The organism is Parafannyhessea sp. LCP19S3_B1, from assembly GCF_052121955.1.
In the GTDB taxonomy this organism is placed as follows: Bacteria; Actinomycetota; Coriobacteriia; order Coriobacteriales; family Atopobiaceae; genus Parafannyhessea.
Window position 1 is genome coordinate 1 of the sequence record NZ_JBQKDH010000003.1, and the last position, 57,671, is coordinate 57,671.

The 57,671-nt window shown below is 66.9% G+C and carries 46 protein-coding genes and 7 tRNA genes (1 of these 53 running past the window's edge); 34 read left to right on the top strand and 19 right to left on the bottom strand.

The window, feature by feature from the left end:
- On the top strand, positions 1-1,578 hold a 1,578-nt coding region (rho, locus tag ACTQWE_RS01710; RefSeq protein WP_441921214.1), incomplete at its 5' end, for a transcription termination factor Rho.
- A 137-nt stretch (positions 1,579-1,715) separates the two neighbouring features.
- On the opposite strand, the gene ACTQWE_RS01715 is transcribed toward rho, so the two are convergent.
- Entirely contained in the window at positions 1,716-2,519 is an 804-nt protein-coding gene (locus ACTQWE_RS01715; protein ID WP_170104538.1) for an SDR family NAD(P)-dependent oxidoreductase, read from the bottom strand.
- A gap of 234 nt (positions 2,520-2,753) precedes the next feature.
- Between ACTQWE_RS01715 and ACTQWE_RS01720 the strand changes: the two genes are divergently transcribed.
- The 7 genes from ACTQWE_RS01720 to ACTQWE_RS01750 all read left to right on the top strand — a co-directional run bounded on the left by ACTQWE_RS01720 (position 2,754) and on the right by ACTQWE_RS01750 (position 9,795).
- Positions 2,754-4,148 carry a hypothetical protein gene (locus ACTQWE_RS01720; protein ID WP_441855551.1) on the top strand — a complete coding sequence of 465 codons (1,395 nt, stop codon included), beginning with the start codon at positions 2,754-2,756 and terminating at the stop codon, positions 4,146-4,148.
- A 3-nt stretch (positions 4,149-4,151) separates the two neighbouring features.
- Positions 4,152-4,652 carry a VanZ family protein gene (locus tag ACTQWE_RS01725; protein WP_170104540.1) on the top strand — a complete coding sequence of 167 codons (501 nt, stop codon included), beginning with the start codon at positions 4,152-4,154 and terminating at the stop codon, positions 4,650-4,652.
- Between the two features lie 216 nt (positions 4,653-4,868).
- Positions 4,869-6,068, top strand: a complete 1,200-nt coding sequence (locus ACTQWE_RS01730) for an ABC transporter substrate-binding protein (RefSeq protein ID WP_441855549.1) — start codon at positions 4,869-4,871, stop codon at positions 6,066-6,068.
- Positions 6,069-6,214: 146 nt separating this feature from the next.
- Positions 6,215-7,090 carry a branched-chain amino acid ABC transporter permease gene (locus ACTQWE_RS01735; protein ID WP_170104542.1) on the top strand — a complete coding sequence of 292 codons (876 nt, stop codon included), beginning with the start codon at positions 6,215-6,217 and terminating at the stop codon, positions 7,088-7,090.
- Between the two features lie 10 nt (positions 7,091-7,100).
- Positions 7,101-8,225, top strand: a complete 1,125-nt coding sequence (locus tag ACTQWE_RS01740) for a branched-chain amino acid ABC transporter permease (RefSeq protein ID WP_441855546.1) — start codon at positions 7,101-7,103, stop codon at positions 8,223-8,225.
- Between the two features lie 50 nt (positions 8,226-8,275).
- Positions 8,276-9,088, top strand: a complete 813-nt coding sequence (locus ACTQWE_RS01745) for an ABC transporter ATP-binding protein (protein ID WP_170104552.1) — start codon at positions 8,276-8,278, stop codon at positions 9,086-9,088.
- Complete coding sequence (locus ACTQWE_RS01750) at positions 9,088-9,795, top strand: ABC transporter ATP-binding protein (protein WP_170104543.1); 708 nt, start codon at positions 9,088-9,090, stop codon at positions 9,793-9,795. Before ACTQWE_RS01745 ends, ACTQWE_RS01750 begins: the two co-directional genes overlap by 1 nt.
- Before the next feature lie 165 nt (positions 9,796-9,960).
- Here ACTQWE_RS01750 and thrB read toward each other — a convergent pair whose 3' ends face one another.
- Both thrB and thrC read right to left on the bottom strand, forming a co-directional pair.
- Complete coding sequence (thrB, locus tag ACTQWE_RS01755) at positions 9,961-10,902, bottom strand: homoserine kinase (RefSeq protein WP_441855544.1); 942 nt, start codon at positions 10,900-10,902, stop codon at positions 9,961-9,963.
- 35 nt (positions 10,903-10,937) lie between these two features.
- Positions 10,938-12,422 (bottom strand): threonine synthase, encoded by a 1,485-nt coding sequence (gene thrC / locus ACTQWE_RS01760; RefSeq protein ID WP_441855542.1) that lies wholly within the window; start codon positions 12,420-12,422, stop codon positions 10,938-10,940.
- A 102-nt stretch (positions 12,423-12,524) separates the two neighbouring features.
- On the opposite strand from thrC, the gene ACTQWE_RS01765 reads away from it, so the two are divergent.
- From ACTQWE_RS01765 to ACTQWE_RS01775, 3 genes are all read left to right on the top strand, one after another.
- Positions 12,525-13,655 (top strand): homoserine dehydrogenase, encoded by a 1,131-nt coding sequence (locus ACTQWE_RS01765; protein ID WP_441855541.1) that lies wholly within the window; start codon positions 12,525-12,527, stop codon positions 13,653-13,655.
- A 3-nt stretch (positions 13,656-13,658) separates the two neighbouring features.
- Positions 13,659-14,999, top strand: a complete 1,341-nt coding sequence (locus ACTQWE_RS01770) for an aspartate kinase (protein ID WP_441855539.1) — start codon at positions 13,659-13,661, stop codon at positions 14,997-14,999.
- An 81-nt stretch (positions 15,000-15,080) separates the two neighbouring features.
- On the top strand, positions 15,081-16,097 hold the full coding sequence (locus ACTQWE_RS01775) for an aspartate-semialdehyde dehydrogenase (protein WP_170104547.1): 1,017 nt from the start codon (positions 15,081-15,083) through the stop codon (positions 16,095-16,097).
- A gap of 189 nt (positions 16,098-16,286) precedes the next feature.
- On the opposite strand, the gene ACTQWE_RS01780 is transcribed toward ACTQWE_RS01775, so the two are convergent.
- The 3 genes from ACTQWE_RS01780 to ACTQWE_RS01790 form a co-directional block, all read right to left on the bottom strand.
- Positions 16,287-17,111 carry an amino acid ABC transporter ATP-binding protein gene (locus tag ACTQWE_RS01780; protein ID WP_441921216.1) on the bottom strand — a complete coding sequence of 275 codons (825 nt, stop codon included), beginning with the start codon at positions 17,109-17,111 and terminating at the stop codon, positions 16,287-16,289.
- Positions 17,104-17,742 (bottom strand): amino acid ABC transporter permease, encoded by a 639-nt coding sequence (locus ACTQWE_RS01785; protein ID WP_206109874.1) that lies wholly within the window; start codon positions 17,740-17,742, stop codon positions 17,104-17,106. Before ACTQWE_RS01785 ends, ACTQWE_RS01780 begins: the two co-directional genes overlap by 8 nt.
- 146 nt (positions 17,743-17,888) lie before the next feature.
- Positions 17,889-18,713 carry a transporter substrate-binding domain-containing protein gene (locus ACTQWE_RS01790; RefSeq protein WP_170104548.1) on the bottom strand — a complete coding sequence of 275 codons (825 nt, stop codon included), beginning with the start codon at positions 18,711-18,713 and terminating at the stop codon, positions 17,889-17,891.
- 385 nt (positions 18,714-19,098) lie between these two features.
- Between ACTQWE_RS01790 and ACTQWE_RS01795 the strand changes: the two genes are divergently transcribed.
- From ACTQWE_RS01795 to ACTQWE_RS01805, 3 genes are all read left to right on the top strand, one after another.
- Positions 19,099-19,174 (top strand) — tRNA-His (locus ACTQWE_RS01795).
- 27 nt (positions 19,175-19,201) lie between these two features.
- Positions 19,202-19,277: transfer RNA gene (locus ACTQWE_RS01800), tRNA-Lys, on the top strand.
- Positions 19,278-19,314: 37 nt separating this feature from the next.
- Positions 19,315-19,390 (top strand) — tRNA-Lys (locus tag ACTQWE_RS01805).
- A gap of 56 nt (positions 19,391-19,446) precedes the next feature.
- On the opposite strand, the gene ACTQWE_RS01810 is transcribed toward ACTQWE_RS01805, so the two are convergent.
- On the bottom strand, positions 19,447-20,241 hold the full coding sequence (locus ACTQWE_RS01810) for a 2,3-bisphosphoglycerate-dependent phosphoglycerate mutase (RefSeq protein WP_441855536.1): 795 nt from the start codon (positions 20,239-20,241) through the stop codon (positions 19,447-19,449).
- Between the two features lie 167 nt (positions 20,242-20,408).
- Here ACTQWE_RS01810 and ACTQWE_RS01815 point away from each other — a divergent pair, with 167 nt between their 5' ends.
- The 7 genes from ACTQWE_RS01815 to ACTQWE_RS01845 all read left to right on the top strand — a co-directional run bounded on the left by ACTQWE_RS01815 (position 20,409) and on the right by ACTQWE_RS01845 (position 27,084).
- On the top strand, positions 20,409-21,008 hold the full coding sequence (locus tag ACTQWE_RS01815; RefSeq protein WP_441855534.1) for a 5-formyltetrahydrofolate cyclo-ligase: 600 nt from the start codon (positions 20,409-20,411) through the stop codon (positions 21,006-21,008).
- A 183-nt stretch (positions 21,009-21,191) separates the two neighbouring features.
- The gene (locus ACTQWE_RS01820) at positions 21,192-22,859 is read left to right on the top strand and encodes a formate--tetrahydrofolate ligase (RefSeq protein WP_441855532.1); all 1,668 of its coding nucleotides are present in this window, start codon (positions 21,192-21,194) and stop codon (positions 22,857-22,859) included.
- Between the two features lie 79 nt (positions 22,860-22,938).
- Positions 22,939-23,583, top strand: coding sequence for a cyclodeaminase/cyclohydrolase family protein (locus ACTQWE_RS01825; protein ID WP_441855530.1), 645 nt, complete (start codon positions 22,939-22,941; stop codon positions 23,581-23,583).
- 2 nt (positions 23,584-23,585) lie between these two features.
- Positions 23,586-24,440: a bifunctional 5,10-methylenetetrahydrofolate dehydrogenase/5,10-methenyltetrahydrofolate cyclohydrolase gene (locus tag ACTQWE_RS01830; protein WP_441855528.1), complete on the top strand. Its 855-nt coding sequence runs from the start codon at positions 23,586-23,588 to the stop codon at positions 24,438-24,440.
- The gene (gene folE / locus ACTQWE_RS01835) at positions 24,441-25,094 is read left to right on the top strand and encodes a GTP cyclohydrolase I FolE (RefSeq protein WP_441855526.1); all 654 of its coding nucleotides are present in this window, start codon (positions 24,441-24,443) and stop codon (positions 25,092-25,094) included.
- 45 nt (positions 25,095-25,139) lie between these two features.
- Positions 25,140-26,657, top strand: a complete 1,518-nt coding sequence (locus tag ACTQWE_RS01840) for a bifunctional folylpolyglutamate synthase/dihydrofolate synthase (RefSeq protein ID WP_441855525.1) — start codon at positions 25,140-25,142, stop codon at positions 26,655-26,657.
- 1 nt (position 26,658) lies between these two features.
- Complete coding sequence (locus tag ACTQWE_RS01845; protein ID WP_441855523.1) at positions 26,659-27,084, top strand: 6-pyruvoyl trahydropterin synthase family protein; 426 nt, start codon at positions 26,659-26,661, stop codon at positions 27,082-27,084.
- Positions 27,085-27,518: 434 nt separating this feature from the next.
- On the opposite strand, the gene ACTQWE_RS01850 is transcribed toward ACTQWE_RS01845, so the two are convergent.
- Complete coding sequence (locus tag ACTQWE_RS01850) at positions 27,519-29,114, bottom strand: DEAD/DEAH box helicase (RefSeq protein WP_441855521.1); 1,596 nt, start codon at positions 29,112-29,114, stop codon at positions 27,519-27,521.
- A gap of 167 nt (positions 29,115-29,281) precedes the next feature.
- On the opposite strand from ACTQWE_RS01850, the gene ACTQWE_RS01855 reads away from it, so the two are divergent.
- Entirely contained in the window at positions 29,282-29,974 is a 693-nt protein-coding gene (locus ACTQWE_RS01855; protein ID WP_441855520.1) for an NUDIX domain-containing protein, read from the top strand.
- 96 nt (positions 29,975-30,070) lie between these two features.
- On the opposite strand, the gene ACTQWE_RS01860 is transcribed toward ACTQWE_RS01855, so the two are convergent.
- A tRNA-Arg gene (locus ACTQWE_RS01860) sits at positions 30,071-30,147 on the bottom strand.
- A 293-nt stretch (positions 30,148-30,440) separates the two neighbouring features.
- On the opposite strand from ACTQWE_RS01860, the gene pfkB reads away from it, so the two are divergent.
- Positions 30,441-31,370: a 1-phosphofructokinase gene (pfkB, locus tag ACTQWE_RS01865; protein ID WP_441855518.1), complete on the top strand. Its 930-nt coding sequence runs from the start codon at positions 30,441-30,443 to the stop codon at positions 31,368-31,370.
- Positions 31,371-31,467: 97 nt separating this feature from the next.
- A complete protein-coding gene (gene ptsP, locus ACTQWE_RS01870) occupies positions 31,468-33,171 on the top strand; it encodes a phosphoenolpyruvate--protein phosphotransferase (RefSeq protein ID WP_170103970.1) in 1,704 nt (567 codons plus the stop codon).
- Between the two features lie 141 nt (positions 33,172-33,312).
- On the opposite strand, the gene ACTQWE_RS01875 is transcribed toward ptsP, so the two are convergent.
- From ACTQWE_RS01875 to ACTQWE_RS01890, 4 genes are all read right to left on the bottom strand, one after another.
- Positions 33,313-34,266: a diacylglycerol/lipid kinase family protein gene (locus ACTQWE_RS01875; RefSeq protein ID WP_441921218.1), complete on the bottom strand. Its 954-nt coding sequence runs from the start codon at positions 34,264-34,266 to the stop codon at positions 33,313-33,315.
- Between the two features lie 155 nt (positions 34,267-34,421).
- A tRNA-Gly gene (locus tag ACTQWE_RS01880) sits at positions 34,422-34,497 on the bottom strand.
- Positions 34,498-34,500: 3 nt separating this feature from the next.
- A tRNA-Pro gene (locus ACTQWE_RS01885) sits at positions 34,501-34,577 on the bottom strand.
- A gap of 104 nt (positions 34,578-34,681) precedes the next feature.
- The gene (locus ACTQWE_RS01890) at positions 34,682-34,885 is read right to left on the bottom strand and encodes a hypothetical protein (RefSeq protein WP_441855515.1); all 204 of its coding nucleotides are present in this window, start codon (positions 34,883-34,885) and stop codon (positions 34,682-34,684) included.
- 68 nt (positions 34,886-34,953) lie between these two features.
- Here ACTQWE_RS01890 and ACTQWE_RS01895 point away from each other — a divergent pair, with 68 nt between their 5' ends.
- The 8 genes from ACTQWE_RS01895 (at position 34,954) to clpX (ending at position 45,241) form a co-directional block, all read left to right on the top strand.
- The gene (locus ACTQWE_RS01895) at positions 34,954-35,079 is read left to right on the top strand and encodes a hypothetical protein (RefSeq protein WP_441855513.1); all 126 of its coding nucleotides are present in this window, start codon (positions 34,954-34,956) and stop codon (positions 35,077-35,079) included.
- Positions 35,080-35,401: 322 nt separating this feature from the next.
- Positions 35,402-36,733 (top strand): NADP-specific glutamate dehydrogenase, encoded by a 1,332-nt coding sequence (gene gdhA / locus ACTQWE_RS01900; RefSeq protein ID WP_441855511.1) that lies wholly within the window; start codon positions 35,402-35,404, stop codon positions 36,731-36,733.
- A gap of 304 nt (positions 36,734-37,037) precedes the next feature.
- On the top strand, positions 37,038-38,306 hold the full coding sequence (gene carA, locus ACTQWE_RS01905; RefSeq protein WP_441855509.1) for a glutamine-hydrolyzing carbamoyl-phosphate synthase small subunit: 1,269 nt from the start codon (positions 37,038-37,040) through the stop codon (positions 38,304-38,306).
- Entirely contained in the window at positions 38,306-41,545 is a 3,240-nt protein-coding gene (gene carB / locus ACTQWE_RS01910) for a carbamoyl-phosphate synthase large subunit (protein WP_441855507.1), read from the top strand. The genes carA and carB overlap by 1 nt, the downstream gene beginning before the upstream one ends.
- A 112-nt stretch (positions 41,546-41,657) precedes the next feature.
- Positions 41,658-41,744 (top strand) — tRNA-Leu (locus tag ACTQWE_RS01915).
- Between the two features lie 74 nt (positions 41,745-41,818).
- Entirely contained in the window at positions 41,819-43,159 is a 1,341-nt protein-coding gene (tig, locus tag ACTQWE_RS01920; protein ID WP_441855505.1) for a trigger factor, read from the top strand.
- Positions 43,160-43,301: 142 nt separating this feature from the next.
- Complete coding sequence (locus ACTQWE_RS01925; protein WP_170103983.1) at positions 43,302-43,913, top strand: ATP-dependent Clp protease proteolytic subunit; 612 nt, start codon at positions 43,302-43,304, stop codon at positions 43,911-43,913.
- Positions 43,914-43,945: 32 nt separating this feature from the next.
- Positions 43,946-45,241 (top strand): ATP-dependent Clp protease ATP-binding subunit ClpX, encoded by a 1,296-nt coding sequence (clpX, locus tag ACTQWE_RS01930; RefSeq protein WP_441855503.1) that lies wholly within the window; start codon positions 43,946-43,948, stop codon positions 45,239-45,241.
- A 191-nt stretch (positions 45,242-45,432) separates the two neighbouring features.
- On the opposite strand, the gene ACTQWE_RS01935 is transcribed toward clpX, so the two are convergent.
- The 5 genes from ACTQWE_RS01935 to ACTQWE_RS01955 form a co-directional block, all read right to left on the bottom strand.
- Complete coding sequence (locus ACTQWE_RS01935; protein WP_441855502.1) at positions 45,433-47,535, bottom strand: DUF6273 domain-containing protein; 2,103 nt, start codon at positions 47,533-47,535, stop codon at positions 45,433-45,435.
- 9 nt (positions 47,536-47,544) lie between these two features.
- Positions 47,545-48,510, bottom strand: coding sequence for an FHA domain-containing protein (locus ACTQWE_RS01940; RefSeq protein WP_441855500.1), 966 nt, complete (start codon positions 48,508-48,510; stop codon positions 47,545-47,547).
- Positions 48,511-48,695: 185 nt separating this feature from the next.
- On the bottom strand, positions 48,696-50,237 hold the full coding sequence (locus ACTQWE_RS01945) for a DUF2252 domain-containing protein (RefSeq protein ID WP_441855499.1): 1,542 nt from the start codon (positions 50,235-50,237) through the stop codon (positions 48,696-48,698).
- 58 nt (positions 50,238-50,295) lie between these two features.
- Positions 50,296-51,066, bottom strand: coding sequence for a TatD family hydrolase (locus ACTQWE_RS01950; RefSeq protein ID WP_441855497.1), 771 nt, complete (start codon positions 51,064-51,066; stop codon positions 50,296-50,298).
- Positions 51,067-51,068: 2 nt separating this feature from the next.
- Positions 51,069-51,917, bottom strand: coding sequence for a tRNA threonylcarbamoyladenosine dehydratase (locus ACTQWE_RS01955; protein ID WP_441855495.1), 849 nt, complete (start codon positions 51,915-51,917; stop codon positions 51,069-51,071).
- A 230-nt stretch (positions 51,918-52,147) separates the two neighbouring features.
- On the opposite strand from ACTQWE_RS01955, the gene ACTQWE_RS01960 reads away from it, so the two are divergent.
- Positions 52,148-54,835, top strand: coding sequence for a valine--tRNA ligase (locus ACTQWE_RS01960; protein ID WP_441855493.1), 2,688 nt, complete (start codon positions 52,148-52,150; stop codon positions 54,833-54,835).
- Positions 54,836-55,010: 175 nt separating this feature from the next.
- On the opposite strand, the gene ACTQWE_RS01965 is transcribed toward ACTQWE_RS01960, so the two are convergent.
- Positions 55,011-56,879 (bottom strand): ATP-binding cassette domain-containing protein, encoded by a 1,869-nt coding sequence (locus tag ACTQWE_RS01965; protein ID WP_441855491.1) that lies wholly within the window; start codon positions 56,877-56,879, stop codon positions 55,011-55,013.
- A 441-nt stretch (positions 56,880-57,320) separates the two neighbouring features.
- Here ACTQWE_RS01965 and iorA point away from each other — a divergent pair, with 441 nt between their 5' ends.
- Positions 57,321-57,671, top strand: partial view of an indolepyruvate ferredoxin oxidoreductase subunit alpha gene (gene iorA, locus ACTQWE_RS01970; protein WP_441855489.1) — the start only. 1,527 nt of this gene lie beyond the right edge of the window; the window shows 351 of its 1,878 coding nt (coding positions 1-351); its start codon is at positions 57,321-57,323; its stop codon lies beyond the right edge, outside the window.

Sequence of the window (57,671 nt, forward strand, 5' to 3'; positions counted from 1 at the left end):
ACGCTTGCCGAGGCAGACGCCGCCGCCCACGCCGACGAGGCCCACGCCAGGGGCGAGGGTGCCGACCAGGCGTCCGCAAAGGCGACGCCGGCCGCGCGCGACGCGGGCGAGAAGGACGCCCAGGGCGGCCGCGAGGACGACCGCGAGGAGCATGGCGGACGTCGCCGCAGGCGCCACAACGGCCGCTCCGAGGCGGGGTCCGGCGGAAACGGCAACGTCGGCCGCGACAACAACCAGAGGCAGGGGCGCAACCAGCGCCGCCGCAACCGCAAGGGCAACCAGCGCGAGCAGAACGTGGAGCCCACGCTCTCGCGCGACGACGTGGCCCAGATGAAGGTGGCCGAGCTCCGCAAGAAGGCCGCAGAGCTCGGGATCGACTACGTTGGCCTGCGCAAGAAGGACCTTGCGGAGTCCGTGTACGAGGCCGCTGCGATCGCGGAGGGCTTCAGGCCGGTCGAGGGCGTGCTCGAGTTCCAGAACGAGGGCTACGCGTACGTCCGCACGGGCAACTACATGGCCGGCGACTCCGACGCCTTCGTGCATCAGCAGATGATCAGGCAGTTTGGCCTGCGCCCGGGCGACCGCGTCAAGGGCAGCGTCGCGCCCGCGAAGGCCGGCAACAAGTACCCGCCGCTGCACGCGATCGAGACCATCAACGGCCGCGCGCCGGAAGAGATGAAGTCTCGTCCGCGCTTCCGCGACCTCACGCCCATCTATCCCAACGAGCGCCTCGTGATGGAGCACGGCAAGGACTCCATCACCGGTCGCGCCATCGACCTGGTGGCGCCCATCGGCAAGGGCCAGCGCGGACTCATCGTGTCGCCCCCCAAGGCCGGCAAGACCACGGTCCTGAAGAAGATCTGCCAGTCCATCGCCGCCAACAACCCGGAGGTCCACCTGTTCTGCCTGCTCGTGGACGAGCGCCCGGAGGAGGTGACGGACATGGAGCGTTCCATCAGGGGCGAGGTCGTCGCGTCCACGTTCGACATGCCGGCCGCCAACCACACCTCCGTGTCCGAGCTGGTGATCGAGCACGCGAAGCGCCTGGTCGAGATGGGCGAGGACGTCGTGGTCGTGCTCGACTCCATCACGAGGCTCGCCCGCGCCTACAACCTCGCGGCGCCCGCCTCCGGCAGGATCCTCTCGGGCGGCGTCGACTCCGCGGCGCTGTACCCGCCCAAGAAGTTCCTCGGCGCGGCGCGCAACATCGAGAACGGCGGCTCGCTCACCATCCTCGCGTCCGCGCTCGTCGACACCGGCTCCAAGATGGACGAGGTCATCTTCGAGGAGTTCAAGGGCACCGGCAACATGGAGCTCAAGCTCGACCGCGACCTCGCCGACCGCCGCATCTTCCCGGCGATCGACCCCATCGCCTCCGGCACCAGGAACGAGGACCTCTTGATCGACCCCAACCTCCAGCCGTTCATCTGGGGCATCCGTCGCCTGCTCGCCAACATGAACAGCACGGAGCGCGCCGCGACGGCCCTCGTGCGCGGCCTGAAGGCGACGAAGGACAACGAGGAGTTCCTCATCCGCTCCGCGAAGAAGGCGCAGCAGACGGAGTTCGTCGGCGTGTAGCCTAACCCGTTAGGCCCCCTCGCCACGGGCGAGAAGGGCCCCGCAACGTACGAGCCACAACGCCAGGGCGTCCCTGCCAACCACGGCCGGGGCGCCCTTCTCCTTTGGGCCGTCGCGGGCCAGCTGGCCGTCGCGCGCTAGACCCCCGGCGCGTTTCGCATGGGCTCCCACAGGCCAAGGACCATCTCCTCAAGCTCCATCGTCACCGAGGCGGGGAGGATCTTCGTGATCACGTGGGCCGCCTTCATGTCGAGGGAGGGTATGCACAGCGCGCGCCCGAGCACCGCTGCGCGCAGTGCCCGGCGGACCACCTTGTCGACGGGACTGAAGCCTATGCGGCACATCTTGCGCGCGACCTCACTGTCGTTCGGCTTGTCCAGGAAGCCGGTCCGCATGAACTTGGGGCACAGCGCCGTTATGTGGATGCCGGAACCCGAAAGCTCGTGGTCGACGGTGCGCGAGAAGTCGAGTACGAACGACTTCGTCGCGGAGTACACGGAGAGCCTGGGTTGGGGGATGACGCCGGCGATGGACGCGAGGTTGATGATGCGCGAGCCCGCGGCCATGTGGGGGAGCGCGAGGTAGCACATCTCCACCACGGCCAGGCAGTTGAGCCGGACCATGTCCGCCGTGTCCTTCTCGCCAATGGCGGAAAAGTCCCCGAACTTGCCGAAGCCCGCGCTGTTGACGAGCCACTGCACGCGCGGCTCCTCGCGGGAAAGCTCCCGCGACACCTCCTCGAACGCGGCGGGGTCCGTGAGGTCGAGCGCAAGCACGCGCGTGGGCGTGTGGCACGCGGAGGCGACGTCCTCAAGGACGGCCTTGCGGCGCGCGATGAGCCAGAGCTCGTCAAGGGGGCCGCCCGCGCCCGCATCCAGCTGGCGCACGAACTCGCGGCCCACTCCCGATGACGCGCCCGTCACGATGGCGATGCTTTTCATCTATCTGCTCCTAAGATTTGGCCCTGAGCCTTGAAAAACCCGGGGGTTCGGCTAATATCGAAAACAGTCTGAGGTACTCTGCCTCGACTGCATACTACGACGGTATACGAAGATAAGACGAAGCAGGCCGTTGTCTCCGCCAATGGACGCATGGGGTGGCGAAAGCCGCCGGCGCCGCTGGCAGCTCTTCGATTCCGCGTGTGATGCATCGGGCACGGCGCGGGAGGTGCAGGGATGAACAAGGCAAGAAGGAACCCGGCGGTAGTTGCGGGGCTTCTTGGCGCATGGGGCGCCGTCGTCCCGCAGACGGCCCACGCGGCGACCCTGGCCGACCTCGGCCGCGACGTCGCGGGCAACCCCGTCGCAACCTTCGCCCTGGGCGTCGTCTGCGGTGCGGCCGCGACGAGCGTCGTGGCGCTTCTCGCCCGGGCGCATGCGCGCGGGGAAGACGCGGAGAAGGACGAGCAGGCGGAGGAGCCGACCGCCGTCCTGGGCGCGAGGGGCGCCGTCGCCGCGGACGCCGCGGTCGCGACCAAGGCCCCGGCTGCCCCTGCGGCGCAGGCGGATTACCGCAAGACGGCCCAGCCGGCCGAGCCGGCGCCCCGCAGCTACGCCGCCCCGAAGGCTTCGGCCGACGCCGGCCACTACGTGGGCGTCATGCCCGTCACGGGTGCGTACTCCGTGGACGAGACGATCGCGCGCCCCGTGAACGCGGCCATCGCCGCGCGCGTGCCCGCCGTGGACGAGGAGTCCGCGAACGAGAACGACTACGTGAACGTCGCGGAGCGCTACGTGAAGCACGAGACGCTTAGCGCCCGCATGGCCGCCCGGGCCCGCGGCGTGGCGAGCGTCCTGCACGACCGCCTTGGGGGCGACAAGTTCGAGGGGCTGCCCATCATCGAGCGCGCGGACGGATCCGTGGGCGACGTGGGCACGAGCTGGTGGAACGAGCGCCTGGGCGAGTCCGTGCGCCTGGTGGGAGGGCACGACCAGCTTGACCTTGCGCCGAGCGTGAACCAGACGGCGGAGTCGCTCGAGATCCCGGCGTGGATGGATCCGGCGCCGCGCCGCGCCGTCGCGGCCCAGGCGGAAGCCGCGCAGGACGAGGGCGCTGATGGCCGGAAGCTCACGCCCGCCATGGAGTTCGCACGCTCCCGCGCCGCGCGCATTGCGCGGAGCGTCCCGGAGGTGTACCAGGGCAAGTATCCCGAGCGCCGCGACGCGGACGAACTGGACCAGGGCGACCTGTGGGAGACCGCGCTCGAGGCGATGGACGAGAACATCGACCGCGGACCGCGCGTCCCGGCTTTCAACGACGTGGTGGGCAGCGCCGACACGATCGACGACCCGACCGGCCTCGAGGACCCGACGAAGTTCATCCCGTTCCGCACTCCTGCGGGGCATCCCGAGGTGGTGGACACCGAGTCCTACATCGACTACCTGATAGACGACGAGTTCTCACGCAACAAGAGCCAGGCGGCCCGCCGCTCCTCGCGCGAGTACCTCCACGTCATTCAGGGCGGCAGCCAGAGCATGAAGTCCACGGCGAAACTGCACCGCACGCGCCAGCGCGGCTCGCAGGCGGCGTACAAGCCCCGTCACATGGCGAGCATGGCAAGGGAGGCCTAGCGGGTGGCCGGCGGCAGGTCCGCGCACGCGCCGCGCGCCGCGGCCGCGTGGCTCGTGGTCGTTGTGCTGTGGCTCGCGTTCGTGTGGGGGCACTCGCTCGTGCCCGGTCCCGCGTCGACGGGGGAGAGCAACGTGGTGATGCACGTGCTGCGCCCCGCGTTCGAGGCGGCGGGCGTCACCGATACGCACCAGATGACGCACGTCATACGCAAGTGCGCGCACTTCCTGGAGTATGCGATGCTCGGGCTGCTGTGCTCCGGCCTGCGCACGGCGGCGCAAGGCGGCTTCATGCGAGCGTCCTACGGCGTGGACGCGGCCGCGATGCGCCTCGTGAAGCTCGGTACGATCGCGTGCTGCCTCGCGCCCGTGGCGGACGAGACGATCCAGATGTTCACGCCGGGCAGGTCGAGCCTGCTCACGGACGTGCTGCTCGACCTTGCGGGCGTGCTGTTCGGCACGCTCGTCATGCTGGTGGCGCGGCGCCTGGGGCGGCGCCGGGGCTAGCGACAAGATGGCTGTTGTCGGGGGGACGCGGGGACGACCGTGTCCCCCCCCCGCTTTTCTCGCCGCGTTATCGTGCACATGTTTCCAAACTGCTTCAAATGTTGCAGACACGATAACCATCGGCATCTTTCGGTGACTCAGAGCACCTAAAGGCTTAAGTTTGGTTCAAGCTAAATGATGCCGAGAGGCACCCTTAGTAAAGATGGAGGTAATAAAATGGCAAACAACATCTCGAGGCGCGACCTCTTCAAGGCGAGCGGTGCCACCGCCCTGGGCCTTGGGGTAGCCTCGCTCATTTCCGCCTGTGGCTCCGGTTCCGGCTCTGACGCCGCCATATCTGGCAAGACCCTGAAGGTCGGCCTCATGGGCCCGTATTCCGGCGACGTCGCCCAGTACGGCCTCGCCGTCCGCAACGGTGCGAAGCTCTACGTGAAGCAGTTCAACAAGAAGGGCGGCACCAAGTCCGGCAAGAAGATCTCCCTCGTCGTCCAGGACGAGAAGGGCGATGCCACCGAGGCCGTGAACGTGTACCAGAAGATGGTCGAGGACAACGTGGTCGGCATCATCGGAGATGTCACCTCCACGCCGTCCATCGCCGTCGCGCAGGAGTCCGTGAACGACAACATGCCGCTGGTGACCGCCTCCGCGACCGCGGCCGACTTCATCAAGTACGGCAAGAACGCGTTCCGCGCCTGCTACACCGACCCCTACCAGGGCAAGCTGATGGCCGACTTCGCCAAGAAGCAGGGCTACAAGACCGTCTGCACCATCTACAACTCCGGCGGAGACTACGAGAAGGGCGTCAACGACGCGTTCGTCAAGGAGGCCAAGAAGAAGGGCCTCACCGTCGCCACGCAGGAGAGCTACTCCCAGGGTGACGTCGACTTCAAGGCGCAGCTCGCGAACATCATCGCGAAGAAGCCGGACGCCGTCCTCTCCCCGAACTACTACCAGGACGACGGCAAGATCGTCACCCAGGCGCGCGAGCTCGGCTACAAGGGCGTCTTCCTGGGCGCCGACGGCTGGGCGAACATCGTCGGCGGCGACGAGGACTACGCCTCCGGCAAGGACCTCGAGGGCTGCTTCTATGACACCTCGTTCGTCTCCGCCAACGACGACGAGCGCGTCCAGCAGTTCATCAAGGACTACAAGGCCGAGTACAAGAGCGACCCGACGAACTTCTGCGCACTGGGCTACGATGCCGCGAAGATCCTGCTCACTGCCGTCGACAAGGTCGACAAGGCGGGTGCCAAGGACTACGAGGACTTCAAGCAGAAGGTCATCGACACCATCGCCAAGGACAAGATCGAGGGCGTTACCGGCACAATCAAGTTCGCCGGCACCGGCGACCCCGTGAAGTCGACGCTGATCATCGGCTTCAAGGATGGCAAGGAGTACATCGAGACCACCATGTAAGGACATGGTCTCTTAGGTAGTCGCTTTGGAGGCGCCGAGGGAACTCTCTCGGCGCCTTTGGGGTACAGGGGGCAGCGCGAGAGCCCCTCCGGGCCCCGATTAAGTATCAGAACCAACTAGCAAGTAAACGAGAGGAAGTGTTTGCCGTGACGTTTTTGACGCAGTTGCTGAACGGATTGCAGCTCGGCAGCATCTATGCGCTCGTCGCCCTGGGCTACACGATGGTGTATGGCATCATCCTGCTCCTTAACTTTGCCCACGGCGACATCATCATGGTCGGCGCGTACATTTCTTGGATCGTCATGGCGAAGCTGGGGATGAACCCCGCCATCGCCGTGATCCTTTCGGTCGCGGGCTGCACGCTGCTCGGCGTCCTTATCGACAAGGTCGCGTATGCACCGCTGCGCAACGCCCCGCGCCTTTCCATCCTGATCACGGCCATCGGCGTCTCGTACTTCCTGGAGAACGGCGCGCAGCTCGTCTTCGGCGCGGATGCAAAGGTCGTGCCGCCGTACATCGGCGTCTCGAACATCAAGGTCGCGGGCATGAGCCTCTCGCTCAACGCCATCCTCACGATCGTCGTGACGGCCATCTCGACGGCGGTCCTCACGTTCCTCGTTCAGAAGACGAAGCTCGGCAAGGCCATGCGCGCGGTGTCCGAGGACATGGGCGCCGCAAGGCTCATGGGTATCAACGTCAACACCACGATCTCCTTCACGTTCGCACTCGGCTCCGCGCTCGCCGGCATCGGTGCCGTCCTGTACAGCATGGCCTACTCCCAGGCGACGCCGACCATGGGCATCATGCTCGGCACGAAGGCGTTCGTCGCGGCCGTCCTCGGTGGCATCGGGTCGATTCCGGGCGCCGTCATCGGCGGCCTGCTCGTCGGCTTCGCAGAGGTGTTCGTCTCCGCGCTGGGTCTCTCCGTGTGGAAGGACGCCGTCGTGTTCCTGCTCCTTATCATCGTGCTGATCGTGAAGCCCACCGGCATCCTCGGCCGCACGATGAGCGAGAAAGTGTAAGGAGGTCGTCGTGGAAGAACTCAAGAACGAGGAGAAGCCCATCATCACCGCTGGCGCTCCGAAGGGCTCTCGTCCTCGCAAGACCATAACCGTCGGAAAGCGCTACATCATCAACACCGTGCTCGTCGTCCTGTTCCTCGCGGTCGGCGACATGATGGTGGGCCAGGGCATCATCACCCGCTACCAGACGTCTGTGCTCGAGCAGGTGGGCATCTACATCATCATGGCGGTGTCGCTCAACATCGCGACGGGCTACCTCGGCCAGCTGCCGCTCGGCCACGCCGGCTTCATGTCGGTCGGCGGCTACTCGTGCGCCATCTTCATCATGCGCATGATGCCCGCCTTCGGCGTCACGATGCGCGACTTCGTGCTCGGCACCCCCGCCGCGTCGCTCCTGTTCGTCATCGGTCTCGTGTTCGGCGGCATCTGCGCCGCCATCTGCGGCGTCATCATCGGCATCCCGGCACTGCGCCTGAAGGGCGACTACCTCGCCATCATCACGCTTGGCTTCGCCGAGATCATCCGCGTCGTCATGCTCAACATCGACGGCGTCGTCGGCTTCGAGCTCACGGGCGGCGCGAAGGGACTCACGGGCATACCCTCGTACACGAACTTCTTCAACACGTTCGTCGTCGTGGTCATCTCGCTCTTCCTCATCCACACCATGATGAAGTCCCGCCACGGCCGCGCCATCCTCTCCATCCGCGACAACGAGATCGCGGCCGAGGCCTCCGGCGTGAACACCACGTACTACAAGACGCTCGCGTTCGTCGTCTCGGCGTTCTTCGCCGGTATCGGTGGAGGCCTGTACGCTGGCTGCATCGGCGTCATGGCTCCCGCGAAGTTCGGCTTCATGAAGTCGATTGAGATCCTGGTCATGGTCGTCCTCGGCGGCATGGGCTCCATGCTCGGCTCCGTCCTGTCCGCGACCTTCCTCACGATCCTGCCCGAGGCGCTGCGCGCGTTCGCCGACTACCGCATGGTCGTCTACGCCGTCGTGCTGATCCTCGTCATGATCTTCCGTCCGCAGGGCCTGCTCGGAACGTACGACTTCTCGCTCGGCAACGTCCTCGAGAAGATCGCCAACCGCGAGTTCCCCTGGAAGAAGAGCGCGTCCGCAGAGGAGGTCGAGTAGCCTTGACCAGCGAAGAGAAAGAGAAGAAGCGCCGCTCCGTCCTGGTGCAGATGGAGAGCCCAAACCTCATCCCCGAGCGCGACCTCGGCAAGATCCCCGTCCTCGAGGCGAAGCACCTCGGCATCGACTTCGGCGGACTCACGGCCGTCGACGACTTCAACATCGCCATGGGCCGCACGGAGATCTCCGGGCTCATCGGCCCCAACGGTGCCGGCAAGACCACGATCTTCAACCTGCTCACGAACGTGTACAAGCCCACGCGCGGCACCATCCTCGTCGACGGCTATGACACCGCCGGCATGAGCATGGTCCAGGTCAACAAGCTCGGCGTCGCCCGCACGTTCCAGAACATCCGCCTGTTCAACCAGATGACCGTCGCGGAGAACATCCTCGTCGGCTTCGGCAACTCCATGAGCACGCACCTCCTGACCGACGTGCTCCGCCTCCCGAAGCACTGGTCGCAGGAGAGGGAGTTCCGTGACAAGGCGATGGACCTCCTCGGCATCTTCGACATGCAGAAGTTCGCGGACACCCAGGCCGGCAATCTCCCGTACGGCGCACAGCGCCGACTCGAGATCCTACGCGCCCTCGCGACGCAGCCGAAGGTCCTGCTCTTGGACGAGCCGGCCGCGGGCATGAACCCGAACGAGACCGAGGAGCTGATGGAGAACATCCTGAAGATCCGCGACGAGTTCCAGATCGCGATCCTGCTCATCGAGCACGACATGTCCCTCGTCATGGGCGTGTGCGAGGTCGTCGGCGTCCTCAACTACGGCAAGATCATCGCAAAGGGCACGCCCGAGGAGATCCAGCAGGACCCGAAGGTCATCGAGGCCTATCTCGGCAAGCAGGGGGTGAAGTAATGGCGCTTCTTTCCGTCAAGGACCTGCACGTATCGTATGGCGCCATCAAGGCGGTGCAGGGAATCTCGTTCGAAATCAACCAGGGCGAGATCGTCACCCTCATCGGCGCGAACGGCGCCGGCAAGTCCACCACGCTCAACACGATCGCGGGCATCATCAAGCCGGACGACGGCTCCATCGAGTTCAAGGGCGAGAGCCTCGTGGGCGTGAAGGCCCACAAGATCGTCGAGAAGGGCCTCGCCCTCTGCCCGGAGGGACGCCGCGTGTTCGCGCAGATGACCGTGGCCGAGAACCTCGAGATGGGCGGCTACACCCGCTCTGACGCGGAGAACTCGGAGACGCTCGAGATCGTGTACGAGCGCTTCCCGCGCCTGAAGGAGCGCATGAACCAGACGGCAGGCACGCTGTCCGGCGGCGAGCAGCAGATGCTCGCCATGGGCCGCGCCCTCATGAGCAAGCCCGAGCTCCTCATGCTGGACGAGCCGTCCATGGGCCTCGCACCCATCCTCGTCGAGGAGATCTTCGACATCATCCGCGCCCTGAACGAGCAGGGCACGACCATCCTTCTGGTCGAGCAGAACGCCTCCATGGCGCTGTCCATCGCGGACAGGGGCTACGTGCTCGAGGTCGGCCACATCAGCAAGACCGGCACCGGCGCGGACCTGCTGCACGACGACGACGTCCGCAAGGCCTACCTCGGAGGCTAGGCTCGCGCGTCGCACGAAGGCACGCCGCCACGCAGGCTAGCGAGACAAGAGAACGGGCGCCCCTTGCGGGGCGCCCGTTCTTCTCGTATTACGGCACTTTTGATGCCCGCGCGGCCCGGCGCACGCGACGAGGCGACACGCACCTGCGCTACAGCAACTCCGGCGCTACAGCACCTCGACCGAGGTGCCACGCGAGTTCGCGGCAAGCACGCGCACCCAGAGGCCGTCCACGTGGTTCTCGACCATGTTCGAGACGGACGCAGCGACGCGCTCCGCGGCGTCGCGCCCGTCCGTGATGGCGAGCATGGTGGAGCCGGAGCCGGAGATGAGGAAGGCGGCGGCGCCGGCCGCGAGCGCGGTGCGGCGGATGGGCTCGTAGTCCGGGATGAGGGTCGCGCGGTATGGCTCGTGGAGGCGGTCCTTCGCCGCGGCGGAGAGGAGCTCCGCGTCGCCGCGCCTGAGAGCGTCCACGACCGCGACGCAGTGTCCCATCTGCCACACGGCGGTCTGGACGGAGACCTCCCTCGGCATGACCTTGCGCGCCTCCGCCGTGCGGACCTCGTACGGGGGCGCGATGGCCACGAACGTGAGGTTGGGCGCGATGTCGAAGCGCAAGGAGCGCGTGCGGCCCTCGTCCACGAACGAGCTCACGAGCCCGCCCATGAGCGCCGGGGCCACGTTGTCAGGGTGTCCCTCGATCCTGGTGGCGAAGTCGAGTGCGGCGTCCGCGTCGATGCCGCCCGCGTGGAGCACCTGCGCCGCAACGACGCCCGCGACGACGCAGGTGGAGCTGGACCCGAGGCCGCCCGAGAGCGGCACGGGCGAGTCGATGGTGATGTGAAGCGCGTGAGGGCGCTGGTACAGCTCGCGGCAGGTGTCGAGGTAGCTCGTCCACACGAGGTTGTCCTCGCCGCGGAAGCGCTCCTGGCAGCCGTCGATCAGGAGCCGGTCCGACACCTCGAACGTGAAGCTCGCCGTGAGGTCGAGCGCGAGCCCGAGGCAGTCGTAGCCCACGCCCACGTTCGCGGACGTCGCGGGCACGAGCACGCGGAACCTGCGCGGCGCCTCGTTGCCCTCGGCCGCGCGGTCCTTGGTCTGGTCAGTCATGAGTTGAGCCCCCAAAGCGTCGATGCGTGCGGACGTTAGGCGAAGATGCGGTGGCAGGAGCCCTCGACGAACGCCGTCATGGCGCCCATGTCGCACACGTCGGTGTGCAGGACGGGGGCGTTCCTGAGGCCGGAGAGCTGCGCCGGCGCCGCGACGCCCGTGAGGCGCTGCAGCTCGTCCATGCACGCGAAGCCGTCCAGGCCGCTCACGTCCGTGCCGAGCGCCGCGAGGACGTCAGCGGAGAACTTGTACGGGCTCGCGGTGGACAGGCACACGCGCTGGCGGCCATCGGGGGCGAACCTGCCCAGCACGTGACGCGCGACGGCGGTGTGGGTGTCGATGAGGACGTGGTCCTTCTCCCACGTGTCGCGGATGGTCTGGCGGGTCTCGTCGTCCGTCGCGAAGCCGCAGTCGAACGTCTGGCGCAGCTTTGCGAGAAGGTCCTTGGATATGGTGTAGTAGCCCTTCTGGGCGAGGTCGGCCATGTAGCCCGCGACCATCTGGCAGTCGCCGTCCGTGAGGTAGTACAGCATGCGCTCGAGGTTGGACGACACGAGGATGTCCATGGAGGGCGAGATGGTCTTGACGAAGTCGCGACGGCGGTCGTACGTTCCGGTGGTGAGGAAGTCCGTCAGGACCTTGTTGCTGTTGGACGCGACGATGAGCTTGCCGACGGGAAGCCCGAGGAGCTTTGCGTAGTAGCCGGCGAGCACGTCGCCGAAGTTGCCGGTGGGCACGCAGAAGTCGACCTCGTCGCCGATCACGATGGCGCCGGTCTGCACGAGCTGGGCGTACGCGGAGAAGTAGTACGTGACCTGCGGGACGAGGCGGCCGACGTTGATGGAGTTCGCGCTCGAGAGCATCACGTTCTGCGCGGCGAGGCGCCCCGCGAGCTCCCTGTCCGCGAAGATGCGCTTCACCTGGGTCTGGGCGTCGTCGAACGTGCCCCTGATGCCGCAGACCGCGACGTTGTCGCCGGTCTGGGTGACCATCTGCAGGTGCTGGACGTCGGAGACCTTGCCGTCGGGGTAGAAGACCGTGACGCCCGTGCCCGGCACGCCCGCGAAGCCGGCGAGGGCCGCCTTGCCGGTGTCGCCCGACGTGGCGGTGACGATCATGACGTTGCGCCCCTCTCCCTTGCGCGCGACGGACATGAGGCGCGGCAGCATCTGCAGCGCGACGTCCTTGAACGCGCAGGTGGGACCGTGGTAGAGCTCGAGCAGCCAATCGGTGCCGAGCGGGGAGAGCGGCGTGACGGCCGGCGTGTCGAAGTTGTCGGCGTAGGCGGCTTCCACGCACGAGGCGACCTCCTGCTCCGTGAAGTCCGGCAGCAGGGTGCCGAGCACGCGGCACGCGATCTGGTGGTAGCCCTCCTGGCACACGGCCCGAAGGTCCAGCTTGTTGCGGACGGCGTCGTCGCTCACGTAGAGCCCGCCGTCGGGCGCGATTCCCGCGAGGATTGCTTGCTTGCTTGTTACGGCTTCGCTATCGCTGCGCGTGCTGTGATAGAAAGTAGTCATCGTGGCGCTCCTTGCCTCGGATTGGCGGCACTACATAACGTATGATAGCTGCAGCCGGCATCGGGCCGTTCTAACGTCACACAACAGAAAGATTGGATAGCCATGAAGATCGCCGTATTGGGCTATGGCACCGTCGGAAAGGGCGTCGACCGCATCATCTCGGAGCGCGTGAGCGGCGTGGAGGTCTCTCGCATCCTCGAGCTGCCGGACCGCCTGACCGACCCGCGCATGACGTCTGACTATGCAGAGATCGTGGAAGACGACGACATAGAGGTCGTCGTGGAGTGCATGGGCGGCCTCGAGCCCGCCCACACGTTCATCCTGGACGCGCTCGCGAAGGGCAAGAGCGTCGTCACGTCCAACAAGGCCGTGGTCGCCGCCTACTTCGACGAGTTCGTTCGACAGGCGAACGCGACGGACGCGAGCCTGCTCATCGAGGCGTCCGTGGGCGGCGGCATTCCCTGGATCGCCTCGATCGAGAAGGTGCGCCGCATCGACGAGGTCACGTCCTTCTCGGGCATCATGAACGGCACGACGAACTTCATCGTGGACGCCATGGTGAAGGAGGGTGCGGACTTCGACCAGGTCTTGGCGGAGGCACAGGCCCTGGGCTACGCCGAGCGCGACCCGTCCGCGGACGTCGACGGCGTGGACGTCCGCAACAAGACCATCATCACCGTGGGCGTCGCGTTCGACACCGCGTGCGAGAAGGACATACCCACCACGGGCATCAGGACGCTCACCAAGGGCGACCTCGACGCGCTCCGCGCGCTGGGCAGGGGAGTGAAGCTGCTGGGCCGCGGCGTGCAGTGCGACGGCGGCTATGCGGCCGCCGTCGAGCCCGTCGCCGTGCCCGTCGAGTCGCTCGAGGCGAACGTGCCCTCCAACTTCAACCTCATCTCGCTGGACGCCACCACCGTCGGGCCGCTCAAGTTCTACGGCCAGGGCGCCGGCATGCTGCCCACGGGCAACGCCATGGTGCAGGACGTGCTGGACTTTGCGGCCGGACGCCGCCCGCGCTACGACTTCTCGCGCGGGCTCGCGTGGCGCCCGGAGCTCCTCACGTCCGACTACGTGTTCCGGACGAGGGCGGAGCTAGACGGCGCGGAGCCGTTTGGCGAGGGCATGGTGGTCGTACGCGGCCTTTCCGCGGTGAAGGCGCGCGAGGTCTTCGAGTACGCAACGAGCGTGGACGCGACCAGCTTCATGGCGGCGCTCCCGCAGGAGGGCTAGCACATGATCAAGGTATCCAAGTTCGGCGGCTCCAGCGTCGCCGAGGCGAGCCAGTTCAAGAAGGTCAAGTCCATCGTGAAGGCGGACCCGGACCGCAGGTTCATCGTCGTGTCCGCCGCGGGCAAGCGCTTCAGCGGCGACAACAAGCTCACGGACCTGCTCCTTCTGGTGAACGCCCACATCGAGTACCACGTGGACTGCACGTCGCTTCTGAAGACCATCGAGCAGCGCTTCGTGGACATCAGGGACGAGCTCGGGCTGAAGTACCCCATAGAGGAGAAGTTCGAGGAGTTCTCCTCCGTCGTCTCCAGCCTGTCGCCGGAGTACATCGTGTCGAGGGGCGAGTGGTTCACCGGCCAGCTCATGGCCGAGTACCTGGGCATCCCGTTCGTGGACGCCGCCGACGTGATCGTGTTCCACCACGACGGCACCGTCGACATGGAGCGCACGGCCACCCGCGTGAAGGACGCCGCGGCGCGCCTGGGCGGGTTCCTGCTGCCCGGCTTCTACGGGTCGACGGTCGACGGCACGCTGAAGCTCTTCCAACGTGGCGGCGGCGACATCACCGGCGCGATCCTGGCGCGCTGCCTCGACGCCGGCGTGTACGAGAACTGGACGGACGTCTCGGGCTTCCTCGCGGCCGACCCCCGCATCGTGGACAACCCCCGCTCCATCCACCGCATCACGTTCGACGAGATGCGCGAGCTCTCGTACATGGGCGCCTCCGTCCTGCAGGAGGAGGCCATCTTCCCCGTGCGCGAGGTCGGCATCCCCATCCAGATCAAGAACACGAACGACCCGTCCGCCCAGGGCACCGTCATCCGCGAGACGGCGACGGAGCACGAGCGCGAGCACCTCATCACGGGCATCGCGGGCAAGAAGGACTTCATGGCGATCCACGTCCAGAAGGCCCACATGTCCAACTCCGTGGGCTTCGTGCGCCGCGCGCTCTCCGTGTTCGAGCGCTACGGCGTCTCCGTCGAGCACATCCCCACGGGCGTCGACTCCTTCGGCATCGTCGTGAACGGCGCGGACGTGAAGGACACGATCTACTCGATCGTGAACGACCTCCGCCAGGAGCTGAAGCCGGACAGCATCAACGTGATCGACAGCCTGGCGCTCATCTCCGTCGTCGGCCGCAACATGAGCCGCCGCGCCGGCACGTCCGGCCGCATCTTCGGCGTGCTGGGCGAGGCGGGCATCAACATCCGCATGATCACCCAGAGCTCGCAGGAGATCTCGATCATCCTCGGCGTCAACAACTCCGACTTCGCCCGCGCCATCAAGGTGATCTACGACAACTTCGTGGAGTCGGAGTACGTGAACCTGGACGAGAAGAACTAGACACCACGGGCCGGGATTCGCACGTGGTCCCGAGCCCGGCGCCTGCGTTTCTCGCCGTGCGAGAACAGTGAGGAGATTTTCATGGCAGACAAGAAGGTCGTCGCGATCTTGGGAGCAACCGGCGTCGTTGGCACCCAGATGATCCAGTGCCTGGAGGAGAGGGACTTTCCCGTGGAGCGGCTCGTGCCGCTTGCGAGCGCCCGCTCCGCCGGCAAGACCGTGAGGTTCAACGGCGAGGACGTGACCGTGCTCGAGGCGACGCCGGACGCGTTCGACGGCGTCGACATCGTGCTGGGCGCCGCGGGCGACGCCCAGGCGAAGGAGCTCCTGCCCGAGGCCGCGGCGCGCGGCGCCGTGTGCGTGGACAACTCCCACGCGTTCAGGCTGGACGCGGACGTGCCCCTGGTCATCCCGGAGATCAACCCCGAGGACATCGCGAACCACCCCAGGAACATCATCGCGAACCCCAACTGCGCCACGATCATAGGCCTCGTCCCCACGTGGCCGCTTGCGCAGAGGGCTGGCCTCACGAGGCTCATCGTAAGCACGTACCAGGCCGCCTCCGGCGCCGGCATGCCCGGCCTTAGGGAGCTGGAGCGCGAGAGTCGCGTGCTGGCCGAGGGCGGCGAGGTGGGCGACACCGCGCCGTTCGCCTACCAGCTCGCGTTCAACCTCATCCCGCAGATCGGTGGCTTCAAGGAGGAAGCGTACACCTCCGAGGAGCTGAAGATGCAGAACGAGGGCCGCAAGATCATGCACATGCCCGAGCTCCGCGTCAACTGCACCTGCGTGCGCGTGCCGGTCATGCGCTCGCACTCCGAGTCCATCACCGTCGAGTTCGAGCGTCCCATCACGCCGGACGAGGCGCGCGAGGTGCTTGCCGCGGCGCCCGGCGTCAAGGTGGTGGACGACCCCGCGAACCTGCGCTACCCCATGCCGCTCGACACGTCCGACCAGGACCTGGTGTACGTGGGCCGCATCCGCCGCGACCTTTCCGCACCGGACGGCGTGAACGCGCTCACGTTCTTCTGCTGCGGCGACCAGATTCGCAAGGGCGCGGCCACCAACGCGGTGCAGATCGCGGAGCGCCTGCTGTAGCGTGGCGCACCGTGGCGCGGCGCCCGCGGCGTCCGCGCAAGGCTTGCAAGAGTAGGGGGCGCCATCTGGCGCCATGACAAAGGGGGGGCGGGTCGAGTGGCCCGTCCCCTCTGCATGTGCGTACGTGGAAAAGGCGATGGGGGCGAGAAGGGCACCCGCTCGCGGCGGAAGCCACCCCTCTCGCGCGCCCTAGTCCTCCGCGTTGGCGAGGAACCTCTTGGTGCGCTCGTCGGTGGGGTGCACTAGGACCTCGTCCGGCGTGCCCTCCTCCACGATCTGCCCGTCGAACAGAAAAGCGATGCGGTCGGACACCTCGCGCGCGAAGCCCATCTCGTGCGTGACGATGCCCACGGCCATGCCGTCCGTCGCGAGCCTGCGGATGAGGCGGTGCATGTCCTGCGTCAGCTTGGGGTCGAGGGCGGAGGTCGCCTCGTCGAAGAAGATGACCTGCGGGTTCATGCAGAGCGCGCGGGCGATGGCGACGCGCTGCTGCTGACCGCCGGAAAGCTGGTCGGGCACCTTGTCCGCGTGGTCCGCGATGTCGAGCTGCTCCAGGAGCGCGCGGGCCTGCTCCTCCACCTCCTTGGGGTCGCGCTTCTGCACGACGATGGGGGCGTCCATCACGTTCTTAAGCACCGTGTAGTGCGGGAAGAGGTTGTAGTTCTGGAACACGATGCCAAAGCGCATGCGCGCCTGGCGCATGGCCGCCTTGTCGTAGGTGGTCTTCTCGCTTCCGGGCTCGTTCGCGCAGACGCGGACGTTGCCGTAGGCGAGCTCGCCCGAGTCGAACGTGTCGAGAAGGGCGAGGCAGCGCAGCATCGTGGACTTGCCGGCGCCGGACGGTCCTATGAGCGAGACGACCTCGCCGTGGCCGATCTGGAGGCTGACGTCGCGGAGGACCACCTTGTCGCCAAAGGACTTGCGCGCGTCCTTCACGTAGACGGCGGGAAGGCCGAGCGCGGACGTGAGGCTGATATCGGGGCGCGGCATCTCGCGCAGCTTGGGCTTAGTCATGGTAGTAGTCCATCCTCTTCTCGATCCTGCGCATGATGAATTCGATTACCAGGCACGTGACCCAGTAGATGGCGGCCGCTATGGCGAACGGGACCATGCTGCGCTGCGACGCGACGAGCGCGCGGCTGGTGGTGAACATCTCCGCGACGCCAATGGAGAACGCGAGCGAGGTGTCCTTCACCAGGGTGACGACCTCGTTGCCCATCGCGGGAAGAATCCTCTTGAACACCTGCGGAAGGATGATCCTGAAGAACGTCTGGCCCTTGGAGTAGCCAAGGACCTGAGCCGCCTCGTACTGGCCGCGCGGCATGCTCTGGATGCCGGAGCGGTAGATCTCTGCGAAGTAGGCCGCGTAGTTCACGATGAACGCGATCATGACGGCCACGAACATGTAGTCCGGCCCCGTCTGCTGCCCGAAGAGGTAGTAGGGGATGAAGAACACGGCGAACATCTGCAGCATGAGCGGGGTGCCGCGCATGAGCGAGATGTAGAGGCCCACGAGCCACGAGAGTGGCCTGAACCGGGAGAGCCTGCCGAGCGCCACGACGACGCCCAGGGGGATGGCCCCCACGAGCGTGATGGCGAATATCTGGAGCGACACGACGTAGCCGTCCAGGAGCATGCTGGTCATGGTCGAGATATCCAAGTTGCTTACCGCCTTGTGATAGCTGGTTTGCATGGTGAACACTATGGTATGCCAGGAGGGGACGCACGTCCCAGATGACAAAAAGTCGGCGGCCACGGGGGCCGCCGACCGGCAGGGCATCTGTGCCGTGGCTAGAGCACCCAGAGGTCGTACGACACGCCCTGGTCCGCGTACTTCTCGCACAGCTCCTTGACCTTGCCCTGCTTGTCGAGCTTCTTGAGGTCCGCCTGGACGGTCTTCGCGAGCTTCTTGCCCTCGTCGGTCTTCGCGAAGCCGACGGCGAAGTGCTCGGAGTTGAGGGCCTCGTCGAGGATGGCGAACTTGTCCTTGCGGTCGCCGATGTTGTACACGGCGACGGGGTAGTCGATGGCGACGGCGTCCACGGAGCCGTTCTCGAGCATCATGAACGCGGTGTTGTAGTTGTCGATGGTCTGGAGCTTCTTGAACGTGCTGCCGAGCTTCTCCTGCGAGCCGCCCTTGGACAGCAGGTCGAGCGCGGCGGAGTCAGCCTGGGTGATGACGTTCTTGCCCGCGAGGTCCGCAAGGGTCTTGATGCTGGAGTCCTTGGGGACCACGATCACCTGGCGGTTCTCCATGTAGGGCTTCGTGAACGCGTAGTCCTTCTCGCGGCCCTCGATGGTGAAGCCGTTCCAGATGCACGTGATCTGGCCGCTGTTGAGCAGGCTGTCCTTGGCGTCCCACGAAATGGGCGTGGGCTTGTACTCCCAGCCCTCCATCTTGCAGACGGCCTTTGCCAGGTCGAGGTCAAAGCCGGTGTACTTGCCGTCGTCGCCGACGTAGCCGTACGGCGGGAACTCCTGGTCGAAGCCGACGACGAGCTTCATCTTCTTCTGCGTCTTGGTGGCGGTGCCGCCGGAGCCGCATCCGGCAAGGCCTGCGAGGGTGGGGGCGGCGAGGGCCGCGGCGGAGAGCTTGAGGAACTGACGACGATCCATGGGATACCTCCGGGCATCGTGGCGTGCGATAACGAGAGCCGCGCATTCACTTTAGCGCGCTACAGTAAGCATAGGCCACGCGGATGGGGGCTTCAAGTTGCGTGCAGTTAAGAGTCTGTTTCGCAATGGGGTGGCGCGTGCGGCCGGGGAGGCGAGGGGGCGGCGCCGTGCCAGAGGGGCGGCATTGTGCCGTACATGGGGCCGCCGCGGGCGAAGGCACGGGACCTTCTCCACCTTGTCTCCATTTTGTGAAGGACATCCTGAGCCATCTACGTGCGCGTTTGCGGCAAACCGGGTACGGGATAAAGAATTTTCCAAATTCACCCTTGCGCGGACCGCGCAGTTTAGGCATTATTACAAAGCGCGTTGCGAGCGGGACCTGATGGTGGGTGTAGCTCAGTTGGCAGAGCGACGGACCGTGGCTCCGTAGGTCGAGGGTTCGAGCCCCTCTACCCACCCCATTCCAAGCGCAGCTCAGGGACGTCAATGGGTCGTTAGCTCAGTTGGTAGAGCAGGGGACTCTTAATCCCAAGGTCGAGGGTTCGACCCCCTCACGACCCACCATTGACCTCTTCTCTGGCACACGCCAGCACACATAGATGGGTCGTTAGCTCAGTTGGTAGAGCAGGGGACTCTTAATCCCAAGGTCGAGGGTTCGACCCCCTCACGACCCACCATCGCAAACGCAAGCCCGGCGCATCCGCGTCGGGCTTTTTTGTGCTCGGGACGCGCGCTATGCCGGGCTCGAGCCCAACGCAAGCGCCTCCGCCGCGCCGCGGCTCGCGGCGTCCGGGTCCAGCCAGCGCCCGGGGCAGGCCAGGCGAAGCCCTCCCATGCCGCCGGTCTCGAACTCGTACACGCGGGGCTGGCCCGTCGGGACGTTCACCTTGCGGATCTCGTCCGCGGACACGCCCTCTATAACCTTTATGAGCGAGCGCACCACGGAGCCGTGCGTCACCACGAGCACCGTCTGCCCCAGCAGCAGGGGCGGCGTCACGTAGGCGCCCCAGAACGGCTCCAGCCGCGCGATCACGTCCCTCAGGCACTCGCTGCGAATCTGCCGCGGGTCCGTCGCGTCGAGCCCGTCCTGCGAAAGCGTGCCGTAGCGCGGGTCGTCTGCCTGGAAGTACGGGGAGGCGGGGTCGATCTTGGGCGGCCTCACGTCGAAGCTGCGCCGGTACGCGTTAAACAGCTCCTCGCCGTACGCCTTGCGCATGTCGGGACGCGTCTGCCCCTGGAACGCGCCGTAGTGGCGCTCGTTCAGGCGCCAGCTGCGGATGACGGGCACCCACAGGCGGCCCACCTCGTGCAGCGCGATGTCCGCGCTCACGATGGAGCGCTCCAGAAGCGACGTGAACACTGCGTCCGGCTGGATGCCGGCCTCGCGCATGAGCCTGCCCGCCTCCGCCGCCTGGACGCGCCCGCGCTCCGTCAGCGGAACGTCCACCCAACCCGCGAAGCGGTTCACCCGCTTGTCCGTCCACGCGCTCTCGCCGTGGCGCATGATCACCAGCGTCGCCGTCGCCATGGCAGCCTCCTCGCATCGATCGCCCTGCCTGCGCTACCCTAGGGCGAGGGTAAGGCGGGCGCGGCGCCGCACGGGCGCGGCGCCCCAGATTTCACCCAACGCGCACGACGGGCGCGACGGGCACGAAGGGCGCGGCGCAACGGGCCGCGCCGGGAAGGGGGCTCCGCATGGACGGCGATGGGACGCGCGGGCGCAAGCGCGAGCTGCGCCGCCACTACAAGGAGGTCAGGAGCGCCCTCGGCAAGGACGGCCGGGCGAGAAGGGACGCCGCCATAGCGGGGCGCGTCACGCTGCTTCCGGAGTATCTGGCCGCAGACATCGTCCTCACGTACCTGTCCGTGGGCGACGAGGTCGACACCCGCGCGCTCGTGCGCGACGCCTGGGCGCGGGGCAAGTCCGTCGCGCTTCCGTGGTGCGTCACCGGCACGCGTCGCATGCGCTGGTTTCGCGTGTCCTCGCTCGACGGTCTCGTGAGGAGCTCGTTTGGCGTGGAGGAGCCCGTGCCCGACCCGGCGCTCGAGGCGGACCCAAAGGCGTCGCGCCGCGCGCTTGCGATCGTGCCGGGGCTCTCGTTCGACGAGCGCGGCTATCGCATGGGCTACGGCGGCGGCTTCTACGACGTCTTCCTCGCGGACTTTACGGGCGTCTCCGTCGGGCTCTGCCGCGAGCCGCAGATGAGCGCGGTGGGCGCCCTCGCGCTCGACGGGCACGACGTCCCGGTCGATGTCGTGGTGACGGAGGGTCGCGTCATTCGACCGTCCCGCTAGGGAAACGGCGAAGGGCGCGGCTCTTCTCGGCCGCCCGAATTGCGACTATTCGATATCAGCCGCTCGATCCTCGGCAAAAATGTCCCCTGGAACGCGCACAATGGGGTAACGGTCAGTTCGTCCCGTGAGACCCGGTAACCGTTGGAGCTCGACCGCTCCAAGAAGCGAAAGGAAGCGCCGAGGATGGCAAAGTCAGACATTGAGATCGCGCAGGAGGCAACGATGCTCCCCATCACCGAGGTGGCCAAGAAGGCCGGCCTCGGTCCGGAGCAGCTCGAGCTCTACGGAAACTACAAGGCGAAGGTGGACATCCACGCCTTCAGGGACAAGCCCATGAAGGGCAAGCTCATCCTCGTGACGGCCATCAACCCCACGCCTGCGGGCGAGGGCAAGACCACCACGTCCGTCGGCCTGCAGGACGCCCTGTGCAGGCTCGGCAAGAACTCGATGCTGTGCCTGCGCGAGCCCTCCCTCGGCCCGGTCTTCGGCATCAAGGGCGGCGCTGCCGGCGGCGGCTACGCGCAGGTCGTCCCCATGGAGGACATCAACCTGCACTTTACGGGCGACTTCCACGCCATCGGCGCCGCGAACAACCTGTGCGCCGCCATGCTGGACAACCACATCAAGCAGGGCAACTCCCTCGGCATCGACCCGCGCCGCATCGTGTGGAAGCGCTGCGTCGACATGAACGACCGCCAGCTTCGAAACGTCGTGGACGGACTGGGCGGCGTCGCGAACGGCATGCCGCGCGAGGACGGCTTCGACATCACCGTCGCGTCCGAGGTCATGGCCGTGTTCTGCCTCGCGACGGACCTCATGGACCTCAAGGCGCGCCTCGGCCGCATGGTCATCGCGTACACGTACGACCGCAAGCCGGTCACGGTCCACGACATCCACGCGGAGGGCGCCATGACGGCGCTCCTGAAGGACGCCATCAAGCCCAACCTCGTCCAGACGCTCGAGAACAACCCCGCGTTCGTGCACGGCGGCCCGTTCGCGAACATCGCGCACGGCTGCAACTCCGTCGAGGCCACGACGACGGCGCTTAAGCTCGCGGACTACGTCGTCACGGAGGCCGGCTTCGGCGCGGACCTTGGTGCCGAGAAGTTCCTGGACATCAAGAGCCGCTACGCGAACCTCCACCCCGACGCCGTCGTGCTCGTGGCGACGGTGCGCGCCCTCAAGTACAACGGCGGCGTGCCGAAGGCGGAGTTCACGGAGGAGAACCTCGACGCCGTGCGCGCCGGCCTTCCCAACCTGCTGCGCCACGTCTCGAACATCAGGGACGTCTGGGGCCTGCCCGTCGTCGTCGCCGTCAACGCGTTCCCCACGGACACCAAGGCCGAGCTCGACCTCGTGGCCAGGGAGTGCGGCAAGCTCGGCGTGAACGTGGCGCTGTCCGAGGTCTGGGCAAAGGGCGGCGAGGGCGGCGAGGCCCTCGCGAACGAGGTCATCCGCCTGTGCGACCAGCCGAACGACTTCCGCTTCGCCTATGACGCCAACGACAGCATAAAGAACAAGGTCGAGGCCATCGCGACGAAGGTCTACCACGCGGACGGCGTGGACTTCACGCCGAAGGCGGCGCGCCAGATGGCCCAGCTCGAGGAGCAGGGCTTTGGCGACCTGCCCATCTGCGTCGCGAAGACCCAGTACTCCTTCACGGACGACCCCAAGCGGCTCGGCGCGCCCGAGGGCTTCCGCATCACGGTGCGCAACCTGAAGGTCTCCGCGGGCGCGGGCTTCATCGTCGCGCTCACGGGCGACATCATGACCATGCCGGGCCTCCCGAAGGTGCCGGCCGCCGAGAAGATCGACGTCACGCCCGACGGAAAGATCGTCGGCCTGTTCTAGCCGCGTCCTTCTCGTCCGTACAACCAATCTGACCTGCGGGGTGCCCGATGGGGCACCCCCTCATGGGAGTGTGCATATCGTGCAAGAGAGGTCCGAAGAGAGGCTCGCAGACAAGAGCTGCGCCCGCTTTGCGGAGGAGCTTGCCGGAAGGAGCCCCGTTCCCGGGGGCGGCGGCGCCGCGGCGTACGCGGGCGCGCTGGCCGCCGCGCTGTGCTCAATGGCCGGCGCGTTCACGCTGGGCAAGCGCCGCTACGCCGCCGTCGAGGCGGACGTGCGGCGCATGGTGGAGCAGGCGGGGGAGGTGCGCCGGCGCCTGGTAGAGCTCGTTGACGAGGACGCCCGCGGCTTCCTGCCGCTTTCGCGCGCGTACGCGCTGCCTAAGGGCGACCCCGCGCGCCCGCAGGCCATACAGGACGCGACGCGGCTCGCGTGCGAGGCGCCGCTCGCGGTGATGGGACAGGCGTGCCGCGCCATCGAGCTTCTGGAGGAGATGGGCGAGAAGGGCTCGGCCCTGCTCGTGGCAGACGTCGGGACGGGCGCGCACCTTGCCCGCGCCGCGCTGGAGGCCGCGAGCCTGAACGTGTTCGTGAACGCGGCGGCGCTGGAGGACCGCGCGGGCGCGAAGGAGCTGGAGGCTCGCTGCGACGGCATGCTCGCGGCGTACGTGCCCCGGGCTCAGGCGCTTGCGCGCTCCGTGACGGACCGCGTGAGGGGAAGGGGATAGTCTTGGCGGAGTTGCTGAAGGGGGCGCCCGTCGCCCGCGCCCTCACGGAGGAGCTTGGGGCGCGCGTGGCGGCCCTTCTCGCCTGCGGCGTCACGCCCGGGCTTGCGATGCTGCGCGTGGGGGAGCGCCCGGACGACCTCTCGTACGAGCGCGCCGCGCTGAGGCGCTGCGAGAAGGTGGGGATCGTCGCCCGGCGCGTCACGCTGCCGGCGGACTGCACGCAGGCGGAGCTGGAGCGCGCCATACGCGACGTCAACGCGGACCCGTCCGTGCACGGGTGCCTCATGTTCCGCCCGCTGCCGGCCGCGCTGGACGAGCGCGCGGCGTGCGCGGCGCTCGACGTGGCCAAGGACGTGGACGGCGTCACCGCGGGGTCGCTCGCGGGCGTGTTCGCGGGGGAGCCCGTCGGGTTTCCGCCGTGCACCGCGGAGGCCGTGCTGCAGCTGCTGCGCCACCACGGCGTGACGCTCGACGGCGCGGACGTCGTGGTGGTGGGGCGCTCGCTCGTGATCGGGCGGCCGGTGTCCATGCTGCTCCAGGCGGCAAACGCCACCGTGACCATGTGCCACACGCACACGCGCGACCTTGCGGCGAAGTGCGCCGCCGCGGACGTCGTGGTGGTGGCCGCCGGCCGCGCGGGCACGTTTGGCGCACGCTGCGCGCGCCCAGGCCAGGTCGTGGTGGACGTGGGCATCAACTGGGACGAGGGCGCGCAGCGCCTTGTGGGCGACGTGGACTTCGACGCGGTCGAGCCCATCGTGGGCGCGATCACGCCCGTGCCCGGCGGCGTGGGGTCGGTCACGACGGCCTGCCTCGCGAAGCACGTGGTGGAGGCCGCGGAAAGGACGGTTGGATAGATGGTGCCAGAGACGACATCGTTTCGCGCGGCGCGGCCCACGGGCGAGAAGGACCGCTACGGCCGCCCGCTGAACGACCAGGGGTTCGCGCCCATAGACAAGCCGCGGGCGGAGGCCGCCGTGCGCGAGTTCCTGCTCGCGATCGGCGAGGACCCGGACCGCGAGGGCCTCAGGGGCACGCCGGAGCGCGTGGCACGCGCCGCGGAGGAGCTCTTTGGCGGAATGCAGGAGGACCCCGCCGCCCACCTGCGCCGGCAGTTCCAGGAGGACCAGAACCAAGAGATGGTCGTCGTGCGCGACATCCCGTTCTCTTCCATGTGCGAGCACCACATCCTGCCGTTCGAGGGGACGGCCAGCGTGTGCTACATCCCGCGCAAGGGGCGGATCACGGGGCTTTCCAAGATCGCGCGCTGCGTCGTGGGCTACGGGCACCGCCTGCAGGTGCAGGAGCGCCTGACCTCGCAGGTGGCGGACGCGCTCATGCGCGAGCTCGACCCGCTGGGCGTCATGGTGGTCATGCGGGCGGAGCACACGTGCATGACCATGCGCGGCGTGCGCGCCGCAGGCTCGTCCACCGTCACGAGCGCCGTGCGCGGCGTGTTCAAGGCAGACAGCAAGACGCGCGAGGAGGCGCTCAGGCTGCTGAGGGGCTAGCCCCGCGGCCTGCGCGCGCCCGCGCAAGAAGGAGCGCATTCCATAATGTACCAGGTTCCCTTCCAGATACCTTCCCTTGGCTACGCGGACGCGATGGCGCGCCTCGCCGCCACGAAGCGCTTTGGCATCCAGCCCATGCTCGAGAGCGTGGAGGACATGCTCGCAGAGCTTGGCAACCCCGACGAGCGCTTCCAGAGCGTGCAGATAGCGGGCACGAACGGCAAGACCTCGACCGCGCGCTTCACGGCAGCGATCCTTGGGGGAGAGGGGCTTCGCGTGGCGCTGTACACCTCCCCGGAGCTCGTGAGCATGACGGAGCGCATGGAGGTGGCGGGACATCCCGTGAGCGAGGAGCGCTTCGCGCGCGGCGTCGCGGCCGCCGTGGCCGCCGGCGAGCGCGTGAACGCGCGCCGCGAGGCCGCGGGCGAGCGCCCGTACGACATCACGGAGTTCGACGTGCTGACCGTTGCGGCCATGGTGGTCTTCGCCGAGGCCGGCGTGGACGCGTGCGTGCTGGAGTGCGGCATGGGCGGCCGCTGGGACGCCACGAGCGCCGCGCACAACATCCGCTCCGTCGCCGTCACGGGCATCGGCCTGGACCACATGCGCATCCTGGGCGACACGCTCGAGAAGATCGCGGGCGAGAAGGCCGCCATCATCAAGCGGGGCCGCAGCTGCGTGCTGGGCGTGGGCACGGCGACGCCGGACAGCGTGGAGGACGTGTTTCTCGCCCGCTGCGCGGAGCAGGGCGTCACGCCGACGCTGCTGAGACCGATCGACCCTGCGGACGCCGCGGGCGAGATGCATCCCGGCGTGCCACGCGCGCACGAGGGGCTGCCTCACGCGACGTATTGCATAACGCGGCGCCCGGACCGCATAGGCGCGCCGCTTGTGGTGGACGTGAGGACGCCGGGCGTGGACGGCCGCGCGTACCGCGAGCTGTCCGTGCTGAAGCCCGCGTACCAGGCGGCGAATCTCGCGTGCGCCGTCACGCTGGCACAGCAGTTCCTCGGGCGGCCGCTGGACGCCGAGGCGCTGTTCCAGTCCCTCGTCACGTGCCCGACGCCCGGTCGCTTCGACCTGGTGGTGCCGGACCCGCCCGTGCTCATCGACGCATGCCACAACCCCCAGAGCGTCCAGACGTTCCTGACGGCCGTCCGCGGCGTGGACCCCAACGTGGCCACGCGCCCGGCGCTTCTGTGCGCCGTGCTCGCGGACAAGGACGTGAGGGGCATCGTGGGCCTGCTCGCGCTGGAGTTCCCGCGCGTATACGTGACGCAGACGTCGTCCGACCGGTCGCTTCCGGCCCGGGACCTTGCCCGCGTCTTCGAGGAGTGCGGCAGGCGACCGGACGCGGTCTTCTCGTCCGTGCGCGAGGCGACGGACGCGCTCTCGGGCACGCCGTACGTCGCGTGCGGGTCGATCACGACGGCCGGCGAGGTCGCGGCGCTGCTCAGGCCGGGCGTGCAGAACGCGGCGGGCCCCGTGCGGCCGCACGCCGCGCCGGACCACCATCCAAGGGTGCAGATTTTCGACGACGCCGCGGACGACGGGAGGGACTAGCGTGTACCAGCTGAAGACGGAGGCGAGCTTCGACGCCGCCCACTTTCTGACGGACTACCACGGCAAATGCGAGAACCTCCACGGCCATCGCTGGCGCGTGGTGGTCTACATCAGGCAGGCCTCGCTTGGCACGGACGGGACCGGACGCGACATGGTGCTGGACTTTGGCGAGTTCAAGCGCATCGTGCGCGAGGAGGTTGCGCGCTTCGACCACATGTTCCTGGTGGAGGAGGGCTCGCTGGCGCCGGAGACCGTCGCGTGCCTGCAGCGCGAGGGCTTCACCCTCAAGATGCTGCCGTTTCGCACCACGGCGGAGAACCTCGCGCGCAACTTCGCGGAGGTCCTCGTTGGCCGCGGGCTGCCCGTGAGCCAGGTGGACTGCTACGAGACGCCGCTGAACTGCGCCACGTACCTGGTGGACGAGTAGCCGCGGGTCCGGCCGGTCCGCTCGCGCGGGCGAGGCCGCGGCCACGCGCGTTTCCGATGGCACAAGCCCACCACTTTCTGACAGATCAAGCTCCTGTCAGAAAGTGGTGGGCTTTTCGGGCTCCAGGGGTCCTTTGGGGGCCCTTTGCGCATCGCTATCTGACAGGTCGCGTTTCTGTCAGATAGTGGTGAGCCTTCTGTCCCCACTAACTGACAGGTCGCGCTTCTGTCAGAAAGTGGTAAGCCTTCTGCCCCCACTAACTGACAGGTCGCGCTTCTGTCAGTTAGTGGATTTCGAGGCGACCGAGGCCGTATATCCCTCACTACCTGACAGATCGAACAACTGTCAGGTAGTGAGGTCCGCGGGATTCCAACTATCTGACAGGTCATGCTCCTGTCAGATAGTTGGCGGACCCTGGCGCTATCGGCCGCGCGCTAGCCGCGCCTGCCGCCGCGGTCGCCGGGATGGCGGCTCAGCTTCTTCGCGGCAGAGCGCTTCGGCTTGTCGCCGGAGCCATAGGGCATCGCCTCGTCGCGCGGGGCGTTCCGGCGCCTCGGCTTCCGGGGCGTGCGCGCGGCCTTCGCGGCCTTCGGCTGCGTGGCGGCGTCGCCCTTCGCGTGCCTGGCGCCCTTGGACCTGGTGCCCTTCGGCCTCGCGGCCTTGACCTGCGCGCCGAGCGACTCGGCCGCCTGCTCGCAGGCAGCGCGTCGTGCCTCGCGGCGGGCGGCGCGCTCCTCGGCCATCTTCTTGCGGGCCTTCTTGCCGGGGAGCTTCTCGCGCGGGTCGCGCGCGGGGTCAAGCCGCAGCGGCTCTGCCCCCAGGTCGATGCCCACAGCGCGGGGGTAGTCGGGCACGACCTTGCCCATGAGCGCCTCGGCGTCGCGAAGCTCCAGGTAGTCGTCCTCCGTCACGAAGGTCAGCGCCCAGCCGGACTCGCCGGCGCGGCCAGTGCGCCCAATGCGGTGGATGTAGTCCTCCGCGTCTCCGGGCACGTCGAAGTTCACCACGTAGCGTACGTCGGGGATGTCGATGCCGCGCGCAAGGACGTCCGTCGCCACCAGCACGTCCACCGCACCCTCGCGGAAGCTCCGCAGCGCGTTCTCGCGCTGGCGCTGCGTGCGGTTGCCGTGGATGGGCGCGCACAAGAAGCCCGCCTTGCGCAGCTTGCGGCAGATTGCGTCCGCGCGGTGCTTGCCGCGCGTGAACACGATCACGCGCTCGGCGCCCTCGCGGCGCAGCACCTCCGCGAGCACGGCGTGCTTCGCCTCCGGCGAGACTCCCAGCGCAAACTGCTCGATCGTCTGGGCCGGCGTGCCCTTGCGCGCGATCTTCACGTGGGCGGGGTCGCACACGAGCGAGCGCGTGCTCGCGATGGCGTCGTCGTCCAGCGTTGCCGAGAAGAGCAGGGTCTGCCGCTCGGACGGCGTGCGGGCCACGATCTTCTTCACGGCCGGCAAGAAGCCCATGTCCAGCATGCGGTCCGCCTCGTCCAGAACGAGCACGCCCACGTGGTCGAGGCTCGCGTGGCCGGAATCCAGAAGGTCCTGCAGGCGGCCCGGCGTCGCCACCAGCACGTCGCAGCCGCGCTCGAGCGCCTGGTACTGAGGCTCGTACGCGACGCCGCCCACCAGCGTCACGGTGCGGTGCCCCGTGTGCGCGCAGATGGTGCGCGCGACGCCGTCAATCTGCTGGGCAAGCTCGCGCGTGGGCGTGATGACCAGCATGAGCGGCCCCTCGCCGGCGCCGACGTGGCCCAGGCGGCTGAGCGTGGGCAGCAGGAACGCCTCCGTCTTGCCGGTGCCGGTCTGCGCCGCGGCCAGCACGTCCCTGCCCGCGAGCACGAGGGGGATGGCCTGTGCCTGTACGGGCGTCGGATGCACGTGGCCCATCTCGGCGACGGCGTCAAGCACTTCCTGGCTCAGGCCCAGCCGGTCAAATGCCGGGGCCTTCTCGCCCGCAGGCGCCTCCTGCGCCTCGCGAGCGGTGGCCGCGTCTGCGCGGTCCTTCTTGTGATGATGGCGGTCTGCCAATATGCACTTCCAATCAAATCTGTAAATGATGCGTTGGCATCGTATCCGCAAACGGCACCCACGAGTCCGTCGGCGGCGCATCTACCAAATAAACCCACGTCGTGCCGTCCGTCAGGCGATACCATTGAGCAACGTGCCAGTGGCGTCGGAACAAGGGAGGAGCCTGCATGGACGGCGAGAAGGACGAGTGCTGCCGGGCGGATGACGCCCGCGGGCGCGAGACGGGTGCCGGCGCCGCGATCGAGGCGGCGGCGGGCGCGTACGGCCGCGAGACGGCGGGATCGCCCGACGGGCTCGAGCGCATCCGCGAGCTTCTGCGTGATGACGCGCGCCTGGTGGAGCGCGTCGTGGGCGAGACGCGCGTGTGGGACGGCAAGATCTTTCGCGTGCGGACGCTTGACGTGGCGCTTCCCGACGGCACGACGGGGTACCGCGAGGTCGTGTGGCACAACGGGGGCGCAGGCGTGTGCGCCGTGCGCGACGGCAGGATGTGCCTGGTGCGGCAGTACCGCGTGGCCATGGGGCGCATGAGCCTGGAGATTCCCGCGGGCAAGCTGGACGCGGGAGAGGACCCCGCGCACTGCGCCGCGCGCGAGCTCGCGGAGGAGACGGGCCTCGTGGCGCAACGGCTCGAGTTCGTCGCGCGGGCGGCGGGGTCGATCGGCTTCACGAACGAGGCGACGAGCGTCTTTCTGGCGCACGGGCTCTGTGCCGGGACGGCGCGGCCGGACCGCGGCGAGTTCGTGGACGTGGCATGGCTTCCCGTGAGGGACGTGCTCGCGGCGGCGCGCGCCGGCCTCATCCAGGACGGGAAGACGATCATCGGGGCGCTCGCCGCCGTGGAGCGCGGGCTCGCATAGCGCGTCGCGCATGGCTCGCGTCGCGGCGCCCTGCATGCGGAAGGCAACAAAAAAAGCAGGTCGGACGCCCAATTGCGCCGACCTGCCGTCGCGTTCTGGTGCTCCCTAGGCGATTCGAACGCCTGACCTGCGGTTTAGAAGACCGATGCTCTATCCAGCTGAGCTAAGGGAGCGCGTAGTCGATAGTAGCACGAAGTGGGCGCGCGCGGCCGGCTCAATCGCTGCGGATGCGAGCGCGCATGGCCGGGCGCGTGCCGCAACATGTGGGTCGCGCCCGCCGAGTTGACCACTAGTCCGTGTACATGCCCTTCTCCGATTCATCGCGGCTGTTTGCGAGATGTTGGCGAAAACGCGACGATTCTGGCCTATTGTTGAATGCGATGTAGGGTTTTAGCTTTTTTCACGATGTCGGGGCAGGTCGTTTGAGTCATAATGTAGCCAAATTGTGTGCTGGAAGGAGCCTACGTTGATTTACACCGTAACTTTGAACCCGGCTATTGACTATGTCATGCATCCGCTGACGCTTGACATGGGCTTTACGAACAGGTCCTCGAGCGAGGAGCTGTACTGTGGCGGAAATGGTATCAATGTTTCAACTCTGCTCAACGAGCTTAAGGTAATCAACGTCGCCTTCGGCATCGTGGCCGGGTTCACCGGCGACTACCTGGTCAAGACGCTCCAGAAGAACGGCATCTCGTCCAACTTCGTGCGTCTGGAGAAGGGCTTCACCCGCATCAACGTAAAGCTGAACGGCATCGTCATGACGATGGTGAACGGCATGGGCCCCAAGATCTCCGAGAAGAAGGTCGACGAGCTGCTCGAGCGCATCGACTACATCGGCGAGGGCGACACGCTTGTCCTGACCGGCTCCATCCCGAAGTCGCTGCCCGAGGACATGTACAGCATCATCATGAAGAGGCTGAAGGGCCGCGGCATCCGTTTCGTCGTCGACGCGCCCGGCCAGCTGCTGCTCGAGTCCCTGGAGGACGAGCCGTTCCTCATCAAGCCCAACAACCACGAGGTCGGGCGCATCTTCGACGCGCGTCCCGAGACCCCGGAGGAGTGCATACCCTTCGCGAAGGAGCTGCACGAGCGCGGCGCCCGCAACGTCATCGTGTCCTGCGGCGGCCACGGCTCGCTCCTGTACGACGAGAAGGGCGAGGTCCACACCGTCCCGACTGCGAAGATCCGCCTGGTCAACGCGACCGGCGCGGGCGACTCCATGGTCGCCGGCTTCGTGGCCAAGGTGCAGGAGGGCGCAGACTACGAGACCGCGCTCCGCTTCGCTTCCGCCTGCGGCACCGCGACCGCGGCGAGCAAGGGCATCGCGAAGCGCGCGACGATCGACCGCGTCTACCAGAACCTGAACGAGATCATCGCGAAGCAGGGGAAGTAGCGCGAGAAGAGCCATGTTATCTGGCGGGGGCAAAGGGGGAGCTCCCGCCAGACGTATAGGTGCATGGGATACTTGGCAATGCAAATGGGAGGTTTAGATGTTCGAAGGCGTAAATGCTTCTGACGGCTACGGCATTGGTGTCGCACAGGTTGCGGTCGCACCCGACCTGTCCTTCACCCCGACGAAGCCCGAGGATCCGGAGGCCGAGAAGGCCCGCTACAACGAGGCTCTCGCGAAGTTCATCGACCAGACGAACAAGCAGATCGAGCGCATGAAGCAGTCCGTCGGCGAGGAGGCTGCCGCCATCATGGGCGCGCACATCGAGTTCGCCGAGGACGAGGGAATCAAGGACATGGTGAACGGGTCCATCGATTCCGGCATGTGCGCCGAGCAGGCCGTGAGCGAGGCCTACGACATGTACTTCAACATGTTCTCCAACATGGAGGACGAGCTGTTCCGCGAGCGCGCGGCCGACGTCGCCGACGTCAAGACCGGGCTTCTGGCCGACCTCCTCGGCAAGCAGGTCGTCGACCTGTCGTCCCTCCCGGAGAACTCCATCGTAGTCGTCAAGGAGCTCACCCCCTCGATGACCGCCGACATCGACAAGGAGAACGTCGCCGGCATCGTCACCGAGACCGGTGGCCGCACCTCCCACTCCGCCATCATTGCCCGTGCGCTCGAGATCCCCGCAGTCCTTTCCGTCGCGGACGCCACGAAGAACATCAAGTCCGGCGAGATGGTCATCGTCGACGGCACCCTCGGCAAGGTCATCAACAACCCCGAGGACGACGTTCTGGACAACTATCGTGCCAAGGCGAAGTCCTACGCCGAGGAGAAGGCCGCGCTCGAGGCCTATCGCGGCAAGGAGACGGTGACCGGCGACGGCGAGAAGGTCCTTCTCGTCGCGAACATCGGCAACCCGGACGACGCGAACGTGGCGGCGGAGCACGACGCGGAGGGCGTTGGCCTGTTCCGCTCCGAGTTCCTGTTCATGGACGCGAAGGAGCTTCCGACCGAGGACGAGCAGTTTGCCGCGTACCAGAAGGTCGCCCTGCGCATGAAGGACGAGCCGGTCATCATCCGTACGCTCGACGTGGGTGGCGACAAGGAGATTCCGTATCTCAACCTGAAGAAGGAAGATAACCCCTTCATGGGCTTCCGCGCCGTCCGCTACTGCCTGAACAATCCCGAGCAGTACAAGGTGCAGCTCACCGCGCTGCTTCGCGCATCCGCGTTTGGTGACGTGAAGATCATGCTGCCGCTCGTCACCACCCTGGACGAGGTGCGCCAGGCGAAGGCCCTCGTCGAGGAGTGCAAGAAGGAGCTGGACGAGCGCGGCGTCGCGTACAACAAGGACATCGAGGTCGGCACCATGATCGAGACGCCGGCCGCGTCGCTCATCGCCGACGACCTCGCGGAGGAGTGCGACTTCTTCTCCATCGGCACGAACGACCTCATCGGCTACACCATGTGCGCCGACCGCGGCAACGACCGCGTCTCTTACCTGTACACCGTGTACCAGCCGGCCGTCCTGCGCTCGCTGAAGAGGATTATCGAGTCTGGTCGCGAGAAGGGCATCATGGTTGGCATGTGCGGCGAGGCCGCGGCTGACCCGCTGCTCATCCCGGTGCTGCTGTCCTTCGGCCTGAACGAGTTCTCCGTGTCCGCCCCGTCGATCCTGCGCACCCGCAAGATCATCTCCGAGTGGACGAAGGAGGAGGCCGACGCCCTGACCGAGAAGGTCATGAAGCTGAAGACCGCCACCGAGGTCAAGGTCATGCTCCAGGCTGCCCAGAAGTAGGCTGAGCGAGGCTGCAACCTCTAACGCAAACAAGGGGGGGACGTCCGGAAGGGCGTCCCCCTTTTGCATGCAGGGCTTTTGGGGTCTGGGGGCGGCTATGCGGGTGAAAGCGATTGATGGCCTACTATTGCCAGCCGTCTATCATGTGGGCGCCACGAGCGTGAGCGAGCGCGGCCGAACCTCTACGTCATACGTGCGCCCATGGAGCGGCTCGCCGTCTGCCTGGCATGGCGGCTCGCGCTCCAGGAACTCTATGTGAAGGTGCATGACCCGCCTTGTGGCGATGGCGCGCGACCCCGCGTGCCTGCCCGTGCGCGCAAGGGCAAACAGCGCGAGGACATGGGGGAGCGCGGGCACGCTCACGTTGTGGCAAAGGTCGAGGCTGCCGTCGTACGGGTCGGCGTCCGGGCAGATCCTGAAGCCGCCGCCGTACGTGGGACCGTTCTGCACGGCAAACACGATCGAGTTGAGGTGGACGTCCTTCTCGCCGTCCATGGTGACGCGCGAGGGATAGCCTGACGCCTCGCCCCTGACCTTGGAGAGGATCTTGATGCCTGACGTCGCGAACAGCCCGGATCCCTTCTGGTGCGTCTGCGCGGCGCGGCGGTCGGTCGTGTCGAGGGCGATGGCGGCGTCGAGCCCAAACGAGAGCGTCTGCACGAAGTAGGCGGACTCGCCGGCGTCGCTTGCGACGTGACCAAGGTCAAGCTCGCGCCTGCGCCCGCGCAGAATCTGCCCAAGGGCGGCGATTGGGTCGTTTGTGGCGGCACCGATGGTACGCGCGAAGTCGTTTCCCGAGCCGACGGGGACGACGGCAAGTGCCGGCCGCTCGTGCGGCGCCACGGACATGAGGCCGTTTGCGACCTCGTGGATGATGCCGTCGCCGCCAAGCGCGACGACCGTGTCGAAGCCGGCGGACTCCCGCGCCATCCGCATTCCGTCTCCCGGCGCCTGGGTAAGGCGAAGCACGAAGCTATGGGTTGCGTTAGCGTAGGACGAGAAGAACCTCTTTACGCGCTCGGCGGCTGCGGCTCCGTCGCCGCTGTGTGCCACCGGGTTCGCTATCACGAGCGTCCTGCCAAGGCTTTCGTTCATGCTGGTTTGACTCCCATCCATCGCCCTGTAAACAATCTAGCGCCATTGGCATGCGTTGGCAGGGGAGGGCGGGACGAGGATGCCGCGTTGCGCGGTGGGTGGTGGGACCGGACAAAAAAAGAAGGCCACGGGATAACCCGTGGCCTCATGTGCAATGGAGCGGCGGACGGGACTCGAACCCGCAACAGGCAGCTTGGAAGGCTGCTGCTCTACCAATTGAACTACCGCCGCATATGGTCGGGGTGACTGGATTCGAACCAGCGACCCTCTGCTCCCAAAGCAGATGCGCTACCAAACTGCGCCACACCCCGGAGCCGCTCTGAAAGTATAGGGTACTGCGACGGTTTGGGCAACCGTCGATCCAACAATCGGCACAACTAGTTGGATTGTGGGGGACGTCTGCGTGTCGTGATGACTAGTGATGATGATTCGTCATGTACTCGTGAGTAGCCATCATGAGGTAGTAGTCCTCGTCATGCTTTTCCGCCTTGGCGCGCTCCTCTGGCGCCATCTTCTGACGTTCGCGTGCGCGAGAGTTTGCCGCAGCCTGAATCAGTCCGATAAGAAGGCCGATGCCATAGAGCACGAGAATCAGGATGCATACGCCGTAGAAATCCATGATGTCGCCCCCTCGGTCCCCAGCTGTCCGACGCCCATCTTATCGATTATGGTACCCATAAGGCCAACGTGAAAAATGTCGAGTTCCGCGAGCACGTGAGCCGCAAGAACGGTTATGCGCACTTCCTGCGGGATGCGGCCGCCGGCCACACGGCGGAGCACGTGCAGATACTGCGCTCCGCGCTCGGGGGCTAGGTGTCCCGTTACCGCAGTCGCATGCCGTCCCCGTGAAGAGCGGGGCAAGGCCGGGTCCTTCTCGCCTGCGAATCCATGCATCTTGCAACTACGTTGGAAGGCAACTTTCAATGTGGCATGTGCATGGGGCGCATTGGCTGCCGGGGTGCGGCGTTGTCGAATCGCTATCACGCAGGCCACAATTGCGCTCGCATGTACATTCTGTTACGCAAAACCGCGCGAAACCATTTCGAACCCGTGAAATAACTATCCTGATTTTGCACCGGTTACGATGTCTCGCAAGCGTCGCCTGCCCCCTGGCAGACGGAGAGGAGATTAGCACATGAACTATTCCGAGCGAGTGATTGCCGATCTGGAACAGCGCTACTCTGACCAGCCTGAGTTTATCCAGGCCGCGAAGGAGGTCCTGACCACCCTGCAGCCTGCCCTCGACAGGCATCCCGAGTACGAGAAGGCCGGTCTCCTCGAGCGTCTGGTCGAGCCCGAGCGCATCGTGATCTTCCGCGTGCCCTGGGTCGACGATTCTGGCAAGGTCCAGGTCAACCGCGGCTACCGCATCCAGTTCAACTCTGCGATCGGCCCCTACAAGGGCGGCCTGCGCCTGCACCCCAGCGTCAACCTCTCCATCCTCAAGTTCCTGGGCTTCGAGCAGATCTTCAAGAACTCCCTCACCACCCTTCCCATGGGCGGCGCAAAGGGCGGCTCGGACTTCGATCCCAAGGGCAAGTCCGACAACGAGGTCATGCGCTTCTGCCAGTCTTTCATGACCGAGCTCGTCAAGCACATCGGCCCGGACACCGACGTCCCCGCCGGTGACATCGGCACGGGCGGCCGCGAGATCGGCTACATGTTTGGCCAGTACAAGCGCCTCACCAACTCCTGGCAGTCCGTCCTCACGGGCAAGGGCCTCTCTTACGGCGGCTCCCTTGCGCGTCCCGAGGCCACCGGCTACGGCGCCGTCTACTTCCTCCTGGACATGCTGAAGGAGAAGGGCGACTCCATCGACGGCAAGACCATCGTGGTCTCTGGCTCCGGCAACGTTGCGCAGTACGCGATCCAGAAGGCGGAGCAGCTTGGCGGCAAGGTCGTGACCTGCTCTGACTCCAACGGCTACGTGTACGACCCCGAGGGCATCGACTTCGACCTGCTGTGCCAGATCAAGCAGGTCGAGCGCGGCCGCATCAAGGAGTACGCGGAGCGCAAGGCCGGCGCCACCTATCACGAGGGAGAGCGCCCCTGGGGCGAGAAGTGCGACATCGCCATGCCGTGCGCCACGCAGAACGAGCTCGAGCTCGATGACGCGAAGAAGCTCGTCGCGGGCGGCTGCAAGTACATCGTCGAGGGCGCGAACATGCCCACCTCGACCGAGGCTACCGAGTACGTGATGGCCAACGGCGTGTTCTTCGCACCCGGCAAGGCCGCGAACGCCGGCGGCGTCGCTACGTCCGGCCTCGAGATGTCCCAGAACCACGAGCACCTCTCCTGGACCTTCGACGAGGTCGACGAGAAGCTCCATGGCATCATGGACTCCATCTACGCAGCCGCGTCCGGTGCGGCCAAGGAGTACGGCCACGAGGGTGACCTGGTGTTTGGCGCGAACATCGCGGGCTTCCTCAAGGTCGCGGACGCGATGATGGCGCAGGGCATCTGCTAGAGCGTGACAACCCATGGCGACCCGGGGGCTTCGACGACCCGGGCACGCGAGCACATGAGAGAGGCGGGATCGGGCATGCGTCCGGTCCCGCCTCATCGCTTTTCTCGGCTGCTTTGTAACAGAATCATAAACAGGACCACGAATAGATACTAAAACGCATATCAGACCATCTATAATGCGAAACAACCTTTAAGGTCGGTACGGAGATACCGTAAAGGATGACCATGCGTCAAGGTGATGATTAGGGATTCCGCCAAGGGGTGGGGTCCCTCTTTTTGGCGCGCGGCACAGAGAGGATGGTTGCATGAACCCACTTGTGAGCAGGGAACGGCAGGCCCAGGCGCTTCTGGCGCTCGAGGACGGCACGGTGTACAGGGGCCGAAGCGCCGGTGCCGGCGGCGAGGCCTTTGGCGAGATCGTGTTCAACACCTCGATGGCGGGATACCAGGAGATCGTGAGCGACCCCAGCTACGCGGGACAGATTGTGACGCTCACGTATCCACAGGTTGGCAACTACGGCGTGAGTGCCGCCGCCATGCAGTCCGGCGGGCTTGCGCTTTCCGGCCTGGTGGTGCGCGACATGTGCCGCGAGCCCAGCAACTGGCAGAGCGAGGGCAGCCTTCCGGACCTGCTGCGCAAGGGCGGCGTCGTCGCGATCGAGGGAGTGGACACGCGCGCGCTCACGCTGCGCATTCGCTCGGCGGGCGCCATGCGCGCCGCGATATCGACGGAGGACCTGGACCCCAAAAGCCTTGTGGCGCGCGTGTGCCAGGCGCCCGGGATATCGAGCCACAACTATGTGCCGGACGTTTCGACCAAGCAGGAGTACGTGGTGCCCGCGGCGGGGGAGCGGCGCTTCCGCGTGGTGGCGTACGACTGTGGAGAGAAGCGCGGCATCGCGAACGGGCTCGCGGCCGTGGGGTGCGAGACGGTCGTGGTGCCGTGGGACACTCCGGCCAGGCGCGTGCTTGTGCTTGGGCAGGACGGCTCGGCGCCGGACGGCGTGTTCTTCTCGAACGGGCCGGGCGACCCCACCCAGGTTGGGGCGACCGCGCAGGCGGCGCGCGAGCTGATGGGCAAGGTGCCGGTGTTTGGCATCTGCCTGGGCAACCAGCTGATGGCCCTTGCGGCGGGTGCGACGATCGAGAAACTGCCGTTTGGGCACCATGGCGGCAACGAGCCCGTGATGAACCTGCTGACCGGCAGGGTGGAGATAACGGCCCAGAACCACAACTACGGGCTGGTGTTCGAGTCGCTGGGCAAGATCGTGCCGGAGGAGTCCGGCGGCTTTGCGGAGCATGAGCGCGACCTGCGCGCATGGAGCGAGCGCCACGTGGCGCCCGTGGTCATGAACGAGCGCTTTGGCCGCGTGAGGCTGACGCACGTGAACCTGAACGACGGTACGCCGGAGGGCGTGCAGTTCCTGGACGTGCCCGCGTTCTCGGTGCAGTACCACCCGGAGGCGTGTCCGGGGCCGCACGACTCCGCGTACCTGTTCACGTCGTTCGCACGGCTCATGGCAGGCGACGCAGACTGCCTTGACATCGACGTGCGCGAGGGGAGGCGCTTCTGATGCCGAGGCGCGATGACTTGCACAAGATCCTGATAATTGGCTCCGGCCCCATCGTGATCGGCCAGGCCTGCGAGTTCGACTACTCCGGTACCCAGGCGTGCCGCGCGCTGCACGAGGCGGGCTACGAGGTGGTGCTGGTGAACTCGAACCCGGCGACCATCATGACGGACCCCGAGACCGCGGACCGCACGTACGTGGAGCCGCTCACGGCGGAGGCCGTGGGCAGGGTCATCCGCAAGGAGGGGCCGGACGCCATCCTGCCCAACATGGGCGGCCAGACGGCGCTGAACTGCGCGATCGCGCTGGGGGAGTCCGGCGTGCTGGACGAGTGCGGCGTGGAGGTCATAGGCTGCGACCTGGACTCCATCCGCGTGGGCGAGGACCGCGAGCTGTTTGCGAAGGCCATGGGCGAGCTGGGGCTGGAGGTTGCGGACTCCGGCTTCGCGCACAGCCTGGACGACGCCCGCGCCGTTGCGGCGCGCCTGGGATACCCCGTCGTCATACGCCCGAGCTTCACGCTGGGAGGCGCCGGCGGCGGCGTCGCGCACGACGAGGGCGAGCTCGAGCTCATCGCCGGGCAGGGGCTCTCGCTCAGCCCGGAGCACGAGGTGCTGGTGGAGCGCTCCATCGCGGGCTGGAAGGAGATCGAGATGGAGGTGATGCGCGACGCCCAGGGCAACGGCATCGTGATCTGCTCCATCGAGAACCTGGACCCCATGGGCGTGCACACGGGAGACTCCATCACCGTCGCCCCCGCCCAGACGCTCTCCGACGCGGAGCTGCAGCGCCTGCGCGACTATTCGCTTGCGATCCTGGAGAAGGTGGGCGTGGCAACCGGCGGCTCCAACGTGCAGTTTGCCGTGAACCCCACGGACGGCCGCGTGATCGTGATCGAGATGAACCCGCGCGTGAGCAGGAGCTCGGCACTTGCCTCGAAGGCGACGGGGTTCCCCATAGCCAAGGCCGCGGCCCTTCTCGCCGTGGGCTACACGCTGGACGAGATAACGAACGACATCACGCGCGCCACGCCGGCGTGCTTCGAGCCGTCCATCGACTACTGCGTGGTGAAGGTGCCGCGCTTCGCGTTCGAGAAGTTCAAGGGCACGAGCGAGACGCTCACCACGCGCATGAAGAGCGTGGGCGAGGTCATGGCGATCGGCCGCACGTTCGAGGAGGCGCTGCAGAAGGCGCTGCGCTCGCTGGAGCAGGGCCACAGGGGTCTGGGCATGGACGGCGTGGACGACCTTTCCGCGCTGGGCGAGAAGGACCTGGAGGAGCGTGTTTCCACCCCCACGCCAAGGCGCATCTTCCACGTGGCCGAGGCGCTGCGCCGCGGTTGGGACGTGGCGCGCGTGCACGCGCTGAGCGGCATCGACGCGTGGTTCCTTGGAAGGGTCCGCGACATCGTGGCCGCGGGCGGGCGCATACGCGAGCTTGGGCTGGCTGGGCTCGACGCGCCCACGATGCTCGCCGCGAAGCAGATGGGCTTTTCCGACGAGCAGATCGCGTGGCTCACAGGCACCAGCGCCGAGGTGGTGCGCGCGCTGCGCGAGGTGGAGGGCGTGCGTCCCGTCGTGAAGACGGTGGACACGTGCGCGGGCGAGTTTGCCGCGCGGACGGACTACCACTACCTCACGTACGAGGCCGCGCCCGTGCTGGGCGCCGTGCCCGCCGGCGAGCACGCCGAGGGCGCGCGGCCGCGCGTGATGATCCTTTCCGCCGGGCCCAACCGCATTGGTCAGGGCATCGAGTTCGACTACTGCTGCGTGCACGCGAGCGCGGCGCTGCGCGAGCGCGGGTTCGAGACCGTGATGGTTAACTGCAACCCCGAGACCGTCTCGACGGACTACGACACGTCGGACCGCCTGTACTTCGAGCCGCTCACGTTCGAGGACGTCATGAACGTGGTGGAGGTGGAGCGGCCGCAGGGCGTGATCGTGACGCTTGGCGGGCAGACGCCCATCAACCTCGCCCACAGGCTGAAGGCGGCGGGCGTGCCCATCATGGGTACCCAGCCGGACGCCATCGACCTGGCTGAGGACCGCGACCGCTTCAGCCGGCTGCTCGACAGGCTGGGCGTGGCCTACCCGCCCAGCTCCACGGCCCAGACCGTGGACGAGGCCAGGAGCGTCGCCCGCAGCCTTGGGTTCCCGCTGCTCGTGCGGCCGAGCTACGTGCTGGGCGGGCGCGGCATGGCCATCGTGTACAGCGACGACGACCTGTCCACGTACATGTCCGTGGCGGCGCACGTGTCGCCCGACCACCCCGTCTACCTGGATGCCTTCCTGGAGGACGCCATCGAGCTGGACGTGGACGCGCTCGCGGACGGCGACGAGTGCTACGTGGGCTCCGTGCTGGAGCACATCGAGGAGTGCGGCATCCACTCCGGCGACTCCGCGTGCTGCTACCCGTGCTTCTCGCTCTCCGACGCCATCGTGGCGCGCGTGCGGCAGATCACGCGGCAGCTCGCGCTCGCCGTCGGGATCGTCGGGCCGCTCAACGTGCAGTATGCCGTCAAGGACGAGCAGGTGTTCGTGATCGAGCTCAACCCACGGGCCAGCAGGACCGTGCCCTTCTCGTCCAAGGCGTCCGGCGTGAGCCTCGCCCGCTGCGCCGCCCGCGTCATGGCGGGCGAGAAGATCCGCGACCTCGGCCTGCCGCCGGAGGATAGGGAGGTGGGCTACTTCGCGGTGAAGGAGGCCGTGATGCCGTGGTCGCGCTTCCCGGGAGCGAACGTGGAGCTTGGCCCCGAGATGAGGTCGACGGGCGAGGTCATGGGCATCGCGCGGAGCTTCCCCGAGGCGTACGCGAAGACGCGCCAGGCCATCGAGTACAGGATGCCGGAGCGCGGCACGGTGTTCGTGAGCGTATGCGACCGCGACAAGCGCGCCATCGCGCCCGTGGCGCTTGCCTTGAGGGGCCTGGGCTACGACATCCTCGCGACGCGGGGCACGGCGAAGACGCTGCGCGCCGCCGGCATAGAGTGCGAGGTGTGCCGGCGCCTGAGCGAGGGGCACCCGAACGCCATCGACGAGATGAGGTCCGGACGGATCTCGTTCATCATCAACACGCCGCACGGGCACGACTCGCGCGGCGACGGGTCCAGGATTCGCGAGGAGGCGGTGAGCCGCGGCATCACGTGCGTGACGGCGCTCTCGGCGACGGTGGCGCTGGTGCAGTCGCTCGCGGCCGTGAGGGACCGAGAGCTGGACGTGTACGCGCTGCAGGACCTGCGCTAGGCAAGGGCCCCCGCTCGAGGGGCCCTTTTGCGCAGCTCGCATGGAAAGATTTGCGGACAGCGGGGTAAAATGCGAAACGTTTGCTATCATGCATAGGCTGTGCATGAATCATGCGGGCGTGGCGGAACTGGTAGACGCGCTGGATTTAGGTTCCAGTGGGAGAAATCTCGTGAAGGTTCAAATCCTTTCGCCCGCACCAATGCAAAGCAGAGTAACTGCGCAAGGGGGCAAGACGTGGGCCCTGCTCCCTGGCACGAGAACACTGGAGGAACGTTGAACATCACCGTCACCGCTGAGAAGCCCGAGAATGGCAAGGTAGTCGCCACCATTACCGTCCCTGCCGCCGAGGTCGACAAGTACGTCGCCCGCACGTACAAGGACATCTCTCACAGGTACCAGTTCCAGGGCTTCCGCAAGGGCCACACCCCGCGCCCCGTCATCGACGGCATCGTCGGCCGCGAGGCGGTTCTTGGCCAGGCGACCGAGGACCTCATGAACGACGCACAGCCCGCGATGCTCGAGGAGCTTGACATCGTCCCCGTCGAGAGCCCCGACTACGGCGAGGATCCCCTGGCCGTCGTGGAGCGCGAGGACTTCACCGCTACCGTGACCGTGAGCGTGCCGCCCACCTGCGAGCTGGACAGCTATGACGCGCCGGCCATCAACATGCCTCCCGAGGAGGCCACCGAGGCCGAGATCGACCAGCAGCTCGAGCAGCTCATGAGCTACCACAACACCTACGAGGACGTCGAGGAGGACCGCGAGGCCACCGAGGACGACGTCGTCTCCCTGGACGTCGAGGACAAGGCCGAGCAGAAGTCCGGCCTCGCCGGCACCGACCGCCAGCTGAACCTCGCGAGCACCTACCTGCCCGAGGAGTTCGTGGCGGGCGTCGTCGGCATGAAGAAGGGCGACCAGAAGGACATCGCCTGGACCGAGAAGCAGGGCGATAACGAGCGCAACTACGAGGTCTCCGTCACCCTGAAGGCCATCAAGAAGTCCGTCACCCCCGAGCTCGACGACGAGTTCGCGAAGAAGAACTTCGGCTTCGACACCGTCGCGGAGCTTCGTGACGCCCTGAAGGAGGACATCGAGAACGACAAGAAGTCCAGCCTTCCCTCCCTCAAGGAGGACCGCGTCGTCGAGGAGATCGGCAAGCACCTCACCCTTGAGGAGGTTCCCGAGGCCTATCTCAACCAGGTGTTCAACGAGCTCGGCCAGGAGGTCCTCGGCCAGCTCCAGCGCCAGGGCATCAGCCTCGACATGTACCTCGCGGCTCGCAACATCAAGAGCCAGGACTTCGTGAACGACCTCCACGAGCAGGCCGAGGAGCGCGCCCGCCAGTCCCTGGCGCTCGACGCCCTGGCCGACAAGCTCGGCCTCGAGGCCACCGACGAGGACGTGCGCGCCGAGTTCGAGAAGGCCAACGTCGACGACGTCGATGCCCGCATCGAGGAGTTCAAGAAGGGCGGCCAGCTGCCCGCCATCCGCGAGTCCATCCGCCGCTCCAAGGCCGTGGACTGGATGGTCGAGAACGCTCCCGTGACCGTCGTGGACGAGGTCGCCGAGGCCCGCGCGAAGGCCGAGGGTGCGGATTCCGAGGACGCCGAGTAACTCTCGATACCTTAGACTACGGGAAGCGCTCCGAGGGTAACAGGTACCTCGGAGCGCTTTTTGCACCCATCGTAGTAGCATTGCATGGGACAGGTCCCATGTTCTGACGGCCGGCCCAACGTTCCGGCAAGAAGGAGAACGCATGCACAACCCCATGAACACACCCCTCATCCCGTACGTGGTGGAGCAGACGCCGCGTGGCGAGCGCAGCTACGACATCTACTCGCGCCTGCTGAACGACCGCATCGTCTTTTTGGGTGAGGAGATCACCCGCGACTCCGCGAACCTTGTGATCGCACAGCTGCTGCACCTCGAGAGCCAGGATCCCGACAAGGACATCTCGCTCTACATCGACTCTCCCGGCGGCGAGGTGTACGCGGGCCTCGGCATCCTCGACACCATGAACTTCATCAAGCCGGACGTCTCGACCATCTGCGTGGGAATGGCCGCCTCCATGGCGTCCGTCCTTCTCGCCGCGGGAACCCCGGGCAAGCGCCTCGCGCTTCCCAACTCGATGATCATGATTCACCAGCCGAGCTCCGGCGCCCAGGGACAGCAGACCGACATCCAGATCGTCGCCGACGAGACCAAATACATCCGCGAGCACATGAACGAGCTCCTCGCGCAGTATACTGGTCAGTCCGTGGAGAAGATCAACGCGGACACCGAGCGCGACAACTACATGCGCGCCCAGGAGGCAAAGGAGTACGGTCTCGTCGACAAGGTCATCGCCTCGCGCAACGAGCAGGCGTAGCCTCAAGGCGAGCAGCTTAGGAAGAGAACCAGATGCCGAACAACGACATGAACATGCCCGAGATGCACTGCTCGTTCTGCGGCAAGAGCAGGAGCCAGGTTCGCAAGCTCATCCAGGGGCCCAACGGGGTCTTCATCTGCGACGAGTGCGTGAAGGAGTGCTCCGACATCATCAGCGAGGACGACGCGCACGTGGTGGAGGAGGGGGAGAAGGGCAGCGACCTCATCGAGAACCTGCCCACCCCGCACGAGATCTACGAGGAGCTCTCGCAGTACGTTATGGGACAGGAGGCCGCGAAGCGCGCCATGAGCGTCGCGGTCTACAACCACTACCGCCGCGTCCAGATGGGTGACGACGAGGTCAACTCCGCGGGCGAGGAGGTGGAGCTCGCCAAGAGCAACATCCTCCTGCTTGGCCCGACGGGCACGGGCAAGACGCTCCTGGCCCAGACGCTCGCGCGCTTCCTGGAGGTGCCGTTCGCGATCGCGGACGCCACGACGCTGACCGAGGCCGGATACGTGGGCGAGGACGTGGAGAACATCCTGCTCAAGCTCATCACCGCGGCCGACGGCGACGTGGAGCGCGCCGAGGTGGGCATCGTCTACATCGACGAGATCGACAAGATCGCGCGCAAGGCAGAGAACCTCTCCATCACGCGCGACGTCTCCGGCGAGGGCGTGCAGCAGGCGCTCCTGAAGATCCTGGAGGGCACGGACGCGAGCGTCCCGCCCCAGGGCGGCCGCAAGCACCCCCAGCAGGAGCTCATCCACATCAACACGAAGAACATCCTCTTCATCTGCGGCGGCGCCTTCGTCGGCCTGGACAAGATCGTGGCCGACCGCATCGGCAAGAAGGGCATCGGCTTCAACGCGGAGCTCAACAAGAAGGTCGAGGAGAACTCCGACGAGCTCATGGCCCAGGTCATGCCCCAGGACCTGCACAAGTTCGGTATGATCCCCGAGTTCATCGGCCGCATCCCCGTCATCACCTCCACGAAGGAGCTGACGGAGGACGACCTGGTGGAGATTCTGACGCAGCCGAAGAACGCCATCGTGAAGCAGTACAAGCGCATGTTCGAGATCGAGGGCGTGAACCTCGAGTTCCAGGACGACGCGCTGCGAGAGATCGCCCGCGAGGCGATCGCGAGGAACACCGGCGCCCGCGGCCTTCGCGCCATCTGCGAGGCGACGCTCGAGGAGACCATGTTCGACATCCCGAGCGACCTCGAGATCACGGACGTCGTGGTGACCTCGGAGTCCGTCGGCGGCAAGCAGCCGCCAAAGATCGTCCGCAAGTCCGGTTCCGGCTTCGGCAAGCACTCGGCGTAGCTTCCAAGGCGCGCTTGGGCGAGAAGGACGAGGAGCCTGGCACGAGGCGCTCACAAGAGGTTTAAGAAAGATGCCCGCCATACGGATTCGCTCCGTATGGCGGGCATTCTGCTGCTCTTGCGCCTCGTGGGCGCGCGTGACGTGTGGGACGACTCTCCGGGCGTACGCTGGGGGCGTCCCCTGCCGCCGCCCTAGATGGCGAATCCCGGCAGCACGGTCGAGTCGTTGTCGTCTCCCGTCGCCGCCACGGCGAAGCGGAAGACGTCCCCGCTCGGCCCCACGCGGTTGAACCAGGTCTGTCCATCGTCCTCGGAGCAGTCGGGGCTGGGGGAGCGCGTCCACCAGTAGCACTTCGAGCCCTTCCAGCGCTCTGCCGTCGCGTCGTTCGCCCTTGCGTTCGTGGAGACCTTGCGATCCTTCCAGTAGCGGTACTGGGTGCCCTCGGCGTTTATGATTCCGGCCAGGTACCCATAGCCCTTCGAGAAAGAGGCGGTCGTGCGCGTGCCGCCGAGCTCTGCCATCGAGAAGAGCCACACGGAGTCCTTGGTGGCGGTGACGGAGTCTGCGCTTCTCGTTGCGCCCGCGTTGTTCGTTAGCTTCGAGACGGGGACGATGACGGAGGACAGCTCCTCTGGCAGCATCGCGAGGAAGTCGTCGTTCAGCCACGCGCGCATGTCGCAGTCCTTCCAGCCGCCCTGGGCCATCTTGGCGTCGCTCATGTTCCTTGCCGCGACCGGCGCCCTGAAGGCGAAGGTGAGCCCCGCCTTGCCCTTGCCGTCCGAACGGTCGTCGTGGTGGTAGCCGACTATCCGCACGGTCGCCTTCGTGCCGTCTTGAAGCTCGATGTCCTTCGTGAGGTTGCCGGCGATGGACCCGTCCTTCCTGGCGATGCCGTACTTGACGGCAAGTGACAGGGCCTCCTTGGAATCCCCCGCGTTTGCGATCTTGCGCGCGACCTTGGAAAGCTCGTCCCAGCTGCTGTCATTCAGGCCGTGGTCGGCAAGGGCGCCGAAGAGCTGCGTGCGGTACGCGGCGATGCCGAGCGCCGCGGCACCTACGGCGCATCCGGCTCCGATCAGGAGCGAGCGCCTGGAAATCACTATCTTGCCCTCGGACGCCTGGGGCGCGGCGGTGCCCTTCTCGCCCGCGGGCGTTGTGGGACCTGCGATCGGGACAGAGGGTGCGTAGGCGGAGACATATCCGCTCTCGAGGTGGGCTTTGCCGTCAACCTTCGGCGCCTGCTCGCGTACGAGCTCGATGGCGTGCCCCGTCGTCTTCTCCTGCCACGCGGCGATGCCCCGGAAGAGCTCGCTAGCGGAGGGGCGGTCATGGGGGCTTGCCGAGAGGCAGGGCATGAGGGCGTCTATCAGGGGTTGGTCTGCGTCGATGTGCGGCACGAGAGGCTCCGGCGCGTGGCTCGTCTTGATTTTGAACGCGCTTTCGCCCGGATGCTCGGAGAGCCTGAACGGCGTCCTTCCCCCGTACATCTCGTAGAGCACGCTGGCCAGCGCATAGACGTCGATGGAGGGGGAGCGTCGCGCCTCGATGTAGCTCCTGTCGTCGAGCGCGAGCATCTCGGGTGGGGCGTACTCCGGCGTCGCGGCGCGCCATACGTCCATGGTGCGGGTGAAGGTCGCCGAGGTCCTGCTCATGAAGATGGAGCTTCCCAGGTCGATGAGACGGAGGTCCAGGACGTCGCCCGAATCGCCGTTTGCGGGGAGGACCATGATGTTGCGCGGGGATATGTCGCGATGGATGAAGGTGCCGTCGAGGCAGCTGGTGGAGACGAGCGTCTGCAGCGCGCCGAGGGCGAGCGCCGCGACGGCATGCCCCGTGCAGCCGCTGCCGTCCTCGCAGAGTGGGAGGTCATGCGCGCGCTCCGCGGCGAGCAGGGTCTTTCCGGGAATCCACTCCATCAGGATAGCGGGGTCTCCCGCCCGCGTCACGCCGTAGCCGTAGACCCTCGGGAAGCCCCTGAGAGAGGAGACCGCAAGCATGGTGCGGTACTCCTCGAAGAGTGCTGCCTCGCGCCCGCGGCGAGAGAGCGGGTCCGTGTCGGTGGGGAGGGGGCGGAGGCGCTTCAGGGCGAACAGGTCGCCCTCGGTGTTGTGTGCCGCCAGCACCTCGCAGTCCGAGAGGTGGTCGGTTGCTGGCCGCCTCTGTGCAAGCACCGTCATGTACTTGCGGCGCACGGTTCCCTCATCCTTGGGGTTCACGGCAAAGGAGGTGTCGAGCTGGGCGAACTCCACGACCTCGAGAGCGCTATTACCCTCCTCGTTGGCTTCGTGCTTCAACCTGTCCTCCTAGCTCTTCTCGCCCGCTATGCGCATGACGAGGAACTCCGTCGACGCCCCGAGGCGCAGGACGTCGCTGTTTGATATCCTGACCGGCCCGTACTCCCGGCCGGGCTCCCGTTGGGACTGGGGCGGCTCGACGACGGTGACCTCGCGCGTGTCGCCCGAGACGAGCGTCGTGCCGTTTGTCGAGTACAGGCCCTGGAGCCACCAGGTGCCATGCGACCGCCAGATCCTGGCGTGCCGTGCGGAGACGTCGCTTCCGACGGCGGTCACGTCCTGCGCACCCGGTGCGAGCGCGCCGATGATGGTCCCCTCCGGCTCGAGCGAGAGCTGGTATACGGGAAGTCTTGCCTCGCCGTTGTCGATGCGAAGTATTCCCAGGCAGACATCGTCTTCCGCCGCTGCGGTAGACGGACGCTCACTGCCGATGCGCGTCTCCATGGTGTGGAGGCCGTCCGCGTAGCATGCCCGCGAGTAGGCATCCACGATGCCGATGGAGACCCGAGGGTCGCCGAGGCACCCGGTCGCCACGAAGAGCATGAAGCCGAGGTGGCTCTTCTCGCCGTCGCCTAGCTGCTTAGCGGCCCAGATCCTGTCGAGCGCGTTCTGGTAGAGGTTCCCGTCCTGCCCGAACCTCGCGATTGCGTTGCGCATGGAGTCGGCGGCCTGCCCGCGGTAGTGCCTGTCGAACTGCGCGGGACCCGAGCCTGCCTCCCTGAGGTGGGAGAGGATCAGGTTCTCGAGCTGCTGGGCGGACCTTGGGAAGCTGTTGAACGCCTCCGTTCCGTAGCGGCCGGGCCTTGCGTGGACGATGTCGCGCGAGAGGAACGTACGGTCGGTGCCCGCGCGCCCGCGGATCGGCATGCCGTTGGCGCTTGCCGTCGGGCTCAGGAGGATCATGGCGGCGTCGCGGTTGGATATGTGGCCGAAGGCCTTGAGGTCAGCATAGAGAATGTGACTTGGAGTCTCCATGTATGCTTGCGGCCCCTCCCTGCGATGTGGTGACGATGTGGGACAAGGGAGATTGTAGTACCTGTCGCTACGCCCAGGCGACCAAGCCCCACGTCCCGGGCTTGCGGACTTCGTTTCCGTTCCTAGGATGGTACGGCAGCGCACGGTGACGCATCCGCAAAATGTTGCGCAACATTTTGCGGACCTCAGCAGAGGCGCCCCGCCCTGCGCGCGGCGAGAAGTGCCTCGTAGTCCCTCTCGGTCTGGTCCGCATACCTCGTGGCGAACGTGCGGAGCGCCTCGTCCGCCTCGTCGTCCTGTCCGAGGTATGCCGCGATGGCGAAGCGGTTTCCCGTGCGGGCGTGGGCCCGCGCGAGGGTCCATCCGCACAGGGCGGAGAGGTGCGCAAGGCGATGCGCGTCAATCTTCGTGAGGTCGGGAGCGCCCTTTCCGTCCCATAGCTGCCTCACGTAGTAGTCGTGGAGCCCGCCGTCATCCGCGGGCAGGCGCGTCCATCCCAGGAAGGCGTCGGACGCGACCTGGATGGCGCGCTGTCCCTCCACCACGCGCTGGCCGTGCTCCGCGTAGCCGCTCCTTCCCACGTAGCGCTCGAGCACGGACTCCTCTGCCTCCTTGACTTGCAGCACGAGCGCGTCGGCGGGACCTGCGCCCTCGAACACGCAGATCCACGTCCGCAGGCCGACGGACCCCACGCCCACGACTTTGCGCGCGATGTCGACGCCGTGGTAGGAGTCGAGGAGCGCGCGCCTGCTCTCTGGCAGCGACTTTCGGTAGCCCCTGAGGATGAGACGTATGAGCTTTGCGGAGGCGTCCTCGCGGGTGAGGCTCGCGTCGTGGGCGAGCCTGTCCGCAAGCGCGGTCGCGGCATCGCCCTGCGGGCTCTGGGCCTCGATGTCACGAAGGGGGACAATCAGGGGAGGGTCGCTCACGAAGCGGAGCCCATTGTCCGAGACCTCGGTGAACTTGGCGACGGCGCGGGCGTTGTTTCTCTTCTCGGCCCTGTCGAAGTCCTTCGCGAACGCCTTGCGGGTCGACTTGTCGCCATGCTCCTCGACGAGCTCCTCGACGTGCTCCTCGTCCGCCTCGGCGTACCACACCTCGAGGTTGCCCATCTCGGCGAACTGCCGCATGGCCTGGTGGTAGCCTCCGACGCAGGCGAGAACGGCCTTCTCGGCCTTGCCGCCGGAAAGCCCGAGCACGCGGGCGCACACCTCCACCGAAGCGGCGAGCCGCTTGAGGTCCCACTCCCAGGGGCCGCGTGCGGTCTCGTCGAAGTCGTTGAGGTCGAATGCCAGGTGGCGCTCCGGGGTGGCGAATATGCCGAAGTTCGCGAGGTGGGCGTCGCCGGAAGCCTGCACGCGGAGGGAAGTCGTGGGGAGGCACGCGAGGTCGCCGGCCATAGGGAGTGTGCAGCCGCGGTAGTACGCGAAGGGGTCGGCGGCCATGCGCTCGTAGCGGATGGGGACGAGCTCGCTCACGCGGCTGGCGTCCTGGTCCCTGAGCAGATCGAGCGGGTCGGGACGGGTGGTGCCGGCCGGCGGCCATTGCGCAAGCGCCGCAGGCGGGAGCTTGTCTCTAAGCCTCGTCCCGAGGGCGCGTGACTCCTCGGGGCTTAACTGCGTCGGCTGCTCGTACGCCGCCCGCAGCAGGTGCGTGACCCTTTGGGCGATCGCCCCCGCGGCCGCGCTGCCCAAGACGCCCTTACGTTGTGTCGAACCGTCGGCCATGGAACCTCGCCCTTCTCGCCCCTCTTGTCCTGCGCTCCCTCGCCATCGCCGCCAACCGCTATGCGAGGAGCCGCTCCGCGTTGTCGCACACGGTGCGCGCCAGCACATCCGCGTCGCACGAGCGCGCCTCTGCGATGCCCGCGAGGCACTCCCTGAGAGCGCCCTCGATCTGGGCGGCGGAAAACGGCACGCCCTCGCCGGGCGGAAGGTCCGTCTCGGTCAGGAGGTGGCCGAGCGGTACCTGCCGCGCGTACTCGCGACCGCGGCGCGTGCGCAGCATCATGGGGTTGACGGAGAACCAGCAGCCCGCGACCACGGAGGCGTGGAGCTCGTCCGAGCTGCCCGAGAACCAGTGGAACACGCAGCGGCAGCGCTCGAGGCAGTCCGTTTGGCTCAGGATGCCAAGCACTTCTCCCGCGGACCTGACGGAGTGGATGGACATGACCGTGGGGTGCGCGGGGTCGCTCCCGGCGGCCGCGGCCTCGCAGACGAGCCGAAACGCTGCCCGCTGGGCGTCCCGCGAGCCCTCCGGCACGTGCCTGGGCGAGAAGTCCATGCCGACCTCGCCCACGTAGCGTGCCGTACCGGCGAGGTCGGCCGCCGCCCTGACGTCCGCGGGCGAGAGCCGTCCGTCCGCCACCCACCACGGGTGCGCGCCCACGGCGACGCTCACGTTGGGAAGCCCCGCAAGGGCGTCCCGCGCGCGCAGGTAGCCCCGGGGCGTCACCGTGGTCGCGAGCACGTGCAGGCCGTCTGCCTCGGCGTCGCGCGCGACGTCGCCCATGTTCGACATGAAGTCCAGGTGGCAGTGCGCGTCGAACAGCCGCATGGCTACCTGCCCCCGCGCCTGCGTGGCGCCACGATGGGCTCCTGCACATCGAGGTCGTTGTGCAGGTCCGCGAGGTCGCATATAACGCGGCCGGCTATCATCTGGCCCATGATGGGCGGCATGTAGCTCATGGTGCCCAGCGTGACGCCCTTCTCGGGCCGCCTGCCGTCCGGCAGCTCGGCGCCGCGCGGCGTGACGGGCATGGGCACCTCGGACGAGTACAGCACCTGCAGGCCCCTGATGCCGCGCTTGCGACACTCCTTGCGCATGACCTTGCAGATGGGGCACGACTTGGTCTTCTCGATGGTCGAGAAGCGCAGGCGCTCCGGGTTGAGCTTGTTCGCCCCGCCCATGCTGGATATCAGTCGCAGCCCGCGGTCCTGGCACCACTTGGCGACGATGAGCTTCTGCGAGATGGTGTCGATGGCGTCCACCACGTAGTCAGGGCGGGGGAGCGCGTCGAGCGTCGGCACGAGGTTCTCCTTCGAGAGGAACTGGTGCACGGTGGTGACCTTGCAGGCCGGGTTGATGTCGTGCACGATCTCTTCCATCACGTCCGTCTTCGCGCGGCCGATGGTTGAGTGGTACGCCACGGCCTGCCGGTTGATGTTTGACGGCTGCACCACGTCGCGGTCCACCAGCACGAGCTCGCCCACGCCGCCGCGCGCGAGCGCCTCCACGCAGTTCGATCCGACGCCTCCCAGCCCCAGCACGAGCACGCGCGAGGACGCGAGCACGTCCAGGCGCTCCTGGCCCAGGATGATCCTCAGCCTGTCGGTAGCCGTCTCCGGCTCGATCGCGCCGCCTCCCGAGCTGGCTCCTGCCGGAACGTCCGCGTTCTTCTCGCCCATGCGGTTCCCCTCGATGCCTAGCGGGGGCCGACGGCCCCCTAACGATGTGTGGTAAAGACTGTAGCACGGCGTGGCGCGTGGGGCACCGCCCGGCCGTGCTATGCTGTTTGCTTGACTTTGCCCGCTGGCTGCGGGCGGGTCGCAACGTAAGCCAGCCTCGGCGGAGGCGCGCGCTCACTACACGAGTGCCAACACCGTCTGCGGGGGCGCGTAAGAAGGCGGTACACACCGTGGAAGAAATGCCAAAGAACTACGACCCGCAGACCGCGGAGCCCGAGCTCATCAAGAGCTGGATCGACGCGGGCTGCTACCAGCGCAGCAAGGGAGTGGGCGACTGCACCGTCGTCATCCCGCCCCCCAACGTCACGGGCATCCTGCACATGGGCCACGCCATGGACGACACGATCCAGGACACGTTCATCCGCTACAACCGCATGCGCGGCCGCTCCACCCGCTGGATCCTGGGCACGGACCATGCCGGCATCGCGACGCAGACCAAGGTCGACAAGAAGCTCAAGAGCGAGGGCATCTCTCGCCTGGAGATAGGGCGCGAGAAGTTCCTTGACGCGTGCTGGGACTGGACCCATGAGTACGGCGGGACCATCGTCAGCCAGATCAAGCGCATGGGCTGCTCCATCGACTTCGACGACGAGAAGTTCACGATGTCGCCGGAGTTCAGCCGCGCGGTGCGCAAGGTGTTCTGCGACTGGTACCACGACGGCCTGATCTACCGTGGCAAGCGCATCGTGAACTGGTGCCCCAGCTGCCGCACGGCCATCAGCGATGACGAGGCGGAGTACCACGACGAGCACGGCCACCTGTGGTTCTTGCGCTACCCGCTCACGGAGCCCGTCGACGGCGTCGAGTACGTGACCGTGGCCACCACCCGCCCGGAGACCATGCTCGGCGACACCGGCATTGCCGTGAGCCCGCAGGACCCGGACAAGCAGAAGCTCGTGGGCAAGACCGTCATGCTGCCGATCGTGGACCGCGAGATCCCCATCTTCAGCGACTGGCACGTCGACCCCAAGTTCGGCACCGGCTTCGTGAAGGTGACGCCCGCGCACGACCCGAACGACTACGCGATGGGCCAGACGCACGACCTGCCGCAGATCAACATCTTCGACGAGACGGCCCACGTGGTCGACGGCTACGGCGAGTTCAGCGGCATGGGCCGCGACGAGTGCCGTGAGGCCGTCGTGAAGTGGTTTGACGAGCACGGGCTGCTCGATCACATCGAGGACCTCGAGCACTCCGTCATGCACTGCTACCGCTGCGACACCGCGCTCGAGCCGTGGCTGAGCGAGCAGTGGTTCGTGGCCGTGGACAAGCTGAAGGAGCGCGCGACCGAGGTCGTGAGGGACGGCGAGATCAAGTTCCACCCGGAGCGCTGGACCCAGACGTACCTCACGTGGATGGACAACCTGAAGGACTGGTGCATCAGCCGCCAGCTGTGGTGGGGCCACCGCATCCCGGTGTTCTACTGCGAGGACTGCGGCTGGGAGGACGCCCTCATGGAGGACACGGACGTGTGCCCGAAGTGCGGCGGCCACCACGTGCACCAGGATCCCGACGTGCTGGACACCTGGTTCAGCAGCCAGCTGTGGACCTTCGCCACGCAGGGCTGGCCCGACCACCCCGAGCAGATGGAGGGGCACCACCCCACTAAGGTGCTCGTGACCGCCCGCGACATCATCGCACTGTGGGTTGCGCGCATGATCATGAGCTCGCTGTACTTCACGGACGAGGTCCCGTTCCACGACGTGTACATCTACGCGACGATCCTGGCCAAGGACGGAAGCCGCATGTCCAAGTCCAAGGGCAACGGCGTTAACCCCATGGACCTGATGGCGAAGTACGGCGCCGACGCCATGCGCTTCAACCTGCTGACGCTCATCACCAACAACCAGGACGTCAAGTTCGACGCGAACATCAACAAGAAGACGAAGGAGCTCATCGACAGCCCGCGCACCGAGCAGGCGCGCTCCTTCGTGACGAAGATCTGGAACGCGAGCCGCTTTGTCCAGATGAACCTCGCGGGCTACGTGCCCGGCGCCCCCAAGGCCGAGACGCCGGAGGACGCGTGGATGCTCAGCCGCCTCGCGAAGGTGGTGGCGGAGTCCACGAGGCAGCTCGAGGACTACGAGTTTGGCGACTACGCACGCAACATCCAGTCGTTCTTCTGGAACGAGGTGTGCGACTGGTACATCGAGCTGTGCAAGGGCCGCCTGCTTGACGGGACGCCCGAGGAGAAGCTGCAGGTCCAGCGCAACCTCGTCTTCGTGCTGGACGCGTCGATGCGCCTGCTGCACCCGGTGATGCCGTTCGTGACGGAGAGCGTGTGGGACAAGCTGCCGGCAAGCGGCCTGGACGACCACTCCGCCAAGTTCCTGATGGTCGCGAAGTGGCCCGAGCCCGATGACTTCGCGAAGTTCGTGAACGACAAGGCCGAGCACGACTTCGACCTCGCGAAGCGCGTGGTCTCCGCCGTGCGCTCCACCCGCGCCCGCTACCGCCTGTCCCCGAAGGCCGAGCTGGACGTCGCGGTGCGCTCCTCCGCGGAGGACGCCGCGGTGCTCGAGGCCCAGCGCGGCTTCATCTGCTCCGTCGGCCGCGTGGACCAGCTCGCCCTTGGCCACGAGCAGCAGAAGCCGGAGGGGTCGGTCACGGTGGCCGACGGCACGCTCGAGATCTTCGTGGCGCTCGGCGGCCTGGTGGATCTTGCCGCTGAGGCGAAGCGCCTGAGGAAGGAGCTCGAGAAGGCCGAGAAGGACCTGAGCTCCGTGAGCAGGACCCTCTCCAACGAGGGCTTCGTTGCGAAGGCGGCCCCTGCCGTCATCGAGAAGAAGCGCGCGCAGCAGGCTGAGCTCACGACCACGATCGAGCAGCTTAAGGGCCAGATCGCGGACTTCGAGTAGCATTGGTGCGCTGCCGCGCGCTCGCCGTGCGGCACTCGTGCTGCGGCCTCGCATAGTAGCGTGACAAGAACGGGGCGGTCGCTGGCATGGTGCCGGCGGCCGCCCGTTTGCATGGCTCTTCTCGCCCACGCGTGGCGCGTGAGCGGCGCTACGGCTGCTGGGCCATGCCTGCTGGCTACGCCTGCTGCGGGCGAGGGTAGAACTCCCAATACAGCGCGGGGAGCGGCGGGCGATGCCTGCCGCCGGCGTTCACGAGCGCGCCGTCGCGAATGAGGTACGCGCCGTCGCAGACCTCATCAAGGTCGTTCAGGAGGTGGGACGACATGAAGACGCAGCGGCCCTCTTCCGCGTACGCACGGACACGCTCGTTCGCGAGCTGGCGGTTCGTGGGGTCGAGTGCGTTCATGGGCTCGTCCAGCAGCAGGACCGGCGCCTGCGTCGCGAGCGCGACCGCGATGGCGGCCTGCTGGCGCATGCCCTGAGAGAGCGTGGCGATGCGCTTGCGCCTGAAGCCATCGGCCGCCATGTCAGCGAGCGTGTCGCGCTCCGGCACGCAGCGCCACAGGCAGCGCACGAGCTCGATGGTCTGGTCGGGCGTCAGATGGTCGTACAGCACGGAGCCGTCGCCAGGCAGCAGAAAGACGGACCTGCGCCACGTGGCCTGGCTGCGTGGGCTGACGCAGCCGTCGCCCGCCGCCGTCACGGCCACGGCATCGACGGACGTTGCGCGCGGGCGCTGCGGGACGCCCGCGAGCGCGGCAAGGAGCGTCGTCTTGCCATATCCGTTTGGCGCGACGAAGCCCACGACGCTGCCACTCGCAAGGGAGAGTGCGCCTGTCACGAGCGGCTGGTTTTTGGCGTAGCCCACGCTGACATCGCGTGCCACGAGCAGCCGTCCCCTGGGGATGGCCTGCTCCGATGCCGCCTTACGCGCACGGCCGTAGGACCTCGCGAGCGCGGCCGACCTCGCGAGCACGCCGGCCAGCCCCATGAGCGCGATGAGCACGGCGATGGAGAGCATGCCCCGCGTCGCGTTCGCGCCTGCTATGGGTATGGCGTTCTGGGCGCCTATGCCGCCGAGCCTGCCAAGGAGCCTGTCTGCGGAGAAGTACGTGGACGGCAGGGAGGCTAGCGCGTCCGGGAAGATCGCGCCCAGGTCATAGTAGTCGTCCAGGCACGGCGGCACCAGAAGCGCGATGCCGGCGGCCATGACGGCAGGCGCCCGCAGCGAGGTCGCGAGGTGGCAGAGCGTGCCCAGGCAGAACCCCGCAATGAGGAAGAACCCCGCGTACCGCACAAGCTCGCGTCCGAGGGTCGTCCTCACGAGCACGTCGTCCTGCCAATAGATGATGGGGTAGGCGAGGTCACCCACGCCGTTCCTGATGACGCCCAACGCAAGGGCGGGAAGCATGGGGACGAGCGAGAAGACGAGCGCGAGCAGTGCGCCGAGGCATCCCAGGTACAGCCACATGCCGGCGGGGGAGAGCGGCGCGTGTGAGAGGAGCCTTGACGATGCGTTCTCCCGCGCGATGACCCATAGCAGGGCAAGCGGCGCGAGCAACAGAACGGGGGAGGGCAGCGCCCCAAGGTAGTATGCGACCAGCACCAGCCCGGGCATGTCGTCCGTTCCCTGGTACAGGGCGGGCGAGCTCAGCTTGCACACCGCGTTCGGGAACGTGGTCGTGAAGGTATACAGCCTTCGCGCGTCTGGGTCTGATGACCGGCCCTGGGACTGCTGCTCCTTGATCTCCCAAAGCTCGTAGCTGCGGACCTTGCGGCAGTATTCGGCCGGATTCGTCTCTTCGATGATCGACTCGAGCCTTCTGGCCTGTCGGTGTTCCGCGTCGCTTATGGTCCCACCCTGGTAAAGGAGAAAGCTGTACGTCTCGTAGTACCTGTCCATCGAGTAGTTGTACGCGCTGTCTGTGGCAAACGGCACGAGGGTGGCGAGAAGGACGACCCCCGCGATCGCAGCGAGCATGGCCAGCACCCAGCGCCTTCTGGACAGAAGGAGGTAGGACCTGAGGTAGGAAACGCAAGGCATGGCAGTTCCTCTCGGCGAGTTCGCGCGTTGCAAGAAGGTGCTCGCCCCACGTGGGACGACTGCCTGCGCCACATGATAGGCGTTATCCTTCGCCTGCCCGTCATGCTGCATGAAGTGGCTGGCAGGCGGTACCAAGGGGGCGGGCGGCCTCGTTTGCGCACAATTGCCCGCGGCAACGTCGAACGAATTCGCACATCGCGATGTGCGAATTCCCGCGTTTTTGCGTTCTCGCAGCTAGTTGGTCTGGAGGGGTTCATCGCACACGGTCGCACATCGCGATGTGCGATTTTTTGAGCGCGTCCGCGCGCTCGATTAACAGATTCGAAAGTTTGCCAACTTGCGGCGCGGCCGCGACGCTCCTTTTGTAGAGTGGTTAAAAGCTTGTTGTGTGCCGATGCATGGTCGCGCGCTGCGGGCGCGGCTGGCGGGGGAGGTTTGCCCATGCACAGGGAGTTCCTGATGGGAAACGAGGCGATGGCGCTGGGTGCGCTCGCCGCCGGCGTGGACGTGGTGGCGGGGTATCCCGGCACGCCCTCGACGGAGATCATCGAGACCGTCGCGAAGCGCAACCCCGGCGACGTGTACGTGGAGTGGTCCGTGAACGAGAAGGCCGCGCTCGAGGTGGCGGCCGGCGCGTCGTACGCGGGCGCACGCTCGCTCGTGACCATGAAGTGCGTGGGCCTGAACGTGGCGGCCGACCCCCTCATGAGCCTGGAGTACATCGGCGTCAAGGGCGGCATGGTCATCGTGGTCGCGGACGACCCCGGTCCCATCTCGTCGCAGACCGAGCAG

Excerpts from the sequence above, each read along its gene's own strand:
- ACTQWE_RS01780 (WP_441921216.1), bottom strand. The coding sequence starts at position 17,111 with ATGACTAAGCCCAAGCTGCGCGAGATGCCGCGCCCCGATATCAGCCTC.
- clpX (WP_441855503.1), top strand. The coding sequence starts at position 43,946 with ATGCCGAACAACGACATGAACATGCCCGAGATGCACTGCTCGTTCTGC.
- carA (WP_441855509.1), top strand. The coding sequence starts at position 37,038 with ATGAACCCACTTGTGAGCAGGGAACGGCAGGCCCAGGCGCTTCTGGCG.
- ACTQWE_RS01720 (WP_441855551.1), top strand. The coding sequence starts at position 2,754 with ATGAACAAGGCAAGAAGGAACCCGGCGGTAGTTGCGGGGCTTCTTGGC.
- ACTQWE_RS01730 (WP_441855549.1), top strand. The coding sequence starts at position 4,869 with ATGGCAAACAACATCTCGAGGCGCGACCTCTTCAAGGCGAGCGGTGCC.
- gdhA (WP_441855511.1), top strand. The coding sequence starts at position 35,402 with ATGAACTATTCCGAGCGAGTGATTGCCGATCTGGAACAGCGCTACTCT.
- ACTQWE_RS01775 (WP_170104547.1), top strand. The coding sequence starts at position 15,081 with ATGGCAGACAAGAAGGTCGTCGCGATCTTGGGAGCAACCGGCGTCGTT.
- ACTQWE_RS01940 (WP_441855500.1), bottom strand. The coding sequence starts at position 48,510 with ATGGAGACTCCAAGTCACATTCTCTATGCTGACCTCAAGGCCTTCGGC.
- ACTQWE_RS01950 (WP_441855497.1), bottom strand. The coding sequence starts at position 51,066 with ATGCGGCTGTTCGACGCGCACTGCCACCTGGACTTCATGTCGAACATG.
- ACTQWE_RS01765 (WP_441855541.1), top strand. The coding sequence starts at position 12,525 with ATGAAGATCGCCGTATTGGGCTATGGCACCGTCGGAAAGGGCGTCGAC.
- ACTQWE_RS01750 (WP_170104543.1), top strand. The coding sequence starts at position 9,088 with ATGGCGCTTCTTTCCGTCAAGGACCTGCACGTATCGTATGGCGCCATC.
- ACTQWE_RS01965 (WP_441855491.1), bottom strand. The coding sequence starts at position 56,879 with ATGCCTTGCGTTTCCTACCTCAGGTCCTACCTCCTTCTGTCCAGAAGG.
- ACTQWE_RS01745 (WP_170104552.1), top strand. The coding sequence starts at position 8,276 with ATGGAGAGCCCAAACCTCATCCCCGAGCGCGACCTCGGCAAGATCCCC.
- ACTQWE_RS01790 (WP_170104548.1), bottom strand. The coding sequence starts at position 18,713 with ATGGATCGTCGTCAGTTCCTCAAGCTCTCCGCCGCGGCCCTCGCCGCC.
- ACTQWE_RS01890 (WP_441855515.1), bottom strand. The coding sequence starts at position 34,885 with ATGGATTTCTACGGCGTATGCATCCTGATTCTCGTGCTCTATGGCATC.
- thrB (WP_441855544.1), bottom strand. The coding sequence starts at position 10,902 with ATGACTGACCAGACCAAGGACCGCGCGGCCGAGGGCAACGAGGCGCCG.
- ACTQWE_RS01810 (WP_441855536.1), bottom strand. The coding sequence starts at position 20,241 with ATGGCGACGGCGACGCTGGTGATCATGCGCCACGGCGAGAGCGCGTGG.
- ACTQWE_RS01715 (WP_170104538.1), bottom strand. The coding sequence starts at position 2,519 with ATGAAAAGCATCGCCATCGTGACGGGCGCGTCATCGGGAGTGGGCCGC.
- ACTQWE_RS01770 (WP_441855539.1), top strand. The coding sequence starts at position 13,659 with ATGATCAAGGTATCCAAGTTCGGCGGCTCCAGCGTCGCCGAGGCGAGC.
- ptsP (WP_170103970.1), top strand. The coding sequence starts at position 31,468 with ATGTTCGAAGGCGTAAATGCTTCTGACGGCTACGGCATTGGTGTCGCA.
- thrC (WP_441855542.1), bottom strand. The coding sequence starts at position 12,422 with ATGACTACTTTCTATCACAGCACGCGCAGCGATAGCGAAGCCGTAACA.
- ACTQWE_RS01945 (WP_441855499.1), bottom strand. The coding sequence starts at position 50,237 with ATGGCCGACGGTTCGACACAACGTAAGGGCGTCTTGGGCAGCGCGGCC.
- ACTQWE_RS01785 (WP_206109874.1), bottom strand. The coding sequence starts at position 17,742 with ATGACCAGCATGCTCCTGGACGGCTACGTCGTGTCGCTCCAGATATTC.
- ACTQWE_RS01925 (WP_170103983.1), top strand. The coding sequence starts at position 43,302 with ATGCACAACCCCATGAACACACCCCTCATCCCGTACGTGGTGGAGCAG.
- carB (WP_441855507.1), top strand. The coding sequence starts at position 38,306 with ATGCCGAGGCGCGATGACTTGCACAAGATCCTGATAATTGGCTCCGGC.
- ACTQWE_RS01955 (WP_441855495.1), bottom strand. The coding sequence starts at position 51,917 with ATGGGCGAGAAGAACGCGGACGTTCCGGCAGGAGCCAGCTCGGGAGGC.
- ACTQWE_RS01840 (WP_441855525.1), top strand. The coding sequence starts at position 25,140 with ATGTACCAGGTTCCCTTCCAGATACCTTCCCTTGGCTACGCGGACGCG.
- ACTQWE_RS01855 (WP_441855520.1), top strand. The coding sequence starts at position 29,282 with ATGGACGGCGAGAAGGACGAGTGCTGCCGGGCGGATGACGCCCGCGGG.
- ACTQWE_RS01875 (WP_441921218.1), bottom strand. The coding sequence starts at position 34,266 with ATGAACGAAAGCCTTGGCAGGACGCTCGTGATAGCGAACCCGGTGGCA.
- folE (WP_441855526.1), top strand. The coding sequence starts at position 24,441 with ATGGTGCCAGAGACGACATCGTTTCGCGCGGCGCGGCCCACGGGCGAG.
- ACTQWE_RS01820 (WP_441855532.1), top strand. The coding sequence starts at position 21,192 with ATGGCAAAGTCAGACATTGAGATCGCGCAGGAGGCAACGATGCTCCCC.
- ACTQWE_RS01815 (WP_441855534.1), top strand. The coding sequence starts at position 20,409 with ATGGACGGCGATGGGACGCGCGGGCGCAAGCGCGAGCTGCGCCGCCAC.